The sequence below is a fragment of the Mariprofundus micogutta genome, assembly GCF_001895085.1.
Lineage (GTDB): Bacteria > Pseudomonadota > Zetaproteobacteria > Mariprofundales > Mariprofundaceae > Mariprofundus > Mariprofundus micogutta.
The window spans coordinates 1-49,563 of record NZ_BDFD01000021.1 but is presented as its reverse complement, the minus strand read 5'-3'; the positions used below and the strand labels follow the sequence as shown (position 1 = coordinate 49,563).

52 protein-coding genes and 1 tRNA gene are annotated in these 49,563 nt (G+C 47.3%); 29 read left to right on the top strand and 24 right to left on the bottom strand.

Features of this window, described 5'->3' with window-relative positions:
* The first annotated feature begins 123 nt into the window (after positions 1-123).
* The 3 genes from MMIC_RS12755 to MMIC_RS10600 all read left to right on the top strand — a co-directional run bounded on the left by MMIC_RS12755 (position 124) and on the right by MMIC_RS10600 (position 2,890).
* Positions 124-372: a hypothetical protein gene (locus MMIC_RS12755; RefSeq protein WP_072660450.1), complete on the top strand. Its 249-nt coding sequence runs from the start codon at positions 124-126 to the stop codon at positions 370-372.
* A gap of 43 nt (positions 373-415) precedes the next feature.
* Positions 416-1,306 carry a TraI domain-containing protein gene (locus tag MMIC_RS10605; RefSeq protein WP_072660449.1) on the top strand — a complete coding sequence of 297 codons (891 nt, stop codon included), beginning with the start codon at positions 416-418 and terminating at the stop codon, positions 1,304-1,306.
* A 78-nt stretch (positions 1,307-1,384) separates the two neighbouring features.
* On the top strand, positions 1,385-2,890 hold the full coding sequence (locus MMIC_RS10600; protein ID WP_072660448.1) for a recombinase family protein: 1,506 nt from the start codon (positions 1,385-1,387) through the stop codon (positions 2,888-2,890).
* A 127-nt stretch (positions 2,891-3,017) separates the two neighbouring features.
* Here the strand turns inward: MMIC_RS10600 and cobA are convergent, their stop codons facing one another.
* From cobA to MMIC_RS10520, 16 genes are all read right to left on the bottom strand, one after another.
* A complete protein-coding gene (cobA, locus tag MMIC_RS10595; RefSeq protein WP_227819481.1) occupies positions 3,018-3,821 on the bottom strand; it encodes a uroporphyrinogen-III C-methyltransferase in 804 nt (267 codons plus the stop codon).
* Positions 3,775-4,326 (bottom strand): molybdopterin adenylyltransferase, encoded by a 552-nt coding sequence (mog, locus tag MMIC_RS10590; RefSeq protein ID WP_072660446.1) that lies wholly within the window; start codon positions 4,324-4,326, stop codon positions 3,775-3,777. The genes cobA and mog overlap by 47 nt, the downstream gene beginning before the upstream one ends.
* Entirely contained in the window at positions 4,319-5,578 is a 1,260-nt protein-coding gene (locus MMIC_RS10585) for a molybdopterin molybdotransferase MoeA (protein ID WP_072660445.1), read from the bottom strand. The genes mog and MMIC_RS10585 overlap by 8 nt, the downstream gene beginning before the upstream one ends.
* Positions 5,575-6,174, bottom strand: a complete 600-nt coding sequence (gene mobA, locus MMIC_RS10580) for a molybdenum cofactor guanylyltransferase (RefSeq protein ID WP_072660444.1) — start codon at positions 6,172-6,174, stop codon at positions 5,575-5,577. Before mobA ends, MMIC_RS10585 begins: the two co-directional genes overlap by 4 nt.
* Positions 6,171-6,677: a molybdopterin-guanine dinucleotide biosynthesis protein B gene (gene mobB / locus MMIC_RS10575; protein ID WP_072660443.1), complete on the bottom strand. Its 507-nt coding sequence runs from the start codon at positions 6,675-6,677 to the stop codon at positions 6,171-6,173. The genes mobA and mobB overlap by 4 nt, the downstream gene beginning before the upstream one ends.
* The gene (locus tag MMIC_RS10570; RefSeq protein ID WP_072660442.1) at positions 6,674-7,096 is read right to left on the bottom strand and encodes a molybdenum cofactor biosynthesis protein MoaE; all 423 of its coding nucleotides are present in this window, start codon (positions 7,094-7,096) and stop codon (positions 6,674-6,676) included. Before MMIC_RS10570 ends, mobB begins: the two co-directional genes overlap by 4 nt.
* A gap of 2 nt (positions 7,097-7,098) precedes the next feature.
* Positions 7,099-7,329: a MoaD/ThiS family protein gene (locus tag MMIC_RS10565; protein WP_072660441.1), complete on the bottom strand. Its 231-nt coding sequence runs from the start codon at positions 7,327-7,329 to the stop codon at positions 7,099-7,101.
* Entirely contained in the window at positions 7,326-7,802 is a 477-nt protein-coding gene (moaC, locus tag MMIC_RS10560) for a cyclic pyranopterin monophosphate synthase MoaC (RefSeq protein ID WP_072660440.1), read from the bottom strand. Before moaC ends, MMIC_RS10565 begins: the two co-directional genes overlap by 4 nt.
* A complete protein-coding gene (locus MMIC_RS10555) occupies positions 7,799-8,464 on the bottom strand; it encodes an ATP-binding cassette domain-containing protein (protein WP_072660439.1) in 666 nt (221 codons plus the stop codon). The genes moaC and MMIC_RS10555 overlap by 4 nt, the downstream gene beginning before the upstream one ends.
* On the bottom strand, positions 8,461-9,132 hold the full coding sequence (gene modB / locus MMIC_RS10550; RefSeq protein ID WP_072660438.1) for a molybdate ABC transporter permease subunit: 672 nt from the start codon (positions 9,130-9,132) through the stop codon (positions 8,461-8,463). Before modB ends, MMIC_RS10555 begins: the two co-directional genes overlap by 4 nt.
* Positions 9,129-9,809 (bottom strand): molybdate ABC transporter substrate-binding protein, encoded by a 681-nt coding sequence (modA, locus tag MMIC_RS10545; protein WP_227819480.1) that lies wholly within the window; start codon positions 9,807-9,809, stop codon positions 9,129-9,131. The genes modB and modA overlap by 4 nt, the downstream gene beginning before the upstream one ends.
* 1 nt (position 9,810) lies before the next feature.
* Positions 9,811-10,851, bottom strand: a complete 1,041-nt coding sequence (gene moaA / locus MMIC_RS10540; protein ID WP_072660437.1) for a GTP 3',8-cyclase MoaA — start codon at positions 10,849-10,851, stop codon at positions 9,811-9,813.
* Positions 10,848-13,529 (bottom strand): nitrate reductase, encoded by a 2,682-nt coding sequence (locus MMIC_RS10535; RefSeq protein ID WP_072660436.1) that lies wholly within the window; start codon positions 13,527-13,529, stop codon positions 10,848-10,850. Before MMIC_RS10535 ends, moaA begins: the two co-directional genes overlap by 4 nt.
* Before the next feature lie 59 nt (positions 13,530-13,588).
* Positions 13,589-13,915, bottom strand: a complete 327-nt coding sequence (gene nirD / locus MMIC_RS10530) for a nitrite reductase small subunit NirD (protein ID WP_072660435.1) — start codon at positions 13,913-13,915, stop codon at positions 13,589-13,591.
* Complete coding sequence (gene nirB, locus MMIC_RS10525) at positions 13,915-16,365, bottom strand: nitrite reductase large subunit NirB (protein ID WP_072660434.1); 2,451 nt, start codon at positions 16,363-16,365, stop codon at positions 13,915-13,917. Before nirB ends, nirD begins: the two co-directional genes overlap by 1 nt.
* Before the next feature lie 194 nt (positions 16,366-16,559).
* The gene (locus MMIC_RS10520) at positions 16,560-17,849 is read right to left on the bottom strand and encodes an alginate export family protein (protein ID WP_083530566.1); all 1,290 of its coding nucleotides are present in this window, start codon (positions 17,847-17,849) and stop codon (positions 16,560-16,562) included.
* Positions 17,850-18,127: 278 nt separating this feature from the next.
* Between MMIC_RS10520 and MMIC_RS10515 the strand changes: the two genes are divergently transcribed.
* The 6 genes from MMIC_RS10515 to MMIC_RS10490 all read left to right on the top strand — a co-directional run bounded on the left by MMIC_RS10515 (position 18,128) and on the right by MMIC_RS10490 (position 25,814).
* Positions 18,128-18,829, top strand: coding sequence for a type 1 glutamine amidotransferase (locus MMIC_RS10515; protein ID WP_072660433.1), 702 nt, complete (start codon positions 18,128-18,130; stop codon positions 18,827-18,829).
* A 174-nt stretch (positions 18,830-19,003) separates the two neighbouring features.
* Positions 19,004-20,386, top strand: coding sequence for a CmpA/NrtA family ABC transporter substrate-binding protein (locus MMIC_RS10510; protein ID WP_072660432.1), 1,383 nt, complete (start codon positions 19,004-19,006; stop codon positions 20,384-20,386).
* A gap of 57 nt (positions 20,387-20,443) precedes the next feature.
* Positions 20,444-21,466, top strand: coding sequence for an ABC transporter permease (locus tag MMIC_RS10505; RefSeq protein ID WP_072660431.1), 1,023 nt, complete (start codon positions 20,444-20,446; stop codon positions 21,464-21,466).
* Between the two features lie 15 nt (positions 21,467-21,481).
* Complete coding sequence (locus tag MMIC_RS10500; protein WP_143144938.1) at positions 21,482-22,279, top strand: ABC transporter ATP-binding protein; 798 nt, start codon at positions 21,482-21,484, stop codon at positions 22,277-22,279.
* 231 nt (positions 22,280-22,510) lie between these two features.
* The gene (locus MMIC_RS10495) at positions 22,511-24,016 is read left to right on the top strand and encodes a NarK family nitrate/nitrite MFS transporter (RefSeq protein ID WP_072660429.1); all 1,506 of its coding nucleotides are present in this window, start codon (positions 22,511-22,513) and stop codon (positions 24,014-24,016) included.
* Positions 24,017-24,107: 91 nt separating this feature from the next.
* Positions 24,108-25,814, top strand: a complete 1,707-nt coding sequence (locus MMIC_RS10490; RefSeq protein ID WP_072660453.1) for a bifunctional protein-serine/threonine kinase/phosphatase — start codon at positions 24,108-24,110, stop codon at positions 25,812-25,814.
* 306 nt (positions 25,815-26,120) lie between these two features.
* Here the strand turns inward: MMIC_RS10490 and MMIC_RS12620 are convergent, their stop codons facing one another.
* Positions 26,121-26,357, bottom strand: coding sequence for a hypothetical protein (locus tag MMIC_RS12620; protein ID WP_143144937.1), 237 nt, complete (start codon positions 26,355-26,357; stop codon positions 26,121-26,123).
* A gap of 229 nt (positions 26,358-26,586) precedes the next feature.
* On the opposite strand from MMIC_RS12620, the gene MMIC_RS10480 reads away from it, so the two are divergent.
* From MMIC_RS10480 to MMIC_RS10440, 9 genes are all read left to right on the top strand, one after another.
* A complete protein-coding gene (locus tag MMIC_RS10480) occupies positions 26,587-27,990 on the top strand; it encodes a CCA tRNA nucleotidyltransferase (protein WP_227819479.1) in 1,404 nt (467 codons plus the stop codon).
* 72 nt (positions 27,991-28,062) lie between these two features.
* Positions 28,063-28,803, top strand: coding sequence for an Aq_1264-related membrane protein (locus MMIC_RS10475; protein ID WP_072660426.1), 741 nt, complete (start codon positions 28,063-28,065; stop codon positions 28,801-28,803).
* 20 nt (positions 28,804-28,823) lie between these two features.
* Positions 28,824-29,120 carry a c-type cytochrome gene (locus MMIC_RS10470; RefSeq protein WP_072660425.1) on the top strand — a complete coding sequence of 99 codons (297 nt, stop codon included), beginning with the start codon at positions 28,824-28,826 and terminating at the stop codon, positions 29,118-29,120.
* Between the two features lie 106 nt (positions 29,121-29,226).
* Positions 29,227-29,532 (top strand): c-type cytochrome, encoded by a 306-nt coding sequence (locus MMIC_RS10465; RefSeq protein WP_072660424.1) that lies wholly within the window; start codon positions 29,227-29,229, stop codon positions 29,530-29,532.
* A gap of 72 nt (positions 29,533-29,604) precedes the next feature.
* The gene (locus tag MMIC_RS10460; RefSeq protein ID WP_072660423.1) at positions 29,605-30,429 is read left to right on the top strand and encodes a cytochrome c; all 825 of its coding nucleotides are present in this window, start codon (positions 29,605-29,607) and stop codon (positions 30,427-30,429) included.
* Positions 30,429-31,850, top strand: coding sequence for an oxygen-independent coproporphyrinogen III oxidase (gene hemN, locus MMIC_RS10455; protein WP_072660422.1), 1,422 nt, complete (start codon positions 30,429-30,431; stop codon positions 31,848-31,850). Before MMIC_RS10460 ends, hemN begins: the two co-directional genes overlap by 1 nt.
* A 105-nt stretch (positions 31,851-31,955) precedes the next feature.
* The gene (locus MMIC_RS10450; RefSeq protein WP_072660421.1) at positions 31,956-32,354 is read left to right on the top strand and encodes a group II truncated hemoglobin; all 399 of its coding nucleotides are present in this window, start codon (positions 31,956-31,958) and stop codon (positions 32,352-32,354) included.
* A 46-nt stretch (positions 32,355-32,400) separates the two neighbouring features.
* Positions 32,401-32,802 carry a hypothetical protein gene (locus tag MMIC_RS10445; protein WP_072660420.1) on the top strand — a complete coding sequence of 134 codons (402 nt, stop codon included), beginning with the start codon at positions 32,401-32,403 and terminating at the stop codon, positions 32,800-32,802.
* Positions 32,803-32,906: 104 nt separating this feature from the next.
* Positions 32,907-32,983, top strand: a tRNA-Arg gene (locus MMIC_RS10440).
* A gap of 51 nt (positions 32,984-33,034) precedes the next feature.
* On the opposite strand, the gene MMIC_RS10435 is transcribed toward MMIC_RS10440, so the two are convergent.
* The 3 genes from MMIC_RS10435 to thiO form a co-directional block, all read right to left on the bottom strand.
* Positions 33,035-33,955 carry a phosphatidylserine decarboxylase gene (locus tag MMIC_RS10435; RefSeq protein WP_072660419.1) on the bottom strand — a complete coding sequence of 307 codons (921 nt, stop codon included), beginning with the start codon at positions 33,953-33,955 and terminating at the stop codon, positions 33,035-33,037.
* A 93-nt stretch (positions 33,956-34,048) separates the two neighbouring features.
* Entirely contained in the window at positions 34,049-34,921 is an 873-nt protein-coding gene (locus MMIC_RS10430) for an MYG1 family protein (protein WP_072660452.1), read from the bottom strand.
* 64 nt (positions 34,922-34,985) lie between these two features.
* Entirely contained in the window at positions 34,986-36,224 is a 1,239-nt protein-coding gene (gene thiO, locus MMIC_RS10425; RefSeq protein ID WP_083530565.1) for a glycine oxidase ThiO, read from the bottom strand.
* Between thiO and hpnC the strand changes: the two genes are divergently transcribed.
* The 11 genes from hpnC (at position 36,223) to tolA (ending at position 44,658) form a co-directional block, all read left to right on the top strand.
* Positions 36,223-37,119, top strand: coding sequence for a squalene synthase HpnC (hpnC, locus tag MMIC_RS10420; RefSeq protein WP_072660418.1), 897 nt, complete (start codon positions 36,223-36,225; stop codon positions 37,117-37,119). The genes thiO and hpnC overlap by 2 nt on opposite strands.
* Positions 37,119-37,994, top strand: coding sequence for a presqualene diphosphate synthase HpnD (gene hpnD, locus MMIC_RS10415; RefSeq protein ID WP_072660417.1), 876 nt, complete (start codon positions 37,119-37,121; stop codon positions 37,992-37,994). Before hpnC ends, hpnD begins: the two co-directional genes overlap by 1 nt.
* 1 nt (position 37,995) lies before the next feature.
* A complete protein-coding gene (locus MMIC_RS10410; protein ID WP_072660416.1) occupies positions 37,996-39,264 on the top strand; it encodes a hydroxysqualene dehydroxylase in 1,269 nt (422 codons plus the stop codon).
* A gap of 302 nt (positions 39,265-39,566) precedes the next feature.
* Entirely contained in the window at positions 39,567-40,223 is a 657-nt protein-coding gene (gene coq7 / locus MMIC_RS10405) for a 2-polyprenyl-3-methyl-6-methoxy-1,4-benzoquinone monooxygenase (RefSeq protein WP_171966503.1), read from the top strand.
* Between the two features lie 39 nt (positions 40,224-40,262).
* Positions 40,263-40,748: a crossover junction endodeoxyribonuclease RuvC gene (gene ruvC, locus MMIC_RS10400; RefSeq protein WP_072660414.1), complete on the top strand. Its 486-nt coding sequence runs from the start codon at positions 40,263-40,265 to the stop codon at positions 40,746-40,748.
* 18 nt (positions 40,749-40,766) lie between these two features.
* Positions 40,767-41,330, top strand: coding sequence for a Holliday junction branch migration protein RuvA (gene ruvA, locus MMIC_RS10395; RefSeq protein WP_072660413.1), 564 nt, complete (start codon positions 40,767-40,769; stop codon positions 41,328-41,330).
* Positions 41,327-42,361 (top strand): Holliday junction branch migration DNA helicase RuvB, encoded by a 1,035-nt coding sequence (gene ruvB / locus MMIC_RS10390; protein WP_072660412.1) that lies wholly within the window; start codon positions 41,327-41,329, stop codon positions 42,359-42,361. Before ruvA ends, ruvB begins: the two co-directional genes overlap by 4 nt.
* Entirely contained in the window at positions 42,358-42,795 is a 438-nt protein-coding gene (gene ybgC / locus MMIC_RS10385) for a tol-pal system-associated acyl-CoA thioesterase (protein WP_072660411.1), read from the top strand. The genes ruvB and ybgC overlap by 4 nt, the downstream gene beginning before the upstream one ends.
* On the top strand, positions 42,792-43,481 hold the full coding sequence (gene tolQ, locus MMIC_RS10380; RefSeq protein ID WP_072660410.1) for a protein TolQ: 690 nt from the start codon (positions 42,792-42,794) through the stop codon (positions 43,479-43,481). The genes ybgC and tolQ overlap by 4 nt, the downstream gene beginning before the upstream one ends.
* 3 nt (positions 43,482-43,484) lie before the next feature.
* A complete protein-coding gene (gene tolR, locus MMIC_RS10375; RefSeq protein WP_072660409.1) occupies positions 43,485-43,901 on the top strand; it encodes a protein TolR in 417 nt (138 codons plus the stop codon).
* Entirely contained in the window at positions 43,879-44,658 is a 780-nt protein-coding gene (gene tolA, locus MMIC_RS10370; protein WP_072660408.1) for a cell envelope integrity protein TolA, read from the top strand. The genes tolR and tolA overlap by 23 nt, the downstream gene beginning before the upstream one ends.
* Positions 44,659-44,715: 57 nt before the next feature.
* On the opposite strand, the gene MMIC_RS10365 is transcribed toward tolA, so the two are convergent.
* The 4 genes from MMIC_RS10365 to MMIC_RS10350 form a co-directional block, all read right to left on the bottom strand.
* Positions 44,716-45,615, bottom strand: coding sequence for a cation diffusion facilitator family transporter (locus MMIC_RS10365; RefSeq protein ID WP_072660407.1), 900 nt, complete (start codon positions 45,613-45,615; stop codon positions 44,716-44,718).
* A gap of 128 nt (positions 45,616-45,743) precedes the next feature.
* Positions 45,744-46,877 (bottom strand): SH3 domain-containing protein, encoded by a 1,134-nt coding sequence (locus MMIC_RS10360; protein ID WP_072660406.1) that lies wholly within the window; start codon positions 46,875-46,877, stop codon positions 45,744-45,746.
* A 142-nt stretch (positions 46,878-47,019) separates the two neighbouring features.
* A complete protein-coding gene (locus tag MMIC_RS10355; protein ID WP_072660405.1) occupies positions 47,020-48,228 on the bottom strand; it encodes an SH3 domain-containing protein in 1,209 nt (402 codons plus the stop codon).
* 113 nt (positions 48,229-48,341) lie between these two features.
* Positions 48,342-49,220 carry a hypothetical protein gene (locus MMIC_RS10350; RefSeq protein WP_072660404.1) on the bottom strand — a complete coding sequence of 293 codons (879 nt, stop codon included), beginning with the start codon at positions 49,218-49,220 and terminating at the stop codon, positions 48,342-48,344.
* Between the last annotated feature and the right edge of the window lie 343 nt (positions 49,221-49,563).

The window sequence follows — 49,563 nt, the reverse complement described above, 5'->3', positions numbered from 1 at the left end:
TAATGTGCTTCATGGCCTGAGTTCTCCGTTCTGTGAATTTGCTGTCTGGATAACTACAAATTTACCATAATCGTTGGGAATTCAGGCCTGTTTTCTTGCTGCTAATTCCTTAACCGGACAGCAGTGAAAAGTAATAATAAAACTTCACGCAAAATTGCAAAGTTACTCATAGAGATAATATATATTCCAAATGGCCATACAGTCCAATCGCTGTTTGGCGATGGCAGTGAAGCATCAGATCTGGACGCAATGACGTTCTGGGTAGAATCCAATATCAATGAAATTAATGCACAGGATACCATTCAAAGGCTACAGCATATCACCCGCTCCAAACAAATAACTTTGGGAGGCAGTAGCAATGCAACTATGTAATGCAGTCCACTCAACATTTACAGTAGGGAGAAGTGAACATCGAATGGCAAGGAATCAACAGGCTTACTTACGCTTAGAGCTAGAAAATGCCTATGAATCCATCTCTGCCAACTGCTGGCCAAATAGCTACCGAGGCCCTGATTCCTTTACTGAACAAGATATCGTGGAAATTGCAGGAATTCGTAGACACCTCGACTATCGGGAGATAGTTGACATTCATAAGGCGAATATCGTGCCTCCTGTTGGAGGTGCCTCTCTAGTGTCAATTCCAGGCTCTATTACTCCAATACCCGAAGACTTACGTCAATTGATTATGATAACCAATAGCATTCAGACAGAGCCTCTGCGAAATTTTATTTACGACGCTTTCTCATGTCGTGACTTCGCGTCTCGTTTTGTGTCGCTGCCTGCAAGTCATCGGTACCATCATGCTTTCGAGGGTGGCCTGCTCAAGCATAGTCTAGAATGCGTTGAAATTGTTGCCTCTTGCCCTACCCTCTCTGCTACAGCCAGAGAACTGGGCACTATAGCAGCGTTATTTCATGACGCTGGTAAAACTATAACCATGCAAGCAAACAAAAAAGCTCCGATTGGATACATGGTTGATCATGATTCACTGACTTTAGCTGCCTTGAATCACTCACTTTCACTCTTAGATTCATCATGGACAGATGCAGCAATTGCCCTCCGCCATATCTGGACGTGCCGATCGCAAAAGAGTTGGGGGTTCAAAGCAAAGATGCCATTAGTACATATAGTACAAATGGCAGATCGTATTAGTTCAGAATTGGATTCCGAGAACCAAGCCTTTGAATTGGTCGAACCATGGAGAAGCCACGCCAAACATCCGAACTCAGAGCAACGTTATTGGCGCCTTCTGCCATACCGCAATGACGGTGCTATTGGTGGATTTCAGCGGGCTTGCCATGACTAAGCGCCTTGATGTGATTATCAGTCACGAAATCAAACTAGACAAGAGCATCATTCAAATGATTGCAGAGGACTATATCGAATGGCAAAACGAGCAGTCCTCTATTTAAGGTCGAGCAAGGATCGCCATGACGTCAGTGTTGAATCCCAACGCAGGGAGCTTCAACGCTATGTTTCATCGTGTGGCGATATTTTGGTGGATGAGTTTATCGATAAAGTAGAGTCGGCAAAAACAGCTAATAGACCCGCATTTCAGGATATGATGGCTGAAGTTAAGTCAAAGCAATGTCGCTTTACGATCATCTACTGTTATGACACCAGTCGCTTCTCACGCCGCATGTATGATGCTCAGCTCTACAAGCACCTATTAAAGAAGAATGATATTGAACTTGTATTTCTGAAGTTACCTAAATCTGACCCACTGATGGATTCTGTTTTGGAATCGCTGATGGAGATTTTTGATGAGTTCCATTCACAAAAATCAAAAATGGATGGGCTGCGTGGAATGCGTGAAAATGTGCAACAAGGATGGAGGGCAGGTGGACGAGCGCCAGTAGGTTATTGCCTCGAAAAAACAGTTGTCGGCAGTCGAGATGGTGAACCTGTCACCAAAAGCAAATTGATCCCTGACCCAAAGTCATTCTATCTCATCAAGGAGTACCTGAAAGGAGTAGTCAATGGAATTGCCCGCATGCACTTGGTTCGTGAGTTGGGGATAGATATTCCAAAAACATCATTGATCTATATCGAAGAAGGTGCTCTCACATACGCAGGTCATACCGTATGGAATCGACATAACGAATGCGTTGATGGTAAGTATAAAGGCGGGAACAGATACCGTGATAGGAAAGATTGGGTAATTCAAAGAGACACTCATGAAGCAATGATATCTGATGAAGAAGCAGAGGCTATTTTAAGCAAGCGCGAAGAGGAACGTGCTTCAAGAAAAAGACGCAGAATTAGCATTTATTTATTGACCGGTATTGTAACATGCAGATGTGGAGCAAACTTTATAGGTGAAGGTGGATACTATCGATGCCAAAAGCGCTGTGGAAATCGAGGGATTAAGAAAGATACCCTTGAGCAAATATTTATAGAAATGTTATTCCAGAATCTGTTTTCGCCTGAAAATATTGAAGCCGTAAAAAACAGCATTGAAAAGAAATCAAGGAAATCGGCATCAAAGAAAATCACTAAAGAAGAAGAATTAAGAAAGAAATTGAAGTCCATTGAAAAGGAAATTAATGGCATTGTTGATTTGATTCAAAAAGTGAAACACAAACGAAGTTTACTAACTAAACTTGATTCACTGGAAGAAGAGAGAGTAGTCATTGAATCACAGATGGATAAGGTGGATAGATCTTCTGTTCCACTGGCAATTAATGTTAATTCTAAGGATATTATTTGCTTTATGGAAAACTATAAGAAAACATTTCATCAGATTAATATAGAAAGAAAAAAATCAATGTTAAATAATTGTGTCGGATCTGCCATACTAGATGGAAATCTACTCATAATTACGCCCAAGTACGAGGTTATAACAGGTATGAAATCATCTTCAAAGGCGGTCGAGAAAGTCATTCGCTAGCAAAAAAACTGTAGATGTAGTCCGTACTCTGGATATAGATCAATTAAACAAATGGAAAAATAACTTAGTTAGCAATGTATCAGGAAGGAGGTTGGGCCACCGGGTAAGCAAACGGTTGGCTAGTTAATTAGCTTCCTTTCCAAGGCGTACGATCATCCACTACTTCCCCAACAATCACAATTGAAGGGGGCAGTGCTTTAATGCTCCCAGATTTTGCTCCGGCCAAAGTTCCAACCTCGACAGTTTCATCTGGCAATGATGCGTTATGAATTATTGCCACCGGCATACTTTCTGATAACCCTGCGACTATAAGGCGTTCTGCCAGATCAGGTAAAATGCGAGCAGCCATATAAAAAACCAGGACTGGAAAAGCAGACACCAGAGCTGGCCAGTTGATACGTGATTCATCCGATAATTCATGACCGGTCAGAAAAGCGATAGAACTATTCACAGTCCGGTCGGTTACAGGTATTCCAGCCATAGCGGGGCCAGCAACCCCTGAAGTAATACCTGGAACAACCCTGAACTTCACCCCTGCCCTTACAAGCGCACGGGCCTCCTCTCCACCTCGCCCAAAGACAAAAGGATCGCCCCCTTTCAATCTCACGACACGCTTATTTTCCTTCGCAAGCCGAATCAAAGCATCACTTATATCCTGCTGATCTGCGGATGGGCGTCCACCCCGCTTTCCGGCATAAATGCATTCTGCATTTATCGAGCCCAAGCTTAAAATTGCCTCAGACACCAATGCGTCATGAACAATAGCATCACAGTCAGCAAGCAGCTTAATCGCAGCTATGGTCAGCAGGTCTGGATCACCTGGTCCTGCTCCGACTAAAGCAACTTCACCAGCTTGCAAAGGGGCTGATAATTGACCCACCATGTCAGGACTTCTTTTGGGCATGCTTGGGTCTAAATACAGTGCATTCATCTGGATCAGCATGCAAAGATGGTCCTTCAATAAGGTCAATACAGTAAGGCACAGCAGGAAAGACTGCGTTCAGGCAATCACCGATCGCAGATGGTTTACCGGGCAGGTTGATGATTAAAGAACAACCACGTATCCCCGCTGTCTGGCGCGAAAGAATAGCAGTCGGTACAAATTTGAGAGACTCCTGCCGCATCAACTCTCCAAACCCTGGCATCATCTTCTCACACACTGCTTCAGTAGCTTCCGGAGTCACATCACGTACCGCAGGACCAGTACCACCAGTGGTTACTATCAGGCAGCAGCCTTCAACATCAGCCAGCTCTTTCAGTGTAGCCTCGATACCAGCCTGGTCATCAGGAATCACACGGCTCACCGCTTGCCATGGGGAGATTAGAACCTGATCAAACCATGCCAGCATGGCAGGGCCACCCAAGTCTTCGTATTCACCGCGACTGGCACGATCCGATACAGTAACAAATCCAATTTTTGCTATTTCATCAACCATCAACGTTCTCCAAAGCAGCCTGCTCTTGAAAATCCATATCCTGCAATAGCTGCACGACTACCGTCTCTCCCGCCTTCAGGCTCGTGGCAGCGGCAGGTACGATCATCAATCCTTCAGCCAGTGCCATACTCATCAACACACCACTGCCCTGCGTACCTGTTGAGGTCGCAAGGTAACCCAAATCATCTCGTGATAATGAAACACGCACGAAATGGGTACGCCCTTCACGGTCTTTCATATCGTGGGTCAATCGTGCCGTGATCGTCCTGCGGAAACATTTCTGAAAACCCATCATCTGTTTCAAAGCCGGAGCTGCAAACTGTTCAAAACAGACCATGCTCGATACCGGGTTCCCGGGCAGACCGAACACGGCTGTTCCCGTAGCTGTGGTGCCAAACGCCAAAGGGTGGCCCGGACGCATCGCCACGCGCCAGAAATGCACCTGAACACCCAACTCTTCCAGCATCGGACGCATGAAATCATGATGCCCCACCGACACACCGCCGGATGCCAGCAGCACATCATACTTCAATCCTTCGGTCAGTTTCGCCCTGATCTCAATCGGATTATCGCGTGCAATACCCAACAACACAGGCTTAATACCCAGAGCCTGACACTGCGCCATCAGTGCATAGGAGTTGGCATCAGGGATTTTGTTCTCATCGATCGCTTCATCCAGCCCTTCCAGCTCATCACCGGTGGAGAGTATCGCCACAGTCGGTCTGGCAAACACAGGCACCTGCTTCTGTTTTACCATAGCCAGAATCGCCAGCACACCCGGTGTCACCGTAATTCCGGCTTCCAGCACTACTTCACCATCGCGCAGGTTCTCACCTAACGGACGAATATTTGTACCACACTTCTGAGCAACAAGGATAGAAACGATATTTTCATCCAGTTCGGTATCCTCAACCCTGATCACCGTATCGGCACCAGCTGGCACCGGCGCACCGGTCATAATACGTGCGCTTCGTCCCTGTAACACGCGCAGGCTCGGTATCTGTCCTGCACGAATATCATCAATGATTTCTAATTCGGCAGGCCCTGCCTCCGAAATCTGTACCAGATCTTCAAACCGCACAGCATATCCATCCATAGCCGATACATCGTAAGGCGGATGGTTTCGGTTGGCATAAATATCCTCGGCCACTACGCGGCCAAGCGATTCGTTTAAAGCAACCGACTCCACTGCACAGCTCGACAGATGCTCTAAAATGCAGGCCTGTGCCTGATCCACGGCAAGATAACTCATTTCATGCTCCTTAAAATCCCTTCGGCCTTGGCCACATCCTGCTTACTGTCCAGATCCATAAAGCTGAGCCGCTCGGAGTCAAACGGCCTTAGATCTTCCCAATCAATAAACGTGGCATCGGTTTGTTTGATAAGTCGCTGCAGGCTGCGATCACCTGATGCGATCTGTTTAGACATCAACGGCAGTGATGATTTGGCATAAAAAGCAGCCAGCGGCTGTACTACCCCATCGACAACTGCCACAACAACCTGCTGTTCAGCGAGCCGCTCGGACATGGCACAAATCATCTCAGCAGAAATAAAGGGCATATCACAGGCCAGTACAAACACCCACGGTGTATTCACCCGTTCCAGTGCCGTAGAGATACCCATCATCGGGCCACCACCCTCACCTCTGTCACACAGTTGCGGAAAAAAAAGATGCTCACGGGGTTCACGCACACTGATCAACAGATGCTCAAACAGGGGTTGAACAGACTGGATTGCCCGGTTCAGCAATGGCTCACCCGCCAGCAAGATGGCTGCTTTATCCTCCCCCATACGCCGTGATTCACCACCGGCAAGAATAACTGCCGTACAATCATCAATGGTTCTCACTGCGAATCCCGTTTATGCATCCAGTTCAGAACAAATCCGGCTACAGATTCAATATCATCAAGGCCGATCTGTTTCACCTCAACCTGAAGGTCAACCAAATCAGTCACCACCGCCAACAGCTCTGTCGGATCACAGCGCAATGAATCACTACGTGCTGCCCGCAACACCTCAATCTTCTCACCTGGCAACGAGGCATACCCCTCAACCAGCACCAGATCAAAATCGATGCAGTATTGCTCTGCCAGCAGTCTTGGATTCAATTCATGCTGGATATCCGCCACCATCATCATCTGCTCGGGCCCAACCAGAAACGAGGCCTCTGCACCGGCATTTTTATGGCGCCAGCTATCCTTACCCGGAGTGTCGAGTTCAGGCTGATGATGGCTGTGTTTGATTGTGGCAATCGACAAACCTTGCGCAGTCAGTTTTTCAACCAGCTTTTCCATCAGCGTTGTTTTACCGGCATTGGAATATCCGACAATAGATAGAATCGGTACACTCATGGGTGTTGTGTTACCCAGGAATCACCATTCGGAGTGGTTTCCTTTTTCCAGATCGGTACAGACAGCTTCAATTCATCAATAATCCAGCGGCACGCATCAAAAGCCGGGCCTCTGTGTTCTGCACCAACTGCAATCAGTACGATCTGTTCACCAGCGTGAACTGTGGTTACGCGATGAATAATACGTGCATCAATAATATCGAAACGCTCCAGTGCCTCGCTACGCAAAGCCTGCATAGCTTGTACTGCCATACCGGCATACTGTTCAAAGCAGATTGCCGAGACATCGCGTCCTTCGGAGAAATCGCGAGCACATCCCAGGAAGGTAGCAACACCACCAATTCGTTTTGAACTTGTACGCAGTGCATCCACTTCCGCTTCAATCGAGAAATCCTTTTCCTGAATCCGAACCGCATCCATGATCAGCCTCCCGAAAAAGGCGGCATAATCGCCACCTCATCACCATCACCAATCTCTATGGATAGATCATCCACCTGCTGCTGATTCACTGCCAATAGAAACAATCCTTCACTGTCGATATTCAGAGATGCAAGCAATGCGGCCAAGGTAAGTTCACCACCCACAACAACTTCAATTTCGCGTCTCCCATGTTGCTCTGCGATCTGTCCGAAGAAAAGAACACGCACACTCATAACCGCTGCCAATCCCCGGATTTTCCACCGCGCTTTTCTTCAACCCGGATATTGCTGATGACCATGACTTTATCGACAGCTTTGCACATATCGTAGATGGTCAGAAGCGCTGTACTGGCCGCAGTCAGTGCCTCCATCTCTACTCCGGTCTTACCGTTACATTTCACAGACACCTCAACTCTCAATCCATTCCCGTCAACTAGTTCACTGAAAGAGATATCGATACCGGAAAGCATCAGAGGGTGACACATCGGAATCAGATCGGGAGTTTTCTTTGCCCCCATGACAGCTGCCACATCGGCAACAGCCAGCACATCACCTTTTTTCAGTTTTCCCTGCTGAATATGCTCAAGTGTTTCCGGTTGCATCATAATTTCACCACTGGCAACAGCGATGCGAGTTGTCACTTCCTTGGTTGATACGTCCACCATGCGTGCGCGACCGGATTCATCGAAATGGGTAAGTTTATTCATGCCTGTTTCATCCTGTTTTTACCTGTATCTACAATCTCTTTCAGCAGTCGCCCTTCTCTCATACGCCAATGTTGATCTGCCAGATTCTCCGCATCCTCAAGGTCGTGGCTCACCATCAACACCGGAATCATCAACCTGGTCTGAATCGATTTCAGCACATCACGTAAACGCTGACGAATCGCCGGAGCCTGGGCTGAAAAGGGCTCATCAAGCAGAAGAGCCGAAGGCTTGCGGTATATCGCCCGCGCCAGTGCCACTCGCTGTGCTTCACCCGTGGAAAGCATGACTGGTTTTCGCTGCATCAAATCAGTTATCTCCAGTAGTTCGGCCAGTTCTTCCAACCAGACTGAGTCCTCAAAGGCACTGCCCAGTATTATATTCTTTTCTACACCCAGCCACGGCAGTAGCGCCGTATCTGTCCAGAGACAACCTATCTCACGATTCTTAGATGGCAGAACAAAACCGGCACTGCTATCCAGCCATACCTTGCCGGAAAAGGTGATCTGTCCCTCTACATTTTCTAGCCCCGCAAGGCATCGAAGCAGTGTTGTTTTCCCTGCCCCGTTTTCACCTGAAACAATGATAATCTCGTCAGAAAAACCGGCCTCAAGCTTCAGGTCCATCGATCCCAGTCGGGTAGATAGTTGAATGCGCCCCTTCATCGGCCACCCACCATGCTCAAGCTCTTGCGATTGATCGTATATACAAGGGACAGCATCACAAACGACACTGCCAGCAAAATCAGGGCAAGCATCCATGCCTCGGAAGCCTGCTGCATTTCAACAAACTCGAACAACGCGATACTGGCAACCCTGGTCTCTCCGGGTATAGAGCCACCAACCATCAATACCACTCCGAATTCACCCATGGTATGGGCAAAGGAGAGAGCAGCTGCCACCAGCACACCGCCTCGGGCAGCAGGTAACATCACCTGAAACAGTGTCTGTTTAAGACTCAACCCCTGCGTAGCTGCCATTTCCAGCCAGCTCTTTGGAATCGCTCGCAATGCCTGTTGCATCGGCTGAACAGCAAAAGGAAGGCTGTAGATAAGAGAGGCAAACACCATACCTGAAAATGAAAATGCCAGAGAGCTGTCAAACAGTGAGTCCCAAATGCGACCAACTGCAGAATCAGGGGCAATCATCAACAACACATAATAACCCAGTACTGTTGGTGGCAGCACCAATGGCAAGGCTACGATCACCTCAAGTACCGTACGCCCTCGGAATGATTTAAAAGCCAGTAAATATGCCAATGGTAGTGCGATCAGCAACAGAATAGCTGTCGTTACAAGGGCCAGTTGCAGTGAAATAAGCAGAGATTCAATCATCTTTGGGCCGAAAGCAGACTGGGAATCTCTATTTCTTTTGCAGTCACATATTTCAATAATTGGCGTGCAGCAGCCCTCTCTGTCAGCATAACTGCCCGGTAAGAGATGCTGGCAATAGCTGATTCAGATAATGTGACAGGTACAAAACCAGCATCCACCAGCCCCTGATCCACCATCAAACTCGCCTGCATCGCATTCTGCGCATAAACAAACTTGGGGCTTAATACCTCCCACAATCCCTGTTGTTTCAGCGCCTCTTTGGCTGCCTGGCCAAAAGGGGCAACATCTGGATTGGGAAGAACAATACGTTGCACAGCCGATATGGTTAGCTGTTCCAGACCCGGCAATCCGTTTCCTCTCGATTTCACGCCGAGATAACCCAGCCCGGCTCCACCTTCCGCAAACACTCTGCCCTGCTCAATCAGCCTGGCAGGGCGTATGTCATCAGCCGCAATAAACAGGTCAAATGGCGCGCCCTGAACAATCTGATTGTATAAACGACCGGTTGAACCGGAAATCAGGCGTACCTGCACAGCATGCTCTTTTTCAAAGCGGGCAGCCTGCCCTTTCATGGCAGGGTACAGACTTGATGCCACAGCAACCGTAATGGTTTCCTCGGCATGACCCATAGCAGGAAACAACAATAATATAAGTAGCAGATAGATACGCGTAAACACATTAGCCTCCAATGTGGATCATTGAACGCTGCTCTGAATCTTTATTAAAGCCGTAAGTTCCAATTTTCGGTTTAATCATGGCCGAACGCCTGAACAGATTGCGAACATCATCATCACTGCCACCACTACGTATCAGATCACGTAGATTTAACTCACTCTCAGCCGGCAGGCATGAACGCAGATGGCCATCTGCAGTTAAACGCAGACGGTTGCAATCATCACAAAAGCGCTCGGACATCGGTGTAATAAACCCAACCTTCTGTGGTGAGTTTTTTAACGGAAGATAAGATGCTGCAGTATTTTGACTCTCCGCAACTGCTTCCAGATCAATGCGCTGCCGCACATCATCTTCCGCCAGCACTTCGTCAATAGAGATGTAATGTTTATCCCAATCCAAACCCTGCTTCATCGGCATCAATTCAATGAAGCGGATAGTGGCATCACAGCAGATGGCAAAATCAATCAGTTCGGCCACTTCGGAATAGTTTTCGCCTGCATTGATACCACGCATCAACACCGTGTTCAGTTTAATGGGCGTGAGCCCTGCCTTTTTGGCGGCTTCAATCCCCTTAAGTACGGGAGCCAGCTCAGCACCTGTCAGCTTGCGAAAGCGCAATGCGTTCAGGCTATCAAGACTAATATTGATGCGATTCAAACCGGCCATAGCCAGATCATCGGCATATTTGGCCAATAGAGTAGCATTGGTAGTAATCGAGAGATCGGTAATGCCGGGAATGGCTGCAAGCTTCTCAATCAGCTTTAGCAGGTCACGACGCACCAGCGGTTCACCACCGGTAATGCGTACCTTGCTTACACCAAGTTCTGCTGCAAGACGTGTGATATGCTCAATCTCTTCATATCTCAGAATCTGGCCATGCGGCTCGGCTTTATAGGCATCAGCAGCAGGACGGCAGTAATCACATCGCATATTGCAGCGATCTGTCACTGAAATACGCAGATAAGTCAGTTGGCGATCAAAGCGATCGTATAACCCGATCTGATCTGGTCGCTGCCTGTAAAATATAAGCGGAGCCGGAGTCATGGACCTGAGAGTAACCCTTTCAGCTCAGGGATGCATGAACCGCAACCGGTACCTGCCATCGTACAGGCCTTGAGTGCATCAATAGAATCAGCACCTTTTTTAATCGCGTCTTTTAATTCAAGTTCACCAACATTCTGACAGGCACAGATAATCCTGCCTTTGGTATCCTCTTTAGTGACAGGTCCACCCGGAGCCAGCAAATATGGGCGCAACTCTCCGACATCACGACCTTCCAGCATCAGCTTACGCAACCACTGCGCCTCGGCTATATCACCACCGACCCAGCGCACTGCTATCAGATGCCCATCCTGTAGCCACGCTTTGCGGTTGATACCATGCTTGCGATCTGAATAGGTCAGTGTTTCAAAGCTCTGACCCTGCTCCAGCAGATGGTCCAGACGCTTGTATTGCTCAGCCTTCAGGGTCTTGCTACAGGCCAGTTCAACAGCTGTCACAGGATGATCACTGCCCGCACAGGAACTCACACCATAGGTGTAGCCTTCAATCATGATACGACCGAGCTGCATCTTCTCACCGGCAATCAACATCATGCCCCGCCATACAGGATTGAACGATTCAAGCTGGACCGCTGCATGTTTGAATTCAGGCTGTTTGGAAACCGGGTCGATCGCTGTTTTTGTCAGACTATTTGTGCGTCCGCCTTTGGCTGTCATTTCTCCCCAGTGCATGGGCAGGAAGACTAGGCCTTTACGAATATCCTTTGAAATCCGGGCAGGAGCAATCACTTCGCCGCGGCGCGATATGATACGCACCAGATCATCTTCTTCCAGCTTATAGAGAGCTGCGTCATCGGGATGAATCTGCAGTTGGGGAATAGCATAATGCTGCATCAGTGCCGGCACGTTGCCTGTTTTTGTCATGGTATGCCACTGATCGCGAATACGCCCTGTGGTCAATGATAAGGGATATTCTTCATTAACCGGTTCAGCAACAGGTATGAATGTCATATCGACAAAGCGGGCCTTGTTATCCGGGGTTTCAAACAGGCCATTTTCGTATAGCCGTTTGGCGACACGCGGGATTGAGCCCTCCGGATAGGGCCACTGTTGTGGCCCATGCTCATCGAGTATGGCATAGGAGAGGCCTGTGATATCCAGATCCATTCCACGTGTAAGACCACGATGCTCGTTAAACAGATCTTCAGCCTTTTCCCAGGCAAAAGAGGACTGCCAGTTTTTGCCCAGCTTCTGACCCAGAGCAGTAGCAAAATCCGCCGTAATTTTCCAATCGGGGCGGCTCATACCTGCTGCAGGAAGCGCCTGTTCAAGGTGGGAAATACAGCGCTCGGAATTGGTAACCGAGCCCTCTTTTTCAGCCCAGCCCGAAGCCGGAAACAGTACATGGGCAAAACGTGTGGTATCGGTAGGATGATAAGCATCCGACACCATTACCAGCTCAGCTTTTTTCAGGCCGGATTCAATGCGCTTTGCATCAGGCATCGATACAACGGGGTTGGTACAGGCAATCCAGACAGCCTTCACTTCTCCTGATTCAAGAGAGGCAAACAATTCGGTTGCGGTGAGACCCGGTTTATCAGAAATCTGATCCACGCCCCAGTATGTTGCCACTTCTTCCCTGTGTGTCGGATTGGCGTAATCCCTGTGTGCAGCAAGCATATTAGCCATGCCGCCTACTTCCCGGCCACCCATGGCGTTGGATTGCCCGGTCAATGAAAACGGGCCACAGCCCGGTTTTCCAACCTGACCAGTTGCCAGGTGAAGGTTCGTCAGAGCATTACCATTATCAGTACCAGAAGTGGATTGATTCATACCCTGACACCAGAAAGATAGTGTCCTGTTTTCTGCAAACCAGAGTGCTGCCTGTACTATATCTGCCGCATTCAGACCGCAGATTTCTGCCGCCTTGCGCGGCGTCATACTGCGTACTGATTCCGCTAGAGTCTCATAACCTTGAGTATTTTGGGTAATATAATCCCGATCAATCACATTTTCCCAGATCAACACATTCAGCATCGCCTGCATCAGTGCCACATCGGTACCCGGACGTAGTGGCAGATGAAGATCAGCTATTGAACAGGTGTCGGTTCGACGTGGATCAGCCACCACCACCTTGAGATCCGGATTGGCCTCTTTGGCAGCCTCTAGCCTTCGAAATACGATGGGATGTGCATAAGCAGGATTACCACCGATAATAAAGAAATGTTCAGCAAGCTCGATATCCGCATAACAGGTTGGAGGACCATCAGCACCGAAAGCACGCTTATAACCGGCCACTGCCGATGACATACACAGACGAGAGTTGGTATCGATATTATTGGTGCCGATAAAACCCTTCATCAGCTTATTGAAGGCATAATAGTCTTCTGTCAGCAGTTGACCCGACACATAAAAAGCCACCGCTTCCGGTCCATGCTCACGAATAATATCAGCAAACTGTTGTGCTCCGTAATCCAGCGCGGTATCCCAGTCCACCGGTGCAAAAGGAGCATCCAGAGAAGTACGCAGCTGTGGACGCAGCAAACGGTCATCCGTACGTACGGTATGATGCAATTCCCTGCCCTTGGAGCAGAGTTTGCCCTGATTGGTCGGATGGCGGGTGTCACCAATCAGCGAGATAATGCGCTTTTCATCACTTTCCAGTTTGATACCGCATCCAGTTCCGCAATAAGAGCAAACACTGTTCACTGTTCGGGTCATTCCAACTCCTAATATCTAGACATAACAAGCTTACTCTCCGCAGAGGACAAGTTTTGAATTTAGCTCAAATTTAAAAACACCTGACTATTTTCAACTTTAACTGAGAAACGGGTCACACAACCTGATTCAGGAGCTGCCACTTCACCAGAGTCAAGGTTGACACGCCAGTTATGCAGAGGACAAAGCACATCACCTCCTGAAATCACACCCTCAACCAGCGGTCCGTTTTTATGCGGACAGCGGTTTTCGATGGCTTTTACACTGTCATTGGTCAGACGAAACAGTGCGACACTCAAGTCTCCGACATTCACAGTCCGGCCGCCTGATTGGGGAATTTCTTCAACCCTGCAGACCGGGTACCATATTGGTGCAGATGTGCTACTCATCAGTGTATCTCCTTGATTTCGATGGTTCTGTATTCATTAAAAACTTTTTGCTCAGGCATTGCTGCATCATCAGCAATACGCTCCAGCCATGGATCACGGGCCTGACCGGCGAGGTAAATATCCAGTCGTTCGGCCAGTGTCTTACGACTCTCAAGATCATCTACAACCAACGCCTTGATACTCTCCAGCCCCACACGCCGCTGCCACGGGGCACAACGCTCATTATGACGGCCGGTTTCACGATAGTGCTGCAAATAAGCTTTGGCTATTTGCTCCACCTCATCGGCAGTCTCCACCAAGCACAGCAGTTCCGTCGCTTCTACATGCACGCCACCATTACCACCGGTTTGAATCTCCCAGCCACCATCAACACCAATAATCCCGAAATCCTTAATCGTAGCTTCTGCACAGTTTCGCGGGCAACCAGACACAGCCAGTTTTACCTTGGCAGGGAACCAGATACGATCCAGCTGTTTTTCAAGGTGAATTCCAAGTGAGGTAGAATCCTGCGTACCGAAACGGCACCACTCTGAACCCACACAGGTCTTCACCGTACGCAGCGCTTTGCCATAGGCATAACCACATGGCATATCCAGATCACGCCAGACCGATGCAAGGTCATCTTTTTTGATGCCATACAGACCAATGCGCTGTCCACCGGTAATCTTGATTGTTTTAACATCATATTTTTTCGCAACCTGCCCCATACGAATCAGGGTATCGGCATCTGTATCTCCTCCATATACACGTGGAATCACCGAATAGGTGCCATCCTTCTGGATATTCGCGTGCATCTTTTCATTGGCGATACGGGAGGTGCGATCATCTTCAGAATCTTCAGGCCAAATCATGCCAATGTAGTAGTTAAGCGCAGGACGACAGACCTGACAGCCCTCTTCTTTCCAGTCCAGCACACTCATCACTTCACGTACCATGGTCAGCTTCTTGTTCCTGATCTGCTCCTTCACTTGCTCATGATTCAGTTCAGTACATCCACAGATAGGTTCATGCTCGGATTCAACAAAAGCAGTTCCCAGGGTAGAAACCAGAATCTGATCAATCAGACCGGCACAGCCGCCACAGGAGCCTGCCGCCTTAGTACATGCCGTGACCTCTTTGCGTGTGGTCAGACCCTCTTTCACTATGGCATCCACAACATCTTTCTTACTGACTCCATTACAGCCACAAACAATTGTATCATCAGCCATCGCTGTGGCCTGATCAATACCGGAATGCCCGGAATCACCAAGGCCGGATGCAGAAAACAACAAGGTGGAGCGTAATTCGGACACATCTTTACCATCCTGCATCCACTGGAAGAAAGTCGGTCCATCTCCTGTATCTCCAAACATGACCACGCCTTTGATACGATCATCTTCGAGTACAATTTTCTTGTACACGCCACCGACCTTATCCATCAATTCAATTATGTCGGCACCTGGGCCACCCATAAAATCACCGGCAGAGAATACATCAACACCAGAAATCTTCAGTTTGGTAGAAACTTCTGAACCTGCATAGGACTTCAACCCCTGTCCGGTGATCTGATATGCCAAAATTTTTGCCTGTTCAAACAGAGGGGCTACCAGACCATAAGCAATGCCACGGTGCTCGGCACATTCACCAACCGAATAAATAGACGGATCAGTTACTGTCTGCATATAGTCATTGACGACAATACCTCGATTACAATAGATACCAGACTCGGAAGCTAGACCCATATTCGGGCGAATACCGGCCGCCATAACCAGCAGATCACAATCCAGTGATGAGCCATCCTTAAATTTCAAACCTTCTACTCGTTCTTCACCGGTGATCTCAGTAGTCAGAGTCGAAACTTTGAATTTCATCCCCTGCCCTTCCAGATCAGCCCGTAGCATTTCACCGGCAACACTATCGAGCTGCATATTCATCAGCGTGGCCTGATCGTGAATCACGGTTGCTTCCATTCCTAAGTGCATCAAACCCTTGGCAGCTTCCAAACCTAGGAGACCACCACCAATTACAGCTGCTTTATTGTATTTTTTGGCCGCTTCAAACATTGCATCGCAATCATCAATATCACGGAAGCCCATGACTCCCTCTTTCTCATAGCCCGGAATCGGAATAATAAAAGGGTTCGATCCGGTTGCGATGATCAGATTATCGTATTCAGCCTCGGTTCCATCTTCAGCTATGACCTTTTTATAACCACGTTGAATCTCTTTAATGCGCTTCCCCATATGCAAAGTAATATTGTTATCTGCATACCATTGCTCTTCATTGAGGATAATATCTTCTACGGTTGTATCACCTGCAAGAACCGGAGAAAGCATGATACGATTGTAATTTGGGTACTTCTCAGCGCCAAATATCGTGATCTCAAACATATCAGGATTAGCCTTAAGTATCTCTTCAATCGCTCGAACGCCTGCCATACCGTTACCGATCATCACCAATTTCTTCTTCATAAATGTTTTTCTCCGCTTAAGGGTTTGAAGTTTAGAATAGCAAGAGCTGTTCCATCGGAAAAAGGGTTTTTTTTGGTAGAAAGCCCCTCTAAGATGATTAAAGTTTACTCAATCGTGATGAATGATTAGGCATGCTGCCCCAGGGAGGGAGAGAGGTTCGAGGCAGCACACCTAAGTATTAAGTTCTCAGTATTTTAGAACTTATAATTTGCCAAGACATAACCGAATTTAGCTAAATCAGCCTTACCGCCATTACGCTCTGCAACTGCCGCACCAGGATTAAAGACCCCGTACATGCCCACAAGCTTCAGACCTTTTATAGCCTCAACTTTATAAACAACTTTCATATCAACCTCTGTACCGGCCTTGGTCTGGGTATAGCCCGGAGCACCGGCAAAGACATTGCCTGCCCCTACTACATTCAGCCAGTCACCCTTAGCCTCAGCCAGCGAGAGGAAGTGCACATTGCCAATAATAGTTAGTCCTTTGACAGGAGAGGTTTTCAGAGACAAGTTAATATCCTTCATGTTTGCCCATGAAAAGAAATCCATCTCACCGTAATGAGCATGGTTAGTATGGAATGGAAAAACAAAACTCTTATGCGTTGTTACGTTGGCTTTATCATCGCCAGGACTGTAGTCATATTCCACACCAAAGCGTGTTTTCCAAAAGTCGAAAGTATAACCTGCTTTCACTGCATAGGCAGATGCCTTCTGTGAGACGTTATTCGCCCATGTGCCTGTTTGGAATGCAGCTTCGGCAGTACCATCAAACCCATTCGCCTTACCAAACAATCTTGCACCGAACGTATTCATATTACGGCCTTTACCAATCGCTGCTTGCTGAGTGTGATTCCAGTTAATAAAGTAAGTATCGACACCTACTTTAGGTGCGAAAGTATATGTGCCGTATGCACCGATCAGACTGCGATCTTCCCAGGTTACCAGAGACTCACCTTGCGGCGCTGCGGTAGATGGTGTCATTGCACCGATATCAGACGGATGAACTGCAAAAGCGTCCAGCTTTATCGGACCGGACTTATACATAAGCTTCACACCATCAAAAGTACGCGCCACATCCTTCCAGCCTAGATGTCCCAATAACCTCTGGTCACCATATACCAACTGCTGACGTCCCAGTCTGGCTCCGAAATCACCAATATCGTACTGTAAATATGCCTGCAGAAGATCTGCCTGAGTAAGTTCCTGCGTACCAGTAGTTACAGTGTGATTCTTGATATAAACGGCCTGCGACTGCAGAAAAACACTCAGCCCATTACCTAAATCCCCCTTCGCCTTGATATACAGTCTTGTATCCAGCTCCTGCCTGTCATTGTCTACAGCTGAGTTGAAATTATAGTTATTGAAAGTCTGATAGCGCTCACGTATATCAGCTGATGTTTCCCAGGTGGCGGCCTGAGCCTGACCTGCTATCATCATAGCGGCCGCTGACAGGCAAACATGCTTTATTGTCTTGCTTCTCATCTTGATCTCCTTAAGTAAGGTATTGCCATCACGGCATTTAGCCTCTTTAGAGCAAGCGTTGTTCCACACGTCAAACAGCATATTTATCAATAACTTAGGATATAAAGAGTTGTTTTAGACCAAACAGCAATTCGTTGTTATGCACAATAAATATGCATAAATGCCCGCAATTTAGGCGGCTACGTGTAACCATGTGCATTTGAAGTCCATTTATTTGTTGATATATATAAGAAGCTCAAACAATCCTGTCGGGCACAGCGGTTGCTTAGGTATTATTCATGAAACAACCAATTCTAATTATTCAGCAACTGGAGCACGAACCGCCCGGTATGATTTCAGACATCATTCTCGACAATGGCTGGCAGTATGAAGTACTGATGGCTCAGCAGACAATCATTCCACAGGCCATGCGAAACTTTTCAGGGCTGATTATTATGGGCGGACATTTGTCTGCCAATGATACACACCTCGAATTTATCGACCGGCAGATTCGACTCCTAAGATGGTGTATGCACTTCAATTTCCCGGTTCTCGGCATTTGTCTTGGTGCCCAGCTTCTGGCTAAGGCAGCAGGAGCAGAAATCATGACATCACCTGTTCGTGAACTTGGCTGGTATCCTATGCATCCTACGTTTTTGGCAGAGGGTGATTCTCTTTTTGGTGATCTTTTGGCAAGTGGGCTGCATGTATTCCAATGGCATGGAGAAACCTTCACTTTACCTGATCATGCAACGCTGCTGGCCACCTGCCCCGAAGTTGTGAATCAGGCATTTAAACTGGCTGGCAGACAGTATGGCCTGCAGTTTCACACTCAGGTCACTGAATCAATGATTCAGGACTGGATCAGCCAGGGAACAAGTGAAAGTGCATTTCTTGGAGAAGATGGTGTGCAGGATTTACTGAATAATATCCCCCGCCACCTGCCTGTCGCCAGAGACTTTTGTCGCGACATAATCACCTCTTGGCTCAAGCTGCTTTAAAGTTAGACGCAATTGCATATTTTTTATGCAAAACACGCCCTCATCTATCAGGAAATCTGCATCGGCTGGCAATAAAGATCATCCATTTTTTAATAAAGTATTGATAAAAAAAGAGTTTTTCTCCATGGAACAGCGCTTGCTCTAAACAGGCAAATCCAAACAGGAGGAACTTTAATGCAAACTATTTATCGAAACTGGAAAAAAACTGTCACATCATTGGCAACCGCAGGGTTATTGATATTCGGGGCAGCCACTTCAGCATCTGCAGTGGGAGAACCGGAAAAAGAGGATCTGAAATTCGGTTTCATCAAACTGACTGACATGGCCCCGCTGGCTATTGCCTATGAGAAAGGCTACTTCGAAGATGAAGGGCTATATGTCACACTCGAAGCGCAGGCTAACTGGAAAGTGCTGCTTGACGGGGTAATAGATGGCCAACTTGATGGTGCGCACATGCTGGCAGGCCAGCCGCTGGCAGCTACTATCGGCTTCGGCACCAAACACACCATCATCACCCCTTTCAGCATGGATCTCAATGGTAATGCAATTACCGTCTCCAACTCAGTATGGGATGAGATGAAAAAACATGTTCCGCTCAAAAACGGCAACCCAGCCCATCCGATCAAGGCTGATTATTTAAAGCTCGTAGTTCAGCAATATCAGAATGCAGGCAAACCATTTAAAATGGGCATGGTCTTCCCTGTATCCACGCATAACTATGAACTGCGTTACTGGCTGGCTGCAGGTGGCCTGAAACCTGGCTATTACGCCCCACTGAAGGGGGATACTTCCGGTACTATTGATGCAGATGTTCTGCTTTCAGTTACCCCGCCACCCCAGATGCCTTCAACAATGGAAGCAGGAACCATCTATGGCTATTGCGTAGGTGAACCCTGGAATCAACAGGCTGTATTCAAAGGTATCGGTGTCCCGGTTATTACCGACTATGAAGTATGGAAAAATAACCCGGAAAAGGTTTTCGGCATCACTGAGTCGTTCGCAAAAAAATACCCAAACACCACAACACGCCTGGTTAAAGCATTGATTCGTGCCGCTAAATGGCTGGACGAAAACAACAATGCTAATCGTATGGAAGCTGTGAAAATCCTCTCAAAACCGAACTATGTCGGTGCCGATGCCAAGGTGATAGCCAACTCCATGACTGGTACATTTGAATATGAAAAAGGTGACAAGCGGGCTATACCCGATTTCAATGTATTCTTCCGCTACTTTGCAACCTACCCATACTACTCTGATGCTATCTGGTACCTGACTCAGATGCGTCGCTGGGGCCAGATTGGCGAGTATAAACCTGACTCATGGTATATTGATATTGCTAAAAAGGTTTATCGTCCTGACCTGTACAAACTAGCTGCAGATGCCCTGATTGCAGAAGGTAAGGTAAGTGCAACTGAGTTCCCTGTATTTGCAACAGAAACAGGCTTTCGCGCACCACAATCTGAATTTATTGATAATATCACTTTTGATGGAACCAAGCCCAATGCTTACATCGATAGCTTCCCTATCGGCCTAAAAGGTAAAGAGACCGTTAAGTAAATTGCAGACCGAAGGCTCCCATTCAGTTGGGAGCCTTTTCTATAACATGGAGAGCCAATGAAAGAAACAACATTGAAAACCCTGGAGAAAATTGGGTTCACCGCTTTAATTCCACTAATCAAATTACTGATGTGGGATGAGCCGAAAAAACAAATTGTCATTTTGAGCAGCAGGATTTTACTTCCGGCTGTAGCTATTGCACTGTTCCTCATCTTGTGGGCAGGGGTTTCCAGCCAGATCAACACCAGCCTCGGGCAGTTGCCCGGGCCTGCTCAGGTCTGGGAGCAATCAACTTCACTGATCACCGAACATCAACTGGAGCAGGAAAAGAAGGCTGCTTTTTATGAACGCCAAGAAGCCAGAAATGCTAAAAAACTGGCCATTAATCCAGATGCAATAGTCAGAGTCCGAACTTATACAGGGGCACCGACCTTTATAGATCAGATATTCACCAGTATTATCACAGTCATTGTCGGATTCCTGATCGCCAGTTTTATCGCCATTCCGCTCGGTATTTTCTGTGGCTTGAGCGAAAAAATGAACAACGCCCTGAATCCCATATTTCAGATTTTCAAACCGGTATCACCACTGGCCTGGCTACCTATTGTTACCATGGTAGTCAGTGCTGTATATGTCACAGATGATCCGATGTTCGCCAAATCCTTTGTTATCTCAGCCATTACGGTATCACTCTGCTGCCTGTGGCCGACACTGCTGAACACCACTGTGGGCGTTGCATCGGTGGAAAGTGATCTTATCAATGTCAGCCGTGTACTTCGGCTGCACTGGTTTACGCACACTATTAAAATCGTGGTTCCATCCTCAATTCCGATGATGTTCACAGGCCTGCGTCTCTCCATGGGTACTGGCTGGATGGTACTGATTGCAACTGAAATGCTGGCCCAGAATCCGGGACTCGGAAAATTCGTGTGGGATGAGTTCCAGAACGGCAGCTCCAACTCCCTTGGACGCATCATGGTAGCCGTACTGGTTATCGGTTTGATCGGCTTCATACTTGACCGACTGCTGATGACCGCCCAGCGCTTTGTGTCCTGGGACAAAAATGTAGAAATTCGTTAATCAGGAGACATTATTTTGCTAAACAGATATCTGGAACTCTCAAAAGTATCCATTGAATTTCCGACTGACCAAGGCCCCTTCAAAGCACTGGACGAAATCGACCTGATTCTGAAGCAGGGGGAATTTGTATCACTGATCGGCCATTCCGGCTGTGGAAAGTCCACAGTACTAAATATCGTGGCAGGTCTGTATCAGGCTACTACAGGCGGTATCATCCTTGAAAACAAAGAGGTGACCGATCCCGGGCCTGACCGAGCTGTGGTATTTCAGAATCACTCACTGCTGCCATGGCTGACAGCCTATGAAAATGTCGAACTAGCTGTTAAACAGGTATTCAAGAAAGATAAAAATGCTGCAGAGATGAAAGAGTGGATCGAACACAATCTCACGCTGGTACATATGGACCACGCCATGCACAAACGTCCTTCGGAAATTTCAGGTGGCATGAAACAGCGCGTCGGAATTGCCAGAGCACTGGCCATGCAGCCCAAGGTCCTGCTGATGGATGAACCGTTCGGAGCACTCGACGCACTCACACGCGCCCATCTGCAGGACTCATTAATGGAGATTCAGGCTGACCTGAATAGCACGGTCATCATGATTACACATGATGTGGATGAGGCAGTACTCCTGTCCGACAGAATCGTCATGATGACCAATGGTCCTGCTGCCAGAATTGGTGAAATACTGGAAATCGATCTGCCACGCCCGCGTAACCGCGTAGAGATATCAGATAATGTCGAATACAATCATTATCGCCATGAAGTGCTTGCATTCCTGTATGAAAAGCAACGAAACCCTGCAGATCACTAGGTTTATAGATATGTAACAGCCATCGACCTAAAAACCACATACCTTATGCCTCTATTATTTGCACTAGTGCATATTCATTGTGCAAATAATAGAGACTTCTCTCCTAAATATTGTTGAAATATAAACTGAAATTAATTTTATTCTTTAGATTCAGTGGGTTACGCAAGTGGAACAGCGCTTGCTATGACAGAAGCATCTTAAGAATCTATTCATAATAAGGAGAGCGTTAGTATGTCTACCGCAGGCGTTGATCAAGGTAAGATCAACTTATTATCATTTACAGGAAAGATGCGCACATTGCACATTACCTGGTTCGCATTTTTCATAAGTTTCGTTGTCTGGTTCAATATGGCACCGCTCATGGGGTACATCCGTGAGACTCTTGAGCTGACCAATCAGGAAGTAAAACTTCTACTGATTCTCAACGTAGCACTCACCATACCCGCCCGCATTATCATAGGTATGCTCGTGGATAAATATGGCCCGCGCATTATGTATTCGATGCTGCTGGCCATATCAAGCATCCTGTGTCTACTGTTTGCGTTTGCCGACAGTTTTGAAGCTATGGCGATACTGCGATTTATGCTCGGTTTTGTCGGGGCTGGTTTTGTGATCGGCATTCGTCTTGTTGCTGAGTGGTTCCCAGCCAAACAGGTCGGTACTGCAGAAGGAATTTACGGTGGCTGGGGGAATTTCGGTTCTGCTGCGGCAGCCATGTCCCTGCCTGTTATTGCACTCTGGTTCGGTGGTGATGACGGCTGGAGATGGGCTATCGCATCCACCGGTATAATCGCGCTGGTTTACTCATTCATCTTCTATTTCTCGGTCAGTAATAATCCTAAGGGCACCACCTATTTCAAACCCAAACAGATGGGAGCCATGGAGGTGACCAGTAAAGGGGATTTCTATCTCTACTGCATCATGAGTCTGCCTCTGTATCTGACGCTGGCCCTGCTGGCCTGGAAAATGTCACCGACTAATCTGGGTCTGTTCAATACTATGGAGACCGGTATCATTTACATGGGACTGGCAACCATCTACGCCTATCAGGTATTCCAGATTTTTCGCATTAATAAAGAACTCTTTGCGGCCAATGCCAAGCCGGTGGCTGAAATTCACCGCTATAAGTTCAAGCAGGTAGCTGTGCTTGATCTGGCATATCTGGTGACTTTTGGTTCCGAACTGGCAGTTGTTTCCATGTTACCTCTGTTCTTCTTTGATACATTCAAGGAGACGCAGGGGCTGACCATTGCCATGGCCAGTTTGCTGGCTTCAGGTTATGCCTTTATGAATTTGGTTTCACGCGCAAGTGGCGGCATCATTTCTGACAAATACGGTCGTAGAAAAACTATGCTGATACTGCTGACAGGTCTAGCCATCGGTTATTTTCTGATGGGCATGATTGATTCCAGCTGGTCGCTGGTTCTGGCTGTAGCTGTATGTATGGGATGTTCCTTTTTCGTACAGGCCGGTGAAGGAGCTGTATTTGCCATGGTGCCACTGGTTAAACGCCGCATGACAGGCCAGATCGCAGGAATGGCTGGTGCTTACGGTAATGTCGGTGCAGTTTGTTTCCTGACCGTACTCTCATTTGTTTCACCTCAAGCATTCTTCATGACCATCGGTGCAGCCGCACTGGTAACACTAGCCATAGTATTCTTTTTCCTCGATGAACCGAAAGGTTATATGTATGAAGCACTGGAAGATGGCACCGTCGAAAAAATCGAACTGCACTAAGGGTTCGGAAAAACAATGACAAAGGCATGGAGGCTGGTATTAACAAGCCTCTGTGCCTTCCTGTCGTTGTGGTTTATGGTGAGGCATGGGTATGAATAACAAGCTGATCGTGGAAGCCGGACAGAATTCACAGGCTGGTATCAAAGAACAAAATGAGGATTGCTGTGGCATCCGCATCCCCGATGAAATGGATCTCATTCACAAAGGTATCGTTGCTATCACAGCGGATGGGGTGGGCTCCAGCGAAGCAGCTAAAGAGGCCAGCGAATACTGCGTGCAGGGTTTTATCTCGGATTATTTCAGCACCCCAATGTCATGGAGTGTGAAAACCGCAGGTGAGCGCATCATTCGCTCATTAAACTCCTGGCTATATAGTCAGGGACAACGACGGTACGCCTCACAGCTTAGCCTGGCCTCTACACTGGCTGTCCTGGTACTCAAGTCGACCACCGCCCACCTCTTTCATGTTGGTGACTCACGCATTTATTTGATAAGAAGCGGGAGTATCCGATGCCTGACCAAAGACCATCGGCTTACCATTGACCATAATAAAACCTACCTGGCTAGAGCCATGGGGGGCGAAAATGAAGTAAATTTTGATTATCAAAGTCTGCCAGTCGAGCTCAATGATCGCTTCATTTTGACCAGTGATGGTGTACATGAGTTTCTTTGCAAGGAACAACTGCTCGCATCAGTGCTCTCATCAGATAATCCGGAAACGATAGCTGAAAACATTATTGATTCGGCTCTTAAAGTAGGCAGCGATGACAACCTGACCTGTCAGGTTCTGCTGGTAAAACAGCTGCCGAATCAGAATGAAAACGAGTATTACCGTGAACTGACCAGCCTGCCCTTCCCCCCACCACTTGATCCGGGTATGGAACTAGATGGCTACCACATCATCAAAGAGCTACACTCCAGTGTCACCATTCAGGTTTATCTGGCTGAAGACATTGAAAGCGGTGAAACTGTTGTTATCAAAACGCCTTCTGTGAACTTTGAAGATGATCCTGCCTATATTGACCGCTTTCTTCATGAGGTATGGGTAGGAAGACGCATCAGCAGCCCACATGTCTTCAAAGTATTTCAACTCAAACGCAAACGTAGCTGCATCTATTACGTCACTGAATTTCTCGAAGGCCAGTCACTGGCACAATGGATACTCGACAACCCGAAACCCGATCTCGGTCAGGTACGTGATATCGTCGATCAGGTCATCAAAGGGCTAAGGGCATTTCACCGCCGTGAAATGGTGCATCAGGATATCAAACCCGATAATATCATGATTGATAAACATGGTGTTACTAAAATCATCGATTTCGGTTCAACACAGGTGGCAGGCCTGAAAGAGATTTACACGCCGATTGAACAGCATCATTTGGATGGCACAGCCAATTATATCGCCCCGGAACTATTCGAGGGTTTTGAAGGTACGCCCCATAGTGATATGTATTCACTCGGTATAACTGTTTACGAAATCCTCAGTAACGGACACTTCCCCTACGGAGATACTGAAGAGACAAAGCCGCACAAACATTACGTTTACACATCAGTACGCAAACATAATTCAGATATACCTGTCTGGATGGATGGAGCCATTCAAAAGGCCGTTCAGAAAGATCCGGATCGTCGTTATGAGAGCTATTCAGAATTCCAGTACGACCTTTCAAATCCCAATCCGGCATTCATGAAAACTACCGCCCCTCTGATTGAGAGAAATCCGCTCGGCTTCTGGCGTGGGCTCTCCATTATAATGATTGCCGTCAACCTGCTGCTGCTATTTCTGATTGGAAGATAACAACCTTCTACTGAATAAATTGGAGCCCATAGGCAATAGTGATGAGTCATATCTATAGTGATACCTATAAAGAAATACAAATGTCCTGACATTTATGCATGTAATTATGGACGATTGGACATATGCCCTGACATTTGTTCATTATCTAATGTGTGATTTACAAACACCTATAAGTATGACATTTTTTGAAAATGTTGCTACATAAGGCTTCACTGAGGTTAAGGCTGCCTCCCCTTGGGGATGCCAACATGAAAAGCACTTGCGAGAGATCGTAGGTGCTTTTTTTATTTACCTTTGTTTTTCTCTTTATTGAATCCTAAGCCAATCTTTCGCCTCCTTCACGGTTTTGAAAATTTCTATGTTGCCATGTTCGCCAGTCATATGCAGTTGGAACATGCGGGATAGGCCAATGATGAGCTTGTTATCAGCCACTAACGCTCTTTTTGCCTTGTCTCCCCAGGGGCTGTTGGCAACGGTAAACAGCTTATCAACACTATCAATATCCGTATTTTCCTGTTCAAGACAATTAATCAGTTCTTTCATGCAGGGATCAAACTGTGGATCACCCCTCAGGCAATTCTGATGCGCAATCATATCATCACCTTTGACAATGCCCGATACCTGCGTGAATACAGTCTGTTGCTTCATGTCGATAATGTATGAAATAGGCATAGCCTGCTATATATAGACTAAAAGCATAACTACCCCCAAGTTTTTTTACTTCTGGCAGCCGATGCTTGCCATTTAGCAGTAGCATGCGTGGAATGTGCGAGTGTCTTTTACATCTATCGATATCAGCACCCTGCCACCGCCTTTAGTCGAGGTTTGTGAACGCATATGCGTGTCTCACAAGCATGCAACATCATGGCTTGTAGGTGGCTGCGTTCGAGACCTTATGCTCGGCATGCCCCCCAAAGACTTCGATCTGGAAGTATACAATGTGCCAGCCGAATTACTTCGGGAGACATTAGAGAATATCGGCAAAGTTGAATTTGTAGGCAAACAGTTTGGTGTATTTAAACTGTGGTATAAAGAAATAGAAATTGATGTCGCGCTACCCAGAACAGAGCGCAAAACTGCACGAGGGCACAGTGGTTTTATGGTGGATTCAGACCCTTCCCTTTCCCCTGAAATAGCCTCGCTAAGACGAGATTTTACCATCAACGCAATGATGCTCAACCCCTTGACTGGTCAGATGCATGATTTTCATGGTGGCAAAAAAGACTTGCAAAACAAGAAATTGCGTCATGTAAGCAAAGCATTCTCTGAAGATCCGCTCAGACCTCTGCGGGCGATGCAGTTTGCTGCAAGATTCGGTTTTTCCTTACATGATGAGTCTGTTGATTTATGTCGAGAACTTATTGCCGAGGCAGCATACCTGCCGCCGGAAAGAATCTGGACAGAATGGCAGAAATGGAGTTGTGCGCCTTACCCCTCTTATGGACTGCAATTATTAATCGATAGTGGCTGGATTTCGCTGTACCCAGAACTTCAGGCGATTGTTGATTGTCCTCAGGATCCGCATTGGCATCCGGAGGGTGATGTGTGGACTCATACGCTACAATGTTGCGATCAGGCATCAGCGATTGCATCAAAAAATAATTTATTAGCAGTAGTTCGCCAGCGACTGGTGTTTGCCGCACTGTGCCATGATTATGGTAAGCCTTCTGTCAACACGACTGGTCATCAGGGACGCATTCGTTCACCGGGACATAGCGAAGCAGGCATCAAACCAGCCCAATCCTTCTTAAACGGTATTGGTGCCCCTTTATCACTATTGGATTACGTGGAGCCTTTGGTTCGAGAGCACATCACACATTTACATGGTGAAGCAACTGAGCGCGCCGTTCGAAGGCTGGCTCACAGGCTTGAACCGGCAAATATCGAATTATGGGAAATGCTTGTAGAAGCTGATGCATCAGGCAGGGCTCCTGCACCGCCTTCAAGGCCTGCACTTGAATGGCTGCACAAGGCTGTGCAGCTACAAAACCATCAGAATCGCCCCCACCCCATTCTAACCGGCAAACTCATGCTCAAAATGGGAGCGCAACCGGGAATATTGATGGGTAAGATTTTAAAAAGTGCTTACGAAGCGCAACTTGACGGCTGCATTTATGATAAACAGTCAGCTATTGCCTGGTATCAGAAGCAGAGGAAAAATAACCAAGGTAATTAGTCAACCATTTGAAATTATTGACGAAATTTCATCTGAAGCTATAATGCCTTTGCTTTTAAAAAGGAGCCACCAATGCCCCACTATCGTCGTTTTTCTGACGCCTCAGTAAGTGAAAAAATACTCGATACCATGTTTCTTATTACCATTGGTCTTGGCTATCTGTTCGCGCTGGCACACACCTATTTTTCTCACGAAGGACGTGATGGTCAAGTCGGCCTGTCAGTTGAAGATGTGAAGATTGCATACTACGGCGAACATCAGCAAACCCGCCTTGGTGCTGCGCTAAATGGTGGCATGGACGCCAATCTTGAAACCCCTGAGCAAAAACAGGTGATTGTTGACTGGATTGAGGGCGGTACCGATAAAGATGAATTTGAAAATAAAATCGCTCCGATTCTGAATAACAACTGTATTGGCTGTCATTCCCTTGAAGCTGAAATGGGACTACCACCTCTAACCAGTTACGAAGAAGTAAAAACACTGACTCGAGCTGACACCGGCGCTTCTGTTGAGAGTCTTGTGCGCGTATCTCATATCCACCTGTTTGGCATCGCCTTCATTCTGTTTTTTGTCGGTCGGATTTTTATACTCTGCGAAATGCCGGTGATGATAAAACGTGTCACGGTTGCCGTTCCGTTTCTGGCTATCCTGGTTGATATTCTCTCATGGTATATCACCAAATATATTCCCGGCTTCGCATTTGTCGTGGTGTTGGCCGGTGGTCTGATGGGGATCTCTTTGACCATTCAGATTCTTGTCTCAATGTATCAGATGTGGCTATACAAACCTGATGTAGAACCTATTGAGATGTAGGGTTTGTACCGGACTGAGAAATGAATAAACATTTATTGATGACTATTGGTCTTTGCCTGAGCCTATTGCCTCAAAGTGTTTTTGCCCAGGGTGACGGGGAAAAGCTTTTCAATGAAAAATGCACCATTTGCCACGCTTTGGAAGAGCAGAAAATGGGGCCATCAGTAAAAGATATGATGAAAGACCCGCTTGCTTTGCAAGCAGCAATTACTGATGGCATCGATAATGCTAGTGCACTTCCAATGCCTTCATTTGGCGGAATACTTAAACCCGAGCAAATAAACTTGCTTGTTGATTTTATCAGCCAGTATAAGTGAAAGCTCCGGTGTAATGATTTAAACTCTAAGCGCAATCATTCCTCTCGTGACTGAGGCTTTTAGGGATTAAACTACTCCCATAGTGGAGAAAGAAAGGAGAAAGACGATGAAAAACACAATTGCTATAATTTTAGCCGCAGCCTTTTTGGGGCTGACTTCACAGTCTGCAATAGCCAGTGATGGTGTGGATGTCGAAAAAGTGTACAGCAAGAAATGCAAGATGTGCCACAGTTTTGACAAGAAAAAAACCGGACCAGCATTCAAGGATATGAATAAAGATCCTGAAGTATTGAAAACAGCATTCACAACTGATCGCGTTAAGATGATGAAAGGCGTGAATAAAAAACTGAATTTAAATACAGATCAGGCCATGGTAGATGCGCTTGTCGCATTTATTCAGTCTAAACAGTAAGGCCAGTCAGCACTTGCGCTTAATTACTGTGTAGTAAATAGTTAGCGACTCAGTCACGGGAGGAGTGAAAATATGCATTTAATTCGATTGACGGGGGCCCTGCTTGCCCTCTGCCTAATACCATCACTGGCATCAGCTGCTTCAGATGAAATGGATGGTAAAGTTTTGTTTGAAAATAATTGTTCCGCATGTCACGGCATCGATGGCAAGCCGACCAAGTTCGGTAAAACATTAAAGCCGTTCCCTGCGCGTAACCATCAGGCGATTGCATCTGTAGTCAGCCGCGATGAGCTGCGTCGCATCATTGCTTATGGTATCAATGGCACGGCCATGACGCCGAAGAAGTATGATCTGGATAGTTTGCAGATTGAAGCTGTGATCGATTATATCAAAACATTTGAATATAAACCGAATCTGGCTAACGGTAAAAAACGCTTTGAAGCAGTCTGTTCAAGCTGTCACGGCATGGATGGACGTGCTGCAACAGGTATGGGTGCCAAAAACCTTGTCTACTCCGAACTGGATCTGGCAGGAATTACTCATACCATGCGTTATGGTCGCCCTGGCACCAAAATGACAAGCAAGCGTCATCAGATGACCAATGAAGGCATTGCTGATGTGGCCAACTATGTACATAGTCTGCGTTTCAAAGCTGATGCTGTGAAAGGCGCCAAAGCGTACAAACAGAATTGTATCGCATGCCATAAAACACCGGCAGATATCAAACTGAGAGGCAATGCTGCCAGCAAGCGCACTATTGCAGATCTGAGTAACCGCCTGCTGGACCTGCGTATTCGTCATGGTCGCCATGTGGATCGTGCCGGTAAACATGTCGCGCATCTGCCTGCATCTGATGTTGACGATATCATTGCCTATATGAGGAAGAGTACTAAGTAATGACACACAGTCCCGTGAAAAGCGCCTCCCAATTGGGGGGCGCTGATCTTTTTGATCTGGAAATCATTAAAAAATATGACAAGGCGGGGCCTCGTTACACCTCCTATCCTACTGCTCCGATGTTTCACACTGGTATCGGTGCCAGCGATTATGCAACAACACTGAAACGCGTAGCCGACGATGATGCGCCGCTCTCGCTGTATATTCATATCCCATTCTGCAATACCGTCTGTTACTACTGCGGCTGCAGCAAAATCGTCACCAAACAGTATGAACGTGCTGCCCCCTACCTCGAACTGCTGCTTAAGGAAATCGACCGCGTTGCCGATACGATGTGCAATAGCCAAAGGCCTGTGACTCAACTTCACTTCGGTGGTGGCACTCCAACCTTCATGAACAATGATCAGATGCGCGCTATTATGACCAGGCTGCGCGAACGCTTTAATTTCGTCAGCAAAGACGAAGGCGAGTTCAGTATAGAGATCGACCCGCGTGAATGTGATGAAAACACTGTTCGTGTTCTGCAGGAGATCGGCCTGAATCGTATGAGCATGGGTGTACAGGATTTCGATCCGATTGTGCAGAAGGCTGTCAATCGTATTCAGTCCAAAGAAGAGACGATGCGAGTGCTCGGTGAGGCGCGTCAGCATGGTTTTGAATCGATGAATATTGATCTGATGTATGGCTTGCCACATCAGACTGTCGAAACCTTCGATGCCACGTTGGATACAATCATTGAATTCAATCCTGATCGTATTGCTCTGTTCAATTACGCTCATATGCCACATATGTTTATGCCACAGCGTCGCATTGATGAAACGGCAATGCCTACAGCACAGGAAAAACTTAATATCCTTGAGCATAGCATTAACAAGCTGCTGGATGCCGGTTATGTGTTTATCGGCATGGATCATTTCGCCAAGCCGGAAGATGAGCTGACCATCGCTCAGCAGAATGGCAAGCTGTATCGTAATTTTCAGGGATACAGCACACAGGCTGATTGTGATCTCATTGGACTGGGCGTGACTTCCATTGGTTATGTTGGTGGCGGCTTCTTCCAGAATGCAAAAGAAATGGACGGATATACAGAAGCTGTAGAACAAGATGAGTTCCCGGTTTTCCGTGGTTATATACTCTCGGATGAAGATCACCTCCGCCGTCAGGTTATCATGCGCCTGATGTGCGATTTTTCATTGGATTACAGCCAGTTCGAATCCGAGTTTGGTATCAATTTCAAACAGCACTTTGCCGATGGCATCGCAGACCTGGATGAGATGGCAAAAGATAATCTGGTTGAATTGCGAGAAGATGGCCTGACAGTCCTGCCCGCAGGTCGCCTGCTGATCCGTAACGTTGCAATGGTTTTCGATGAATACCTGCAGAAGAAAAAAGAAGGTTCAAGTTTCTCTAAAACGATCTGATTGGGCTTATTATTCGATTGATCCGAAAACCTTATGATGGCCGGGTATATGCCTGGCCATTTTTATGGTTAGCTTCCCTATCCATGAATATTAAAAGGATTCAATATGCAGATTCAGAGTGACAGCCGCACTTATTATGTTCGCATTGGTGGTGAAGAGCCGCTGCGTCGGCTTGTACAGCATTTTTACCATTTCATGGATGAGTTGCCGGAGACCGGGACTATCCGCCGCATGCATGCCCATGACCTGAAATCAGCCGAGAATAAACTGTTTATGTTTCTTTCGGGCTGGATGGGTGGTCCATCCCTGTATATTGAGAAGTTCGGCCACCCTCGCCTGCGCATGCGCCACATGCCCTTCTCCATTGGTGAATCTGAGCGTGATCAATGGATGTTATGCATGCGACGTGCACTTGATGAGGTTGTCACAGATAAATCCCTGTCTGATGAATTGTATGCCGCTCTATACGGCGTTGCGGACTTCATGCGCAATCAAGCTGAATAACTTATAATGCCGCAAAACCAAACTCAGTATCGATAAAGGAACAACGATGAAATATCCGAAACCAATCGCGACATCCAATGAAGGTTGGGTCATTGAATTAATAGATGCATATCAGGATGCAAAAGCAGCTATTCCATTTGCCGAGCAGGCAGGGAAAATGATGCTGGAATCCGACCTCTTTCATTTGGCACCAGTGGTCTGCGTGAAATTTCGCGATATGATGGGTTCAGAAGAGTATCGAACGAAAGCAAGAGATGCTGCAATAGGCAGTTACATTGCTAATCAGGAGACAGGAAACCGTAACCTGAACGATCCCGTGATGGCTTTTTCATTCTGTTATATTATTGCCCATTATGGTCTGGGTTTGTTAAACGAAGAACAGTGCCAGAATATCCTTCTATTTGTTGAAATGAATCTGGCGAAAATAAAGACAGCTGTTGCTAGCTGAAACAATCATCAGATTAAACGATTTGAGCAACCTGATATGGCTTTCAATGAAACGTGAAGAGAGTTTACTTGAAAACTGTTAGGTTTACCGGGTAAAAACAGAAGGCTCCCTTAGCTCAGCTGGATAGAGTATCTGACTTCGAATCAGGTGGCCGGGAGTTCGAATCTCTCAGGGAGCGCCATTTCAAAGGAGTCGCAGCTGCTTTGCGACTCCTTTTTTCTTTGTTACCAGATTAGCTGGCTTGAGCAACAACATCGCCAAGTTGAATGTATGTCTCAATACCTGCCAGGGTGTTCGCTAACATATCTTCGGAGGGAGACCACTTTCCTTTTTCTCCACATAAAACAACCGTACTTCCGCCAAAGAGAAAATAGCCTTTTTCATCGCCCTTTTTAAACGGCTTGGATTCATCAAAGGATTGCACGATTTTACCCACACAGGTGGCTCCAACTTCAATATAGGCCAGCTTGCCAAAGTGCTCTGTTTCCAGAATTGAGACACGCCTATCATTCTTGATGAAAATATCCTGTCTGAATTTCAAGGCTAATGGATTCACTGAATGCAGATCGCCCGGAACACTAAAGGCCTGAAGGGTTTTGCCATCATCGGGATAGTGGTAACGATGGTAATCCACAGGGCACAGTCTTGCGATCATCAGTGGACCACCGATAAAGTCTTTGGCTAATTCATCATCACCGATAAGATCAACAGCGCGTAACATCGATCCTTTAACTGGGATATTGAGATCATCGCTCATGCATTCATGGCCAAAGTATCGCGCCTCAGCAAAAGCACCCATTTCATCATCGTTTTTTGTGAAAGTTCTTTGCCCTTCCTGAAACTCTCGGATAAAAAACTCATTGAATGATTTATAGGATGTTTCAATAGGGTTCTCTGTGAAGGATCCTTTTTGGTATTGATCGATTTGAATATTAAAATTTTTCAGAAACGGCGCGACTTTTTGCGCTGACTTTATACTGTCTTGTGATTTCCCGTACATTTGACTGAACATTTTACTTGCAATCAAAGGCCCCAAGAGCCGCCCTATGGGGTTGCCATACGCAAACTTAACCATGCCATCACCATAAACTTTTTCGATGTCCATTCTGTTTTCGCGGCGGTTAAATATTTGAATTTCAAAACCTTGGCTCATTGTAGGGAATCCTTTGTCCATTTTGCTTACGTGGATGGTATCATCTGAATCGAATTGAGTAAAAAATAGAGTGCTTTGTTTATGATAACGGTTTTACTGTTTTTCAACAGCGATGGCTGCCATTTTCATTGTGCTTTCAAATGATTCTGCCCCGGCAATAAACAGGCCATTATGGCAGAACATGGCATCATCAATGCCTGTCACCTCTTGAAGCCCTTCACCGGACAAACCAGCCCATGCTTTAGGCAGCGATTTTCTATCTTCGAAAGAACCGAGTTCAGCAGGAACAGCTTGAATTCTCCATTCGCCGGTCTGCGATGGATAAACCACATACAAAGCCTCTTCAGATAAGCTGAGAACAGTTTTTTTCCATGGGGTATACTGCTCTAATACAACCACTCTCGGATCTTCTGAATTTTCAATCGCTTTAGCGACAATCTCTTTTGCATTAACGCCACCGCTAGCAGCTGCAATAAACCGTGTTAAAATGCGCGATGCAAAAGCGACTGCTTCATCAAAACAATCATCACAGTGACTATCTTCTTGCCAGGTGGGGTTAAACATTCCAATCGTTTGGCTCAGGCTAATGCCTTGAACAACACCTTCGACATGACCACAATCGATGGCATCAATCGTTGATACGAGCCCTGCATCCACAGCATTGGCTACGTCCTGATTACCCTGACAAATCTCTACGCCATATTTCTGCCAGATCAGACCAAACGAGGAGTAAGGAATACCATTTTCGCGCTCACCTGCCCCGCCACGTTGATGATGATCAAAACGGTCGCTCTCCGGGTCATATTCACCTCCGACATCAATCACAATATCTGCCTTATCGATTAGCTCTGAATCACGTGTGCGAATCAGCTTAAAAGAAGGGAATATGATCTCAATTGCAGCGACACTGAAAACATCATCTGCATGAAAATTGCCGTTGTGAGTAGCTATAGTTTTATCATTCATTTGTTCATACCATGTTAAAAAGAAATAATAAGAAGTGGATGCAGCGTGTTTATTTTGCATTGCTCTACGCGGCAGCAGGAAAACCTACCTTATCCAGATTAATTACCGGCCTGTCCACTCTGAAGTCTGACAGATCCATCTCTGGAGTCTCACCCATGATCCAGCGGCTCATGATTTCAGCCGTACCGGGAGCAAGGGCGACACCGTTGCGATAGTGACCACTGGCAACCCAGAGGCCGGGCTGACCATCCACAGGGCCGAGATATGGCATGCCATCAGGACTACCCGGGCGGAAGCCCATCCATTGTTCGACAATGGACGCATCTTTCAAGCCAGGTGTGATGCGGTATGTTGCTTCCAGCAGGTTGTTTACAACTGCATCAGTGGTACCAGGCTGAAAGCCTACCCGCTCCATGCTGGCACCAACGAGGATATGACCATCCACGCGTGGCACGAGATAAACATCGTCATGTTTAATGATGTGGTTCACTTTGCCTGGTTCATCTTTCAGCAGCACAATCTGCCCTTTCACTGGTTCTACGGGTAGCTCTAAGCCAATCTGACGGGCAAGTTCACCACTCCAGCTACCGGCAGCTAGCAGTACGGCATCCGTTTCAATCGATTCACCAGTTGCAAGCTGTACAGATGAGATTTCGCCCTGCCCGTTTTTACCGATACCGGACACTTCAGCCTGTTCGCGAATCGGCACGGCGTAGTTTTCCAGAGCTTTCCTTACCGCGGCAAGCAGGCGTGGGTTTCGCACCTGCCCTACTTGCGGCCATAATAGTGAGCCAGCAATCTGATCACTGATTGTCGGCTCGTGTTCGCGACTCTGTCTGTTGTCCAGTTCTTCAACTTTCCAACCGAAACGTTTGGACCAGCCCAGTGCATTCTCGCGATGATGAATGCGATCATCATCAAACATGGGAATCATCAGGCCGCTTGATCGCCACTCCGTTTTAAGACCGCTCAACTCCTCCAGCATAGTGTTCATGGTCGGAAACATGGAGAGGCTGCTATCTACCAGGTGGGTAAAGCTGTCCGGATATAGCCAGGGATGAATCGGACATAGAATACCTGCTCCAGCCCAACTCGACTCTCTGCCTATTTGACTCTTCTCCAGAATGACAGGGTTGGCTCCGAGGCGGTGAAGATACAGGGCTGTCAGGCAACCGATTACACCGCCCCCAATCACTGCTACGCGTTTGCCATCTGTCTGCCTGCCTATATCCACGAAACTCCCCTCGCGAAGCTGTGTTTTCAAACTTGCAGAAAACACGCCATATCGCCACCATGCCGCCATGCAAGCCTCAACAGGCCAGCCAATGGAGCTAGCGCAAGCTTATCAACATTGCCTGGATATCGCACGAAACCACTATGAGAATTTTCCGACAGCATCCAAACTGCTGAGAGCAGATTTGCGCCCTGCTGTCGCCGCTATTTATGCTTTTGCCCGTCATGCAGATGATTTGGCAGATGAAGATGATGCAACGCCTGAAACACGAATTAAACAGCTCGATGCTTGGGAAACACTGCTTGAACGCTGCGAGAACAATGTTTCGATTGATCAACCCATCTTCATGGCGCTGGCAGATACCATTCAAAAACATGCGCTGGATATTGAGGAATTAAACAACCTGCTGATTGCTTTCCGTATGGATGTAACCATTCATGGTTATGCCACACTGGATGAATTGCTGTTTTACTGTAAACACTCGGCCAATCCTGTTGGTCGCCTGATGCTGATGTTGCATAGGATTAATACTGCCGAGGCATTATACTGCTCGGATAAAATATGCTCGGCATTACAGCTTATTAATTTCTGGCAGGATTTAAGTGTCGATCTTCCGCGTGGCCGGTGTTATCTGCCCGAAGCCTGGTTGCAGGAAGCAGATTTGACCGCTCAGCAACTGCTTGATGGTGATGTAGATAATCAGCTTCTCAGGCCCGTTTTAGACAAGGCGATTGCAGAAACACGCAGCATGCTTGAAGAGGGCCTTCCTCTGCTTGCCATGATCCCATTTCGTTTGCGTCTGCAGATAGCAGCAACCATTCATGCAGGGCGCCGCATGTTGGATAAGATCGACAATTTGGAGAGCCCCATGCTTGAGCGAAGCACGCTGAATAAGAAAGAGTGGAAAAAAATGTTGTTGCCAGTGCTCAAGGACAGCCTGTTTCCGCCCAAGGCAAAACACTGATGAATCCTGAACAATATTGCAGGGATAAAACCCGTGGTTCCGGCTCCTCATTCTTTTATGCGTTCCTGTTTCTGCCGGATGACCAGCGTCGAGCTATCATGGCACTATATGCATTTTGCCGGGAAGTAGATGACATTGCAGATGAGGTGAAAGAGCAGGAGGTTGCCCTCTCCAAGCTGGCCTTCTGGCGTCATGAGTTATCGCAGGCTTTCAATGGTCAGGCTCAGCATCCGGTGGGTAAAGAATTACACTGGGCACAACAGCATTTTTCAATCAATGAAGAGTTACTGGTTGAAATAATTGATGGCATGCTGATGGATGTTAAACGTAAACCGATCCTGAAAGCAGCTGACCTCTCACTTTATGCCTACCGGGTAGCCGGCGTGGTTGGGCTGTTAAGTATCGAAATATTTGGCTATTCGAACCGTAAAAGCCGTGGTTTTGCCACTTCGCTGGGTGAAGCACTGCAGTTGACCAATATTCTGCGTGATGTTGCAGAAGATGCCCGCATGGACCGCATCTATCTGCCTCAGGAAGATCGTATTCGTTTTAAGGTCAGTGATCAGGCTATCAAGGCCGGAGAGTTCAACGATAGCATGCAGCAACTATTGCAGGCCTATGGTGATAAAGCAGAGGCTGCATATCGTCAGGCACTGGCTCAACTTCCCGAGGAAGACAGGGAAAGCCTGCGCCCCTCCATTGTTATGGGAACCATCTATTATGCCTATCTGCAGCGTTTAAGATCTGTAAATTATGATGTCTTTCAGCATCCGGTGCATATCCTGCCATTGAAAAAGATATGGATTGCCTGGCGCAGCTGGCGCTATGAATCAAAAGCGGCAAAGAAAGGTCTGCCGATGAAGCTGGAGTTCTGATATTACAGTTCAATCCGTTGCCGTTGTCGGAGCTGGCCTGTGCGGCCTGACAGCTGCGATTCGTTTGGCACAAGCCGGTATTCAGGTTGAATTATTCGAAGCTTCACCAAAACCGGGGGGGCGGACCCGTTCATTTATCGATAAAGCAAGTGGTGAACTTTGCGACAATGGGCCTCACCTTCTGATAGGTGCATATCAGGCCACACAACAGCTTCTAAGCGATTGTAATGCCACATCTAATCTCGTATGGCAGCCATCATTGAAATTGCCGCTCTGGGATGTTGAGCGTAATCACTTTCAACTTTTCCCAGCTCCGTGGTTGCCATTTCCACTGGCATTATTGATGGCGGTCAGAAGCTTGCCCGCTCACGGGTGGGCTTCAGCAGTTGCCATGTTAAGGCTGGCCCGAGCATTGAATCAGGATCATCCGGCAGATACATCAGTTTCCGATTTAATCCGCTTATATGATATTCCACCAACTCTGGTGTCTGATATGCTCGAACCTATCTGTCTTGGCAGCATGAATGAGGATATTCATAGCGCTGATGCCTCAACATTCAAACGGATATTGCGGGAAAGTTTCGCCAGCAAAAAAACGGCCAGACTCGGTTGGTTCAATGCACCACTGGATTTGGCATTGATCAAGCCGCTTGTAGAAAGAGCTGAACAGCTGGGCGTGAACATCAGAACCCGTCAACGTGTGCGCTCACTCAAAAAAGAGGCTGATGCTGTGCTGGTCAATGGGGATTTGTACGATGCAGTGGTGATTGCCCTGCCGGCTTTTGCTGCGGATGCCCTGCTGGATCGTGAAAGCCAGAGTGAAACGCGATGCATTACCAATGTGCATCTATGGTTTGAGGCTAACCCGGGACTTCCTGAAACGTTTGTCGGTGGCATTCGAACCACTGGTCAGTGGTTCTTCGATATTACGGCTCAAATGCAACAGCAGGAGCTCCCTCTGTATCATATTTGCGCTGTCATCAGCGCAGATGAGCAGGATATGGATGATGCGACTCTGCTTGAGCTTGTAACTCATGAACTCAATCTCATCTGCAACAGTAGCACTCATCTCTCACCATGCCATTTTCGCATTATACGGGAAAAACGCGCAACGGTTCTTGTTCGCAAGCATGATGCAAGTCAGATGGCGTCAGTGAGGATGATTGATGCAACTGAACAACCACTACCCGGTGAATTGCCTGCTACCATTGAGTTTGCAGTGCAAAGGGGTGAAAAGGCAGCCATTGAAGTCTTAAAACTGCTCTTATAAGCGCTTTTATCCACTTATCACTTGAGATTGGTGATAATATGTCACATAGCTACCCCTCCTTCTGGTGTGGTCAAAAATAATACTACAACCCACTGTTATTAAACAACTATTTGTGATGCTTAAATTTTAAGCAGACACAAGCCATGTCACGCAGATGTAATAAACTAGGGTCTCAACTGCAATTCATCCACAAAGTTATCCACAGTATCTGTGGATATAGCTTGAAGGCCTTGAAAACAAAGGAATTAGCTATGTGAATATCCCTTCTTGCACTAAGGTATAGCTGTTTTATGATTGCAAACATGGACAAACAATTTCGCAACCCAACCGTGGCAGATCAGCTTATTGGCGAGCTTGATCGCGCTCTGAATAATATCTTTTGTAAGCAGGTCAGTTCCCGTTCATATCCAGCTGCTGAAGTTCCAGCTGAAACGACTACCGAACTCAACCCTGATGAGAAGAAACTTGCAGCAGGTCTCATGCGCGTAAATCACTCGGGTGAAATGGCTGCCCAGGCGCTGTATCAGGGACAAAGCCTGACTGCACGCGATCCCAAGCTGGTTGATAAATTGCGCCATGCGTCTATTGAAGAGTCTGATCACCTGAACTGGTGCCGTAATCGCCTTGATGAACTGGGAGAGCGCCCAAGCCTGTTTGACCCACTCTGGTATGCAGGTTCATTTGCTATCGGTATGGCCGCAGGCATTGCCGGAGATCGCTGGAACCTGGGTTTTCTGGCTGAAACTGAGCATCAGGTTGTACGTCATCTCGATAGTCATCTGAACCGTTTGCCTGAAGCAGATGCTCGTAGCCGTGCTATCGTTGAACAGATGAAGATTGATGAACAGGGACATGCTGAACTGGCAGAAGATCTCGGTGCGGCCAAACTGCCGCAACCGATTAAAGAGATGATGAAACTGACATCCAGGGTGATGACATCGGTTGCTGAAAAAGTTTGATCTTCCTCTTATCACGCTATCCGGCAAAGGAATAAATCCGTGAGAATACTTGGTGTCGATCCAGGCTCAGTCAAAACAGGTATTGGCATCATCGATGTGCAGGGTAATCATCTGCGCCATGTGCATCATGCCATGATTCGCACCGGTAAAGGTGATTTTGATGAACGCTTACATATTCTCTTCGCAGGACTATCGGAAATTATCTCGGCCTTTAAACCTGAAACGGCAGCGATTGAAGATGTCTTCGTATCCAAAAATGTCAGTTCTGCACTGAAACTTGGTCAGGCACGTGGTGCTCTGGTTGCCGCATGCGGCTTTCACGGACTTCGCGTAGCCCCCTACTCTCCCACGAATGTGAAGCAGGCCGTTGTAGGCTATGGTCGTGCTGATAAGGATCAGATCGGTCATATGGTTCGCATGCTGCTGCATCCGCCGGAACCATGTCCTGAAGATGCTGCAGATGCCCTTGCCGTAGCCATCTGCCATGCGCATCATAGCCCCATGCAAAAATTGGCGCGAAAGTGATAGCGCGGGGGAACTAAATTGATTGGTTGGTTATCAGGCACAGTACGCGAACTCGATCCGGCAGGCCTAGTCATCGTGGAAACTGCAGGTATCGGTTATGAAGTATCCCTGAGCCTGCAAACCCTGTGCAGACTCAAGCAGGGAGAGAAAGCTGAACTGTCTATTCATACTTATGTGCGCGAAGATCAGATCACTTTATTCGGCTTTACCAATGCGTCCGAGCGTGCTCTTTTCCGCAAGCTGACCAGTGTATCAGGAATCGGAGCACGTATGGGTTTAAATCTCATGAGTGGCATGAGCACTGAAGATCTGGTGCGTGCTATCGAAAATGCGGATGACCTCTCCATTGCCCGTACGCCTGGTATAGGCAAGAAAACTGCTCAGCGGTTGATTCTTGAGTTGCAGGGCAAACTCAATGCTACAGCTGCCACCGGTGGTGCCACGGTTACCAACAGCAACGATGATGTGCGTTCAGCCCTGGCTAATCTGGGGTATAAACCGGCACAGATTGATAACGCCCTGAAAAAGGTGGAACCGGCAGATTTTGAAGTCATGTTCCGTGCTGCATTGAAAGCCATATGATGGAAAACTTTTCTGAGGAACGACTGATAGACGGCGAATCCGGTGTTGGCGACAATTGGGATGCCGCCCTGCGTCCGAAAAAGCTGGATGAATATGTCGGCCAGGAAAAAATCCGCGCCAACCTGAAAATTTATATTCAGGCTGCCAAAGCACGCAATGAATCACTTGATCATGTTTTGCTCTATGGACCACCGGGTCTGGGTAAAACTACACTGGCCAATATCATTTCTACTGAGATGGGCGTGAATATTCGTGCCACTTCCGGCCCTGTCATCGAACGTCCCGGTGATCTGGCAGCCATGTTGACCAATATCGAAGAAGGCGATGTCCTGTTTATTGATGAAATCCATCGTTTGAGTCCACAGGTCGAAGAGATTCTCTATCCGGCCATGGAAGATTTTCAACTTGATCTGGTCATCGGTCAGGGCCCTGCTGCACGCTCAATCAAGATGGATATCCCCCGCTTCACCCTGATTGGTGCCACTACGCGTGCAGGATTATTGACCAATCCGCTGCGCGACCGTTTCGGTGTCATTGAACGGTTGGAGTTCTATTCACATGAGGAGCTGGCACGCATTGTCAGTCGCTCTGCCAAACTACTGAATATCGATGCTGCCGATGTAGGTTCTCTGGAGATCGCCAAACGTTCACGTGGTACACCACGTATCGCAAACCGTCTGTTGCGCCGTGTACGTGATTTTGCCGAAATAGAACATGATGGGTTAATCAATCAGGCTGTAGCAGATTCGTCATTGAAACGTCTTGAAGTCGATCATCTGGGGCTGGACCATCAGGATCGCCGCCTGCTGCTGGTGATTATCGACAAGTATAATGGTGGTCCGGTAGGACTGGACACATTGGCTGCTTCAATCTCGGAAGAACGTGATACCATCGAGGATGTGCTAGAACCTTATTTGTTGCAGGAAGGCCTGATTGCCAGAACGCCACGTGGCCGTACAGCGACACCATTGGCTTATGCACACATGCAACGTGAATTGCCCGGCAATGGCAAACAGGAGTCACTACTGTGACCAGCTTTACAGAAACATGGCCTGTCCGTGTCTATTATGAGGATACGGATCATGGTGGTGTTGTTTATTATGCAAATTATCTCAAGTTTATGGAGCGTGCGCGCAGTGAATTTCTGCGTTCAGCCGGGCTCGAGCTCGATCATATTGAATCCGAGTTCGGTGTGATGTTTGCCGTTACTCAGGCCAATGTCCGTTATCTTGTCCCTGCCCGTTTCAATGAAATGCTGAATATCGAAAGCGAGCTGGTTCAGATGCGCGGTGCCCGCATTGCTTTTAGGCAGCGTATTTATCGTCAGTTGGACGGTGTTCTGCTCACTGAAGGTGATATTCACCTTGCCTGCATCCGTCGGGACGGCAATGTCAGTCGTATTCCCAAAGCCGTGCGTGAGTCATTGAAAAGTCATTTGAATAAAAAAGAGGAGTATTCTTCATGAATCAGGACCTGTCGATTCTAACCCTTATCCTGAACGCCGGCTTTGTCGTGCAGGCCGTACTGGTACTGCTGATGATGCTGTCACTGGTCAGTTGGATGATCATATTCAATAAATGGAAGCTGTATCGAAGAACACGTAACGATGCAGAATCCTTTGCTCATACTTTCTGGTCGGGCACTGATATGGATACAGTGCTGGCCGGCATTCCACAGCAGTATCCGGACAGTTCTCTGCCAAATATCTTTCAGGCCGGATATCGTGAATTTATGCGCACACGTCGCGAAGCAAGTCAGTCACAGACCGAAAAAATTGTTGCTGCCGGTGGCATGGACGGTATTCGCCGCTCGCTTGATGCTGCTTTCTCGCGTGAAATGGAGAAGCTGAACCGTCATCTGGCATTTCTGGCCACGGTGGGTTCCACCTCCCCGTTTATCGGTCTGTTCGGCACAGTTTGGGGTATTGTGAATGCTTTCCAGAGTATTGCCCTGACCAAGAACACTTCCCTGACCGCAGTGGCACCGGGTATTGCCGAGGCGCTGGTGGCAACAGCATTCGGCCTGATTGCGGCGATTCCTGCCGTGGTGGCTTATAATAAATTCACTGCGGACCTGAAACGTATGGCTTCGAATATGGAACAGTTCAATTCCGAGTTCCTGAATATCATTTCCCGCCACATGAAGGGTTAAGAGATGTGGGCCGGTCAAAGTAAATGGACTAAAGACACTGAACCCATGGGTGAAATCAACGTTACCCCGTTGGTGGATGTGATGCTGGTACTGCTGATTATTTTTATGGTGACTGCGCCCCTGCTTACTCAGGGTGTAAATGTAGATCTGCCCGATGCAGATGCACCTGCCATGCAGCAGAATCTGGAACCGCTGGTGGTCAGCATCAAAGCCAATGGCCAGCTGTATATTCAGAAAAAGAATATCTCAATCAAACAGTTAGCCCCACGTATTGAAGCAATTCGTAAAGAGAAGCCGGGTTTGCCTGTATTCATTCGCGGTGATGCCAAAACCCCCTATGGGAAAGTTGCTGAAGTTATGAGCCTGCTGGAAACTGCTGGTATCAAGAAGGTTGGCCTTGTCACCGAGCCGCACCGCTAAATACCAATCCGATCACTCCGGTGACCTGGGCAAACAGGATCTGCTATTTGCACTCCTGTTGCATATGCTTGTTTTTACCATCGTGATGGTGATGGCTTTCTGGCAGGGGCAGCGGCAAGAGGAACCACTTAAGCGTATCGAAGTGATGATGATTTCCGCCAAAGAGTTGGCCAGACTGGAACAGCAGGCCCGGCGCAAACCAAAACCGACAAAACAGGTAAAGGCAAAAGAAAAAGCCAAGCCTAAAGCAAGCGTAAAACCCAAACCGAAAGCCAAGGTGAAACCGGTGCTAAAACTTGCACCTGCCAGGGCTAAACCCAAGCCACAACCCAAGCAGAAGCGCAAAGCTGCAGAAAAAGTGGATCCGGACTTTGATCCATTTGCGCCGGTGGCTTCTACGACCGACCGCTCTGAATCTACACTTAAAGCCTCCACATCTCGCCCTGATATTGCCAATATTATGGGCCAACAGCTTTCTAAAAATGAGCTGGAGCGCTATATCGCTTTAATGCAGGCCAGAGTTCAGGATAACTGGAAGGTTCCTGCCAGTGCCGACAATGCCAAAGATCCGCTGGTGGAAATGCAGCTCGCCCCTACCGGCGAAGTGGTCTCAGTAAAAATCCTGGAGTCTTCAGGTAATGACCTGCTCGATGCTTCGCTGATTCGTGCCATACATGCTGCTGCCCCATTTGAGTTACCGCGTCAGCAGTTTGAATTCTTCCGTGTAAACAGGATTCGCTTCCACCCATTAAAATAAGCACCACCCATCAAGAGTGATGTACTGACAGAAGGATGCGTTAGCAGAATCTGGGTTCTAACAATGGGGATCACTACAGGGGGTACAGTTGTTTTCCAGATGTGAAGATTCAGGTTGCAGAGTTGCGTGTTCAATGCCCTGTTTGCGCAGTAGTTCGAGTAGATTCGGTAGAATACAATCCCACTCGGATATGGATTCAATCTCAATATGGGAGGATATCGCCATTCTGCTATCGGGCAAACGCCACAAATGTGTATGATGAACGCCTGTAACGCCCGCTGCGCCCTTTAAACTGGTTTCAACAGCATCCATATCCAGAACTTGCGGAGCAGCCTCCATAAGCTCGATTGTGGTTTCCCGAACAAGTCTCCAGCCACCCCATGCAAGAATTGCGGCAACCAGGCACGAAAGAATCGGATCAATCGGCATCCAGCCTGTGAAATAGATGATTACACCTGCAACTACAGCAGCTACAGAACCAAGCGCATCTCCAACCACATGCCAGTAAGCTGCGCGGCTATTAATATCATGTTCACCATGCAGCCACTTCAGAATAATCAGGTTCACAGTCAGGCCAATGATACCGATGACAATGACCATGCCCCCCTGCACTTCCGGAGGTGCAGCGAGGCGCCCTACTGCTTCCCAGACGATCCAGCCACTTAGAAACCAGAGCGCAAAACCATTGAGTTGAGCTGCAAGCACGCGTGCCCGTCCATAACCATAGGTCATACCATTATGGGCAGGTTTTACAGCCAGACGGCTTGCAAAAGCGGCCAGAGCCAGTGCGACCACATCGGATGACATGTGTGCTGCATCAGCCAGCAGAGCCAGTGAATTGGAGATCCAGCCACCAAGCAGCTCAACAATAGCAAACAGTAATGTTAGTCCGAGCGCTGCATCCAGTTTATGTCCATGCGAATGACTGTGCTCATGACCATGATGATGGCCAGACATCAGCAGCAGAACTCTTTAATCGTAATAGTCATGCAAAGATTATTGAGTTGAGTTATCATGAATTCAACCACTGATAAAAAAAGGCCGCCATAGAGGCGACCTTTCTTCAATATCAACGTCCAGGTGTTTTAAAAAATGGAGTGGTGTCCCCAGGCTTTGGTACCATTATCCAGTTTAACCAGATACCAGCCGCCCTGCTCTTCCAGTTTGGTGACAAAATCACCCTGTTTGATGCGGCTGATCACTTTAGCTTTACCATTTGGCGATTTGCGAACATTTCCGATTCCCACAGATACCTGCAGACGCGGAGCAAAAATAGTTTTGTACATCCAGGCAACAGTACCGCTCTCAAGTTTCACCTGATACCAGCCCATTTGCTCATTCAGCTTGATAACCTTGTCACCCATCTTCACTCGAGCCACACGTTTACCTTTGTTACTCGGTGTATTGCGAGCATTACCGACATGAGCCGTGACCGTGATCTCCTGGCCAACGACAACTTCAGGCTCTTTCGCTTTGCTGGTCACCTTTATTTCAGGTGTCTCATCCAATAATGATTCAACCTTTGCTTTAGTCACCGGTTTGTTCTCATTCAAAACCGGAGCTTTCACCTCTTTTACCGGCTCAGGCTTAATCTCTTCAGCCATATTCTGTTTAGCCACCTGGACCTCTTGTGCAATATCAACGACAGGGTCGACCAGTTTAAGCTCGGTATCTGATGCAGCTTCAACATCGACTACAGCCACTGGTTCACTTTGCAATGCTGCTTCGGCAACACTCTTCGACTCAACATCAGATTGCCTGGTTTCAGCAGGAGTTTCAGCCACAATAGCAAACAGGGCTTGATCGGCTTGTGGAAAGAAGAACCACAACAGGCCTGCAGCGACTGCAGTACCGATCAATGACTGCTTCACTATGTAAGACATCGAACGCTTCTGATTCATAATACCGTTGGCTTGCTTGATATTGTAAGTATTAAACTCTTTCTCAAGCAGCTGCATGGCTTTCTCAGCTTCATCACTAATTTTAGCAGCCTGCTCATGATGAGCTTCAGTATGTTTGCTTCCAACTTCTGAAGCTGCTGCTAACTGTTCAGCTTTTTTGGATTCAATCAGAGTATCAATCTGAAGCTGCAGTCCAGCCATGAACTGGGCCAGTTTATCCTCCAGCCTGTCGCCTTCTCGCAGATTGCTGAGTAAGCTGTTCTTTTCCTGACTGATCAGTAAATCCAGCTCATTGATAATATTCGGTTTCTGACTCATCTCACACTTCCCATGAATTATGAATTTCACGGCAAATTCTATCGCGCAGATAACGGAAAAAATGTGATCTGGCGCATACTGTGATATCAGAACACAGTTCTGACGGCAGCAGCGACAACATCTAAATTAGTGTGAACAGGCTCTAGAAGATAGAGTAATGCGCCCAGGCTTCAACGCCCTTGATTCTAACCTGAACCCAATCACCTTCGCGTTTGATAGCAAATACTCTGGTACCCTGCTTCAGTCTGAACATGATCTCTGCACCGGTATTCGGTTCACGCCTGACATTCCCTAAAATGCTGGCAACCTTCACTACTCTATTTTGATACACTCCATCGGATGCGCTCGAAACAGGCTGAGTTTCAGTGACAGGCTCAGCTTCTGGTTTGGTAACCACAGCTACCGGCGCTGCAGTTTTGCTGGCAAACACACTGTGATGCGCCCAGACCAGTTTTCCTTTAATTCTAAGCTGAACCCAGTCGCCTTCACGTTTAATTGCAAACACCTTGATCCCCTGCTTCAGCCTGTGCAGCACATCAGCCCGGGCATTCGGTTCACTTCTGATGTTCGCAATCGTGGCGGTTACAGTCAGCGTTGTGTTGTTCACTGTTGCAACGGGAGCCGTTGCTGCAACTACAGGTGCGATAGCAGGGGTGGCTACAGCAGCCTCCTGTTTGGCCGGTTCTATTTTTATATCGGTTTCTTTATTTCCAGTATGGCTTACCTTTTCAGCGTTTACTGGTTCAGCTGCAACAGTTGCAAGCTGTTGCTCTTGTTCGGCAACTGGTTCAATGCTTTCAACTGCGACTGGATCAGCAAGTACAGCTTTTGTCTCCGCCATATGTTGTTGTCCGGGCATCGGTGATTCCGGTGGTATTTCAGTTGAATCTGGCCAGACAATCCAGATGACTACGGCAATGATCAAACCACCTGCGGTCAGAAAACGAGGATTGGTGTTTGTCGTTTTGCCCGGGTTTGCTGCTCTGCTGTCCGCTTCAACTGATTTCTGTTGAACGACCGGCTTTTGCTTTTTGACCTTTTTCCCGACGTTTTTGGCTGGAGCTGGTTTTGCCACAGCTTTGTTTTGTCCGGGTGGGCTTGCTACTGCTTTCACTGTTTTCTGTTGTTGGCTCTGCTTAACAAAATCGTCCATCTGTTTCTGAAGATCATCGACAAAATCATCAAGTCGATGCTGGCTATCAGGCCCATAATCGATCTCTTCTACTGCAGCGTGCTCAGCATTCTCTTTTTCGATAAACTCATCAAGCTGCTTCTGCAAAGCTTCAAATTCATTGATATTTTCATTTTCTGACACTTTCTTGTTTACGTCAGTTTTATGCGAATCACCCATGAGCCCTCTTCCACTATCCGACTTGTCTGACCCGAATGTATCTATGCATGACCGGCAAACTGTGAAGCAAATCACACTACCAGCCCTTAGTCAGCCTGCAAAACTTCCTGTTTTTACCTGTACTTCACCTTATTCACCTGATGATACTCATCCAACTCGAATACTATATCAGCGCTGTCCGGCAGTGTCTGACTGGCCCAGTTCGTTAAACGTTCAAAATGCTGCATAAAACGCAACAACTGTTGCAGATCCATCTGCAAGTCCGTCTTCGCATGAGATAGTCTGGCTTCCTGCTCTCCGCGCCATCTTCTGATCGCATCCATATTCGGTGATTTGAGGTATAATAAAGCATCCAGCTCTGAGAACAGCAACTGATAGCTACCACGTAGCTGTTCATTGGCGTAGTTACGCCATACTCTTTGTTCATCTTCATCTGCTTCAAGCTTGTTCACATGCTGATGCAACAGGGCATCTGTCTGGCCTGAAAGTCCAAGGCACCAGCCTTCAAACAGAATAATATCAACAGGCCTGTCCTGAACAGGCCACTGCCTTTCTGGAAACGGGTTGTCATTTATTTTATCAAACCGGGGTAGCTGAACGGCCTCCTCTTTTTTCAGTGCCGAGAGCACATCGAGCCCGAGCTGTACATCATGCGTTCCCGGCACGCCACGGGTAATAAACAGAGGATGAATCTCTTCAGCCAGCTGATGACGCCTGTCGCGATTGAGGTAAAGGTCATCTATGGAGAGAATCGCTACGGAGTAATCAAATCGATGCTCCAGCAATATGGACATTGCAGCACACAGGGTTGATTTCCCGCTGCCCTGAGCCCCATTCACAGCAAAGGTAAATGCCTGACCAGCCTGCTTATGTTCAGCAATCCAATCAGAGAGTGGAAACAGATATCTATAGATCAGTTCAAGATAGCTCCCTGGCAAACCTTCAGTTTGGACAAAGTCGATCAGACTCTGATGAAGTTGTTCATCATTCATTCCGCCAAGCTAACAAAACAGGATAAAAAAGTGCCAAACCTTTTCTCTGCCCTGTTGCCGTACAAGCTGCTCGCGTGAAAAAAAGTCAGAAATTCTGAAAAAATAGTCTATGCTTATAATAACCGAATAAAGGATGGTACTACATGTCAGAAATTCACCCTCTCGTATTGTTTTTGTCGATTCTTATGGTTTTGGTGCTCAGCTTTACAGTCAGGTTGTTATTCAGCGTTCAAAATTGACCCCCTAGAGGGGTAAATCAGCGTCCAAATTTGACCCCCCTGTAGTATCCCCAGCTAATGATTTAGTTGGAGGAAAAAACAGGAGTGATCACAGTGGAAACGAA

Excerpts from the sequence above, each read along its gene's own strand:
- moaA (WP_072660437.1), bottom strand. The coding sequence starts at position 10,851 with ATGACTCCGGCTCCGCTTATATTTTACAGGCAGCGACCAGATCAGATC.
- MMIC_RS10470 (WP_072660425.1), top strand. The coding sequence starts at position 28,824 with ATGAATAAACATTTATTGATGACTATTGGTCTTTGCCTGAGCCTATTG.
- MMIC_RS10505 (WP_072660431.1), top strand. The coding sequence starts at position 20,444 with ATGAAAGAAACAACATTGAAAACCCTGGAGAAAATTGGGTTCACCGCT.
- modB (WP_072660438.1), bottom strand. The coding sequence starts at position 9,132 with ATGATTGAATCTCTGCTTATTTCACTGCAACTGGCCCTTGTAACGACA.
- MMIC_RS10510 (WP_072660432.1), top strand. The coding sequence starts at position 19,004 with ATGCAAACTATTTATCGAAACTGGAAAAAAACTGTCACATCATTGGCA.
- MMIC_RS10445 (WP_072660420.1), top strand. The coding sequence starts at position 32,401 with ATGAAATATCCGAAACCAATCGCGACATCCAATGAAGGTTGGGTCATT.
- hpnC (WP_072660418.1), top strand. The coding sequence starts at position 36,223 with ATGCAAGCCTCAACAGGCCAGCCAATGGAGCTAGCGCAAGCTTATCAA.
- MMIC_RS10355 (WP_072660405.1), bottom strand. The coding sequence starts at position 48,228 with ATGGGTGATTCGCATAAAACTGACGTAAACAAGAAAGTGTCAGAAAAT.
- MMIC_RS10360 (WP_072660406.1), bottom strand. The coding sequence starts at position 46,877 with ATGAGTCAGAAACCGAATATTATCAATGAGCTGGATTTACTGATCAGT.
- nirD (WP_072660435.1), bottom strand. The coding sequence starts at position 13,915 with ATGAGTAGCACATCTGCACCAATATGGTACCCGGTCTGCAGGGTTGAA.
- mog (WP_072660446.1), bottom strand. The coding sequence starts at position 4,326 with ATGGTTGATGAAATAGCAAAAATTGGATTTGTTACTGTATCGGATCGT.
- MMIC_RS10515 (WP_072660433.1), top strand. The coding sequence starts at position 18,128 with ATGAAACAACCAATTCTAATTATTCAGCAACTGGAGCACGAACCGCCC.
- MMIC_RS10605 (WP_072660449.1), top strand. The coding sequence starts at position 416 with ATGGCAAGGAATCAACAGGCTTACTTACGCTTAGAGCTAGAAAATGCC.
- tolR (WP_072660409.1), top strand. The coding sequence starts at position 43,485 with ATGTGGGCCGGTCAAAGTAAATGGACTAAAGACACTGAACCCATGGGT.
- MMIC_RS10365 (WP_072660407.1), bottom strand. The coding sequence starts at position 45,615 with ATGTCTGGCCATCATCATGGTCATGAGCACAGTCATTCGCATGGACAT.
- nirB (WP_072660434.1), bottom strand. The coding sequence starts at position 16,365 with ATGAAGAAGAAATTGGTGATGATCGGTAACGGTATGGCAGGCGTTCGA.
- thiO (WP_083530565.1), bottom strand. The coding sequence starts at position 36,224 with ATGGCGGCATGGTGGCGATATGGCGTGTTTTCTGCAAGTTTGAAAACA.
- MMIC_RS10490 (WP_072660453.1), top strand. The coding sequence starts at position 24,108 with ATGAATAACAAGCTGATCGTGGAAGCCGGACAGAATTCACAGGCTGGT.
- MMIC_RS10465 (WP_072660424.1), top strand. The coding sequence starts at position 29,227 with ATGAAAAACACAATTGCTATAATTTTAGCCGCAGCCTTTTTGGGGCTG.
- MMIC_RS10520 (WP_083530566.1), bottom strand. The coding sequence starts at position 17,849 with ATGAGAAGCAAGACAATAAAGCATGTTTGCCTGTCAGCGGCCGCTATG.
- MMIC_RS10460 (WP_072660423.1), top strand. The coding sequence starts at position 29,605 with ATGCATTTAATTCGATTGACGGGGGCCCTGCTTGCCCTCTGCCTAATA.
- MMIC_RS10435 (WP_072660419.1), bottom strand. The coding sequence starts at position 33,955 with ATGAGCCAAGGTTTTGAAATTCAAATATTTAACCGCCGCGAAAACAGA.
- hemN (WP_072660422.1), top strand. The coding sequence starts at position 30,429 with ATGACACACAGTCCCGTGAAAAGCGCCTCCCAATTGGGGGGCGCTGAT.
- MMIC_RS10600 (WP_072660448.1), top strand. The coding sequence starts at position 1,385 with ATGGCAAAACGAGCAGTCCTCTATTTAAGGTCGAGCAAGGATCGCCAT.
- MMIC_RS10555 (WP_072660439.1), bottom strand. The coding sequence starts at position 8,464 with ATGAAGGGGCGCATTCAACTATCTACCCGACTGGGATCGATGGACCTG.
- ruvB (WP_072660412.1), top strand. The coding sequence starts at position 41,327 with ATGATGGAAAACTTTTCTGAGGAACGACTGATAGACGGCGAATCCGGT.
- MMIC_RS12620 (WP_143144937.1), bottom strand. The coding sequence starts at position 26,357 with ATGAAAGAACTGATTAATTGTCTTGAACAGGAAAATACGGATATTGAT.
- MMIC_RS10495 (WP_072660429.1), top strand. The coding sequence starts at position 22,511 with ATGTCTACCGCAGGCGTTGATCAAGGTAAGATCAACTTATTATCATTT.
- MMIC_RS10350 (WP_072660404.1), bottom strand. The coding sequence starts at position 49,220 with ATGAATGATGAACAACTTCATCAGAGTCTGATCGACTTTGTCCAAACT.
- MMIC_RS10535 (WP_072660436.1), bottom strand. The coding sequence starts at position 13,529 with ATGACCCGAACAGTGAACAGTGTTTGCTCTTATTGCGGAACTGGATGC.
- coq7 (WP_171966503.1), top strand. The coding sequence starts at position 39,567 with ATGGACAAACAATTTCGCAACCCAACCGTGGCAGATCAGCTTATTGGC.
- MMIC_RS10450 (WP_072660421.1), top strand. The coding sequence starts at position 31,956 with ATGCAGATTCAGAGTGACAGCCGCACTTATTATGTTCGCATTGGTGGT.
- MMIC_RS10565 (WP_072660441.1), bottom strand. The coding sequence starts at position 7,329 with ATGAGTGTGCGTGTTCTTTTCTTCGGACAGATCGCAGAGCAACATGGG.
- tolQ (WP_072660410.1), top strand. The coding sequence starts at position 42,792 with ATGAATCAGGACCTGTCGATTCTAACCCTTATCCTGAACGCCGGCTTT.
- MMIC_RS10475 (WP_072660426.1), top strand. The coding sequence starts at position 28,063 with ATGCCCCACTATCGTCGTTTTTCTGACGCCTCAGTAAGTGAAAAAATA.
- MMIC_RS10585 (WP_072660445.1), bottom strand. The coding sequence starts at position 5,578 with ATGAGTTATCTTGCCGTGGATCAGGCACAGGCCTGCATTTTAGAGCAT.
- hpnD (WP_072660417.1), top strand. The coding sequence starts at position 37,119 with ATGAATCCTGAACAATATTGCAGGGATAAAACCCGTGGTTCCGGCTCC.
- MMIC_RS10430 (WP_072660452.1), bottom strand. The coding sequence starts at position 34,921 with ATGAATGATAAAACTATAGCTACTCACAACGGCAATTTTCATGCAGAT.
- MMIC_RS10570 (WP_072660442.1), bottom strand. The coding sequence starts at position 7,096 with ATGGATGCGGTTCGGATTCAGGAAAAGGATTTCTCGATTGAAGCGGAA.
- cobA (WP_227819481.1), bottom strand. The coding sequence starts at position 3,821 with ATGAATGCACTGTATTTAGACCCAAGCATGCCCAAAAGAAGTCCTGAC.
- moaC (WP_072660440.1), bottom strand. The coding sequence starts at position 7,802 with ATGAATAAACTTACCCATTTCGATGAATCCGGTCGCGCACGCATGGTG.
- mobB (WP_072660443.1), bottom strand. The coding sequence starts at position 6,677 with ATGAGTGTACCGATTCTATCTATTGTCGGATATTCCAATGCCGGTAAA.